The sequence below is a fragment of the Paraburkholderia sp. BR13439 genome (genome assembly GCF_040948805.1).
GTDB classification, from domain to species: Bacteria; Pseudomonadota; Gammaproteobacteria; order Burkholderiales; family Burkholderiaceae; genus Paraburkholderia; species Paraburkholderia youngii.
The window spans coordinates 1-57671 of sequence record NZ_JBFPKN010000024.1; the positions used below are offsets into that span (position 1 = coordinate 1).

Genomic DNA, 57671 nt, shown 5'->3' on the forward strand with positions numbered 1-57671 from the left:
CGTCGAGACTCGCGTTGCCGAGTTCAAATTCGACGCCATTCGGCAAGCGCACGTGAAGTGCGGCCACCATCAGTGGCAAGGCCTGCGATGGCCCTTGAGGCGCAGCCGGCGGTGCCGATGGTGCGGTGACGACTGGAATGAATGCCGGCGCCTCGCGCGCCACGCTCGGGCGTACCGGTGTCGGAGTATCGATCAGCACACCATCCGCCCCTGATGGTGAGGTCTGCTGAGCCTGCGCCATTCGCTGCTGACGGTAACGAGTGATCCACTTGCGAAGCTGATTCGGATTTACGTCATGTTCCATGGCCGTACGCGCGATCGACACGCCGGGCTTCAGGCACATCATGACCAGCTCGTCGCGTGCGCCTTCGTCATACTCGCGTCGGCCGTCGCGTTTCTCGCCAATCACCAGACGGCTCTTCAGGTCTTTGTTCTCTGTCATCAGTGTCAGTGTGCAGGTGTCCACGTGGACACCTAGCTTCTGACCTTCTGCCCCTCGATGGAAGGGCGTCTTTTATTGACCGCTTACCGAGCTCGCACCGCTGACGTCCGGCTTTAGCGCCCAACCGGACGTTCAGAATATGAACACAGATTGATGAACCGCCCTGCAGCGCGTGGGTCAATCCTTCGCCCACGCAGCGGCCATGGCAACCGCAAAATCGCGGTAAGACCTGGGCGAGCGTCCCAGTAGGGTCGACAAGCGCCCGATCTGTTCGGTCGAAGCCACGGCACCGTCTTGCTGGTATCGCTGCATCATCAAGCGCATGTCATACGCCAGCCACGTCGGCGCGACTGACTTCAAACGCTGCTCGAGAATATCGAGATCGTCACCGCCATGGCGAACAGGGCGTCCGAGTGCATCCGCCCAGATACGGACAATGGATTCCGCCGTCAGCGCGTCCGGGCCGACCAGTTCGTAGGTTTCCCGCGGTAGCGGGCTGGCAGCGAGCTCGCGCCGCAGCAACTCTTTGGCTGCTGCCTCTCCGATATCGCGAACGTCCACCATGGAAATGCCCTTCTCGCCAATCGGCATCCCATAGATGCCGTGCTTCAGCAACGCATCTTTCTGCCGCACATCGTTCTGAATGAAGTACGCGGGACGAAGCACAGTCGCCGGCATGTCGCACTGCTCGATCATGCGCTCGACTGCGTGCTTGCCCGCGAAGTGTGGCACGTCGACATACTCTGCGCCCCTGAATACGGACAGATACACCACGCCATTCACATGCGACTCTCGCGCGATGCTCAAGGCCTGCAGCGCCTGAGTCAGTTCGTCTGCGGCGTTTGGCGCCAGCAGGAACAACGTGCTGATGCCCTTCATGGCTTGCCGTACCGAATCCGCATCGGACAAGTCGCCTTTGATTGCCCGGATACCGTCAGCAAATTGGGCTTTCTGGGGCGAACGCGTCAGGGCGTGCACCTGAACTCCACGGCCTTGCAGGTGTTCAAGAACTTGCGTACCCACCGTGCCCGTACTTCCAGTAACAAGAATTGTCATGACTGTCTCTCTAACGAAAGGCCCAAAGCGGCCCGGTGAAGACAGGTTATTCGTTCCGAATTTGAGTCGATAGATATAGAATCGAAACACCTCGTCTCAAAAATAGAACTCTCATGAATTTAATGGCGCTTTCTGATTTCAATGCGGTCGCCACTCACGGCGGCTTCGGTCCAGCTGGCCGCGCGCTGGACCGGCCCAAAGCCACGCTATCGCGGCATGTAGCAGAGTTGGAAGACGAACTCGGAGTGAGGTTGATTGAGCGCGGCTCGAGACGAATGCGCCTGACGGAAGATGGCATCGCACTCCATGAGCGCACTCGAGGCCTTCTGGCAGAGCTTGAGGAGGCGGGCGACGCGGTGGCCTCGCGTGCGCCCGTCGCGCGTGGACGGCTGCGCATCAGTGCTCCCATCGTTTTCGCGCACGTCGTGCTGTGCAGGATCGCTGCGCGCTTCGCGTTGGCCTACCCGCAGGTCGAGCTCGAGATTGTCGCGGAAGATCGTGTCGTGGATCCGGTGGAAGACGGCTATGACCTGGTGATTCGTGTCGATCCGCCGCGAGACGATCTGCTCGTGGGAAGGTGCATTCTTGATGATGAGCGATGGCTTGTGGCAACGCCGGCCGTATCGGTTCCTGCGATGCGCAAACAGGATGTGAGCCCGTTTCCGGTCCCGGCGGTCTTGTCGGCGGCTGCGCCATCGGGAGCGATCTGGAGCGTACGGACGAAATCCAAAGGTACAAAGACATTTGAGCCGATGCCGGTCCTCCGGCTATCGTCGCTACTGATGGTGCGCGAGGCCGTTCTCGCCGGCGTGGGACCGGCGATGTTGCCGAGACTGCTAGTCGAAGAAGATGTGAAGGCCGGGCGACTCGTCTGCTGGGGTAAAGAAGAGGGTTCTCCGGTGGAGATCTGGGCGCTTTACCATTCTCGTCGGCTGCTGAGTGTCAAGGTCAGAGCATTCCTGGATGCGCTTCAGGAATTACCCGCGCGAGCGTGAGAAAACGTGGCGGTCGAACAAACGCAACACGTACTGGCATCTGCCTGATGCAGTCATTGCCCGGATCGAAGAGGTGGTACGCGATGCTTTCAACACGGCATCGGCACACACCAGCAGTGACGGCGAACCCTCGCAGCCCTGAGAGACCGAGCACCACGGCGCGCCTCTTCATGCGACAGCTTTTCAAGGATGAAGCGCCAATGGCCAGACGAACTGCCGAATTTTACGATTCCCCACTCTCACGAATTCCGTATCCTTGCGCCTCGATCTGCGGGAATGCGGCGAATCACTGCGCGGCGACGACAAAACCTCGTTAGCCGACCGCGCTTTCCTTCGGCGACGCGCACCCTGTCACCGCCAGCACCGCGCGACCCGCCAGCGTCTCGCGCGCGGCACTATCGCCAAGCGCATACGCGACGCAACGCCTCGCCAGCACGTCGGTCGGATCGACGAGCCGCACCACCCGCCCGCCCGCACACGCGAGCGCTTGCTCACGCAACAGCAACGGCAGCTCGGTGCACGCGAGCACGATGACCTGCACGCCCCGCGCGACCAGATCGTCGACGGCCGCCGCGAGGTCGTCGCAGCATTCGCCCGATGTATGCCCAGCCTTCGCGCCGCGCGGCCCATAAATGGCGTTCATCAGCCGCGCTTGCGCGGCCGCGGACGGTGCCATCTGCACGAGGCCGCGCGCTTCGAGCGCCTGTTCGTAGACGCGGCTCGCGAGCGTGCCCGAGGTCGCCAGCACGCCCACTTCGCGCAGCCCCGCAAAAGTCTCGCGCAGATAATCGGCGGTACAGGTCAGCATATTGACGATCGGCACGCGCAGCGCAGGCTGAAGCCGCTCGACGAACGCATGCGCGGTATTGCACGGAATCGCGATCAGATCCGCGCCGCCCTCCTCGAGTGTCTTGCAGGCCGCGTATAGCGCGAGCGTCGGGTCGTCGCCGCGACCGAACAGCGCCGCGGTGCGGTCCGGGATCTGCGGATTCTGCTCGACCATGATCCGGATATGGTCCTGATCGCGCGCGGCCGGCGTGTTGCGCACGACCTTGGCCATGAAATCGACGGTCGCGGCCGGCCCGATGCCGCCGACCACGCCGAGGCGGAACGCCCGCTGCGGCTGTGTGTACCGCGCCTCCGCGACATAGCGCGCGTACACCTGGTTCGAATCGACGAGCGGCACCTCGATGGGCCCGAGCGCGCGCAGCACGAGGCCGATTTCCGCGAGCCCTGGCACGATCACGTCGACGCCCTGTGCGACCAGGTCGGCGCACGCCGCGCGCAGCAACTCGACCGGCCGCCCTTGCAGGCGGCCAGCGCGGATGCCCTCGTCGCCGAAGACGGCGCTCGTCACGCAGTCGAAACCAGTATCGTTGCGCGGATAGCACACGTCGAACTGGCCGGCTTCAAAGTAACGCTCGAACAGCCCGTTCGCGCGAATCGCGGACGACGTCAGCACGCCGATGCGCCGGGCGCCGTCGCGCCGCGCCGATGGATAGTTACGCCGCATATGCTCGGACAATGCGGTCATGATGTTGGCGACCGGCACGGTGACGTTGGCCGTGAGTTCGTCGATGAAGGTGTGGCTGAGGAAGCACGGCAGCACGATCGCGTCCACACCGCGTTTTTCGAACGCGCGCATCGTGTCGAGCATGTGGATCTTGAACCGCGCGTCCGTCGCATCGGGCGCGGCGGGCCCGGGCCACGGGCGCGGTTCGAGAATCAGATCGAAGGTCTGCGCGGCACCTGGCCGGCGCGACGCCGTGCTGATCCGGCCGAGGATGTCGGTGCTGGCGAACTGCGCCGCGCCAGTCGCCACACCCAGCGAACGAAAACGCTCCATCATCAGATCCCCCGGTCGTTCTGTGTGTCCACCCTCGCTCACGGGTGGCTTTCTGCGCGCTTGAGAATGACACTATGCGAGACGCAGATGTACAGGTGTTAACCACGTCAAAGCATTACCTTGCGTTTGCGCTCCTTCAACTCACCGGCTCGAAAATCTCCCGCAGCCACTGCGCGAAAACCCGCACCCGCGACGACAACTGGCGGTTCTGCGGATACAGCACCGACACCGGCATCGGCGGCGGCGGATAGTCCGCCAGAATGACGCGCAACCGTCCGGCCGCCAGTTCGTCAGCGACACGGTAGCGCGGCACCTGCACGATGCCGAGCCCGGCGATCGCCGCGCCCGCGTACAGTTCGGCGCCGCTGACCGACACCGCCGACGGCAGCACGAGCGCGGTATCCCGCCCGTCGACGCGGAATTCGAGCGGCAGCGGCTTGCCGGTCGCGCTCGACACGTAGTTGACCGCGCGATGCGTCGACAGCGCGCCGGGATTGGCCGGCTCGCCATACGCGGCCAGATACGCAGGACTCGCGACCGTCACCTGCTGCAGTTGCGCGACGCGCCGCCCGACCATCGACGAATCCTGCAGCACGCCCGCGCGCAGCACGCAATCGATGCCCTCGCGCACGAGGTCGACGAGCCGGTCGTCCTCGCCGATCATCAGCTCGATGTCTGGAAACCGCGCGAGAAACGCGGGCAGCGCCGGCACCACGAAGTGCCGTGCGAGCGTGCCCTGCACGTTCACGCGTAACAGTCCCTTCGGCGCGACATTGGAGAACGCCCCCTCCGCCTCCTCCATGTCGGCGATCAGGCGCACGCAGCGCTGGTAGTGCGCGTCGCCGTCGGGCGTGAGCCGCACCGTGCGCGTGGTGCGTTCGAGCAGCCGCGCGCCGAGCCGCTGCTCGAGACGCTTCATCAGGTTGGTGACGGTCGCGCGCGGGATTTGCAGATCGTCGGCGGCGCGCGTAAAGCTCTGGCGCTCGGCGATCCGCACGAATACCCGCATTTCCTCGAAACGGTCCATATCGGCGGATTATTAAAGCGAATGGAATGATGATCGCGAGTCTAACCGGATTATCTCGACGCGGAAAGCCTTCATCATTCACCTCACCGATCCACCACCCCTTCTGTGAGGAAACGAATCATGAGCACGAACCAACAACCCAAAGTCGCCATCGTCACCGGCGCGTCGCGCGGCATCGGCATGGCGATCGCACAGCGGCTCGCGAAGGACGGCTACGCGGTCGCCGTCAACTACGCATCGAGCGCGGGTGAAGCCGACGCGCTCGTCGGCGCGATCCGCGAAGCCGGCGGCCAGGCGATCGCGGTGCAAGCCGACGTGTCGAAGCCCGGCGACGTGCGTCGCATGTTCGAGATCACCGAACGCGAACTCGGCAAGGTCGACGTGCTCGTCAACAACGCGGGCGTGATGAAGCCCACGCCGCTCGCCGACACGTCCGACGCGCTGTACGACCAGACCTTCGACATCAACGTGCGCGGCACCTTCAACACGCTGCGCGAAGCGGCCGCGCGCCTGAACGACGGCGGACGCATCGTCAATTTCTCGACCAGCGTGCTCGCGCTGAACTTGCCCGGCTACGGCATCTACACGGCGACCAAGGCGGCCGTCGAAGCGTTCACGCGCGTGTTCGCGAAGGAGCTGCGCGGGCGCAGCATCACGGTGAATGCGGTCGCGCCGGGACCGATTGCGACCGCGCTGTTCCTCGAAGGCAAGACCGACGAGCAGATCGAAACCTTCGCGAAGATGCCGCCGCTGCAACGCCTCGGCGAGCCGGGAGACGTGGCGGGCGTGGTCGCGTTTCTGGTCGGCCCGGATGCGGGCTGGGTCAATGGGCAGACGTTGCGGGCCAATGGCGGTTTGGCTTGATGGGATGCGCTGGTCCAGCGTGCTGCCGCGCTGGACCGGCTGCATTGCGCCGGCTGCGGCGCCTGGAACGTGATCGATTCGCCGCTCAAACCGCCTTCGGATTGCGTTCCGCGAAACCTTCCTGATGCCAGTACGGATACGCGGGGCGCACCGCGCTTGCCGCGTCGAGCTTCGCGACCTGGTCGGCCGTCAGGTTCCAGCCGACCGCGCCGAGGTTCTGCCGCAGTTGGTCCTCGTTGCGCGCGCCGATCAGCAGCGTCGCGACGGTCGGCCGTTGCAGCAGCCAGTTCAGCGCGATCTGCGGCACGGTCTTGCCGGTTTCGGCGACGACTTCGTCGAGCGCGTCGAGCACGCGGAACAGATACTCTTCCGCACCGGCGGGCCCGATTCGGCGGTCTTGTGCAGACGGCTCGTCTCGGGCAGCGGCTGGCCGCGCTTGAGCTTGCCGGTCAAACGCCCCCAGCCGAGCGGACTCCATATCACCGCACCCACGCCCTGGTCGACGCCAAGCGGCATCAGCTCCCACTCGTAGTCGCGCCCGACCAGCGAGTAATAGGCCTGATTCGCGACGTAGCGCGGATAGCCGTAGCGGTCGGCGATATCGAGCGACTTCATCAGATGCCAGCCGGAGAAATTCGACACGCCGACGTAGCGGATCTTGCCCGCGCGCACGAGGTCGTCGAGCGTGGACAGCACTTCGGGAATCGGCGTTTTCGCGTCGAAGCCGTGCAACTGGAACAGGTCGATGTAATCGGTTTGCAGACGCTTGAGCGCCGCATCGACCGCGTTGATCAGATGGAAGCGTGACGAGCCGACGCCGTTCGGATCGCCGTTGAAACGGAAGGTCGCCTTGGTCGACAGGATCGCCTTGTCGCGCTTGCCTTTCAGCGCTTCGCCGAGCACCGACTCGGACGCGCCCTTCGAATAGATGTCGGCGGTGTCGAACATCGTGACGCCCGCGTCGAAGCAGATATCGATCAGACGCCGCGCTTCGGCGACGTCGGTCGCTCCCCACGCCTCGAAGAATTCACCCTTGCCGCCGAAGGTACCGGTGCCGAAACTCAACACCGGCACCTTGAACCCGGATGCACCCAGATGTCTGTATTCCATTGCAGAATCTCCGTGACATTGCGGTCGATGAACGGAGATTCAGTCTACGCGCGTCGGCGAGAAGGCATCATGAAAGCGACGCGCTCAGATCGGCCAATGCATCACGCACGGCGCCGATCACGCTGTCCCAGGCGCCGAGCTGCGGTTGACGGAATAGACGCGCGGACGGATACCACGGCGTGTCGCTGCGTTCGAGCAGCCAGCGCCAGCATGTGTCGAAGCGGTTCAGAATCCAGACCGGCTTGTCGAGCGCGCCGGCCAGATGCGCGGTGGACGTGTCGACCGAAATCAACAGATCCAGACTGGCGACGAGCGCGGCGGTATCGGCGAAATCGTGCAGCAGCTCAGTGTAATCGGCGACGCGTTCACGGTAGGCGCTTTCGGCGAGTTGCGCTGCGGCTGCGCCCTTCTGCACGCTGAAGAAGCGCACGTTCGGCACGTCGAGGAGCGGCGCGAATTGCTCGAACGCGAGCGAGCGACGCGCATCGATCTTGCGCAGTTCCGCGACATGCGCGCGGTTCTCGCCGGCCCACACGAGACCGACATTCAGCGATTTGATTGCGTTGCCCTCCGCATTGGTGTTGCCGTGCGGTTCGATACGCTCGCGCCATTCGCCGACGGCCGCTGGCTGCGCAAAAAGATACGGTGTGGCTGCCGGAATGCTCGCTTCGTTGGTGCTGAACGCAAGCGGCAAGCTCAGCAACGGGCAATGACAATCGAACGGCGGCAACGGCTGCCCAGCTTCGATCAACTGATCGACACCATCGAGCGTCGACAGCAGCCGCAACAACGGACCCGGGACTTCGAGCACGACCTTCGCGCCCAGCTTCGCAACCAGCATCGCATAGCGACAGAATTGCAGCGTGTCGCCGAGGCCCTGTTCCGCATGCAGCAGGATCGTTTTGCCGTCGAGCGGAAAATCGCCGAGCCACAGCGGCTGCGCAAACTCGCGCCGGCCGGCCTTGATGCGGCTACGCTCCCAACGCCATTCGTATTCGCGCCAGCCGCTCTCGAAGCGGCCCATTTGCAGCAGGCACAGCGCCTGGTTCCAATGCGTTTCGACCGACGCCGGATTCAACGCAAGCGCGCGCTGATAGCTCGACAACGCCTGTTCGCGCTGATTCAGATCGATCTGCGCGAGACCGAGGTTATTCCATGCATCGACGAAACCAGGCGAGAGTTCCAGCGCGCGCTGATAGCAGCGCTCTGCTTCGTGCGGCTGATTCAGATCGCCGAGCACGTTGCCGCGATTACTCCACGCATCCGGATAGTTAGGCTGCAATGCGAGCGCCTGGTCGCAGCTATCGAGTGCATCGGTATATCGGCCGAGATCGCGCAGCACGCATGCGCGATTGTTCCAGGCCGGCGCGAACTCCGGCGCGATAGAAAGCGCGCGCTCGTAGCTCGCGAGCGCTTCGAGCGGACGGTGCAGCGCCGCCAATGCGTTGCCGCGATTGTTCAATGCATCGGCGAATTTCGGCTGCATCACGAGCGCCCGCTCGGCGCACGCAAGCGCTTCGTCATGACGCTGCAACGCGTTCAGCGCATAGGCGAGATTCGAATGCACGGCCGGCTGTCTCGCGTTCACAGCGAGCGCCTTCTTCAGCAGATCGACGCCTTCCTGCAAGCGGCCCGTTTGCAGCGCGAGTTCGCCGAGCCAGCGCAACGCGTCGCCATGTTTCGGCTTCAGTTCGAGAATCTCGCGATACATCTCTTCTGCTTCGACGAGCGCGCCGTTCTGTTGAAGCGCGACGGCTTGTCGAAGCAGATGGTCCAACTGTTGCGGCAGACTGGCTTGCTTGCTCATGCGGTACCTGGAATCGAAGGCGCGAAGAATCGTCGGATAAAGCGCACGATTATCGCTGAAAAGCCTGTATTCGAAGTACCGCCGCCGCGTCGCGACGTGACGCCGCTTATTGCGCGGCCACGGACAGATGCTTGCGCTTCGCGAGTTCCTGCGCCATCGCGTAGTGCTGCTGGATCGTCGGCAGCGCCTCTTTCGCCGCGGTCTTCAACTTGTCGTCGCGACCCGAGGCGATTTCCGCCTGGAACGAGGACAACGCTTTCTGCTCACCGGCGAGCGCGACCTGCTCGATATACCTCTTGTCGAAGTCGGCGCCGCGCAGATTGTTGATGCTCGCGAGCACGGCCTCGTCGGGATCGTTCTTCGGCACGTCGACACCGCGCGGACTCGCCGCCCGCAATGCGTCGGTGATCTTCGCGTCGTCATCCGACACGCGCTCGGCGAACGCCTTCACGTCGCGATCGGCCGAACGCGCGGTGGCGATACGCGCGGCGTCGCGCTGCGTCGCGACGGCCTTGGTGCCGTCCGCGACGAATGTCTGATCGGCCGCATGCAGGCGGACTGCGTCCGCGGGCGCGGCGCTCTGCGCGCTGGCCACCGAGGCGGCCGTCAGAAGACCGCCGAAGCAGGCAGCGGCGGCGATGCGGGCCAAAGCGACCGAAGGGACGGAAGGCAGGCGGATCATACGTTCTCCTTGAGGTGAAAGCATCTGAAAGCAAAACGAAGGACACGTGTGCGCCGCGAACAAAGCGTGCGATGCAAAACGCTGCGGACTGCTTGCGAGCCCAGCGGGGCGCCACGCTTTCATCGCTGCCGATTCTAGAAGCCATGCCGTCTGGCAGGTGAAACGCTGCTGTCGCTTCTGTAACCTTAGGTAACCCTCATATGAATGCGCACACGTTTGCCTTATTGGCGTGAATCACGCGCGCCGCTCGCCACTGCGACGCAGTGCTGAATTTTTCGCCATCGACGCCGATAACCAGAGACAGGCACCGCTTAGCACCGCTCAGCACCGCAACTCTGGAGAACGATTCCGATGGCAGACGACCACCGTGCCAATCACGAGCGCCACACCGAGCGCAGCAACCTGACTAGCTCCAACAAATTCGAGCTGCTGCTATACCGCCTCGGCCACGTGCCGGATAGCGACGCGCACGAGCTGTATGGGATCAACGTGTTCAAGGTGCGCGAAATCTCGACGATGCCGACCATCACGCCGATCGCCGGATCGTCGCCGTACGTGATGGGCGCGGTCGACATTCGCGGGCAGATCATCCCCGTGATCGACCTGCCGCGGCTGATGGGCTGCGAGCCGACGCGCGGCCTGAACATCCTGCTGGTCACCGAATTCGCGCGTTCGACGCAGGCCTTCGCGGTCGAGGAAGTCGACGAGATCGTGCGGCTCGAATGGAACCAGGTGCTGTCGGCCGATGGCTCGGCGGGCGGCAAGCTCGTCACGAGCATCGCGCGCATCGACGGCAATACCGGCGACTCGCGGCTCGCTCAGGTGATCGACGTCGAGCAGGTGTTGCGCGACGTGTTCCCGTCGCAGCATCCGAGCGTCGATCCGGCCTCGGTAGGTGAAGCGCTCGGCATCCGCCGCGGCGCGAAAATCCTTGCCGCCGACGACTCCGGCTTCGCGCGCAAGCTGATCGAGCAGGCGCTCACCGCGATCGGCGCCGACTACATCATGACGAAGACCGGCGAGGAAGCGTGGCAAACGCTGCAGCAGGTCGCACGCGAAGCGCAGCAAAAAGGCGTGCGCGCGAAAGACACCATCGCTCTCGTATTGACCGATCTGGAGATGCCGGAGATGGACGGCTTCATGCTGACGCGCCAGATCAAGGCCGACGCACGCACGCGCGATATTCCGGTGCTCATCCACTCGTCGCTGACGGGCGCGGCGAACGAGGCGCATGTGAAGAACGCGGGCGCGAACGGCTATGTCCCGAAGTTCGCGGCGAGCGAGCTCGCCGATGCGATCCGTCAAGCGCTGGGCTGCGCGCCGGCGAAAGCGACGGCGGCTTGAGGTCTCGTGTGCCCATCCGTGAAGCGGATCGCCGCGCTCAACGATGCGCGGCAAGCTCGATCGAGAAATCCATCCGGCCGATCTCGACGCCCATCGTGTTGAGCCGCTTCGGCGCATGAAAGCCGTCGAGCGTCGCGCGTTGTTCAGGCGTGCCGATATCGAGCACCGCGAGCAACTCGGCAGTGACCGCATAGAGCGCGGCGGCATTGCCGTCCTCGATCTTCAGCGCGATGCCTAGCGCGCCCTTCGCACCCAGCCGCGCGGTTTGCCGCGACGCGCGCACGCCGATCGCATAGCTGCCGTCCGCGCCGACCTTGCCGACCAGCGCGCCACCGAACGCCCGCATCAGCAGCGTGCAGAAGCGCCCTTCCCCGCCGACCAGTTCCGGGTACGACGTCATCGCGCGATAGATGCGCGCGAGCGCGGCCGTGCGCGGCGGCGTCGCGGCTGCTCCGGCTTCGTGTTGATCCTGCGCCGCCGCGAGCTTCGCGAACAGACGTGCGAGCCGGTCGAGCGGAAACGCCGGGGTCGGCAGATTGCAGCCGTCGATCGCCCATTGCACGCCGTCGTCCGGCAGGTCGCACACGCTCGCGACCGTCTGCTTCACGCGCACCTGCAACGGATGCGCGGGCAGTTCATAGCCGGCGAGCGCCGCGCCGATCGAACGCGCGCCGGCCAGCATGCCCGCATGCTTGCCCGAACAGTTGCTGCACACGCCGGTGGGCGTAAAGCCGCGCCGGATCCAGTCGACATACACCGCATCCGACAACGGCGGATGACCGCCGCAACGCAGATCGGCCTCGCTCGCCTGCGCTTTCGCGAGCATCGCGCGCGTGCGTTCGATATGACGCGGCTCGCTGCTGTGCGATGCGCACATCAGCGCGAGATCGGCTTCGTCGAAACCGCAACGCTCGAGCGCGCCGGTTTCGAGCACCGCGAGCGCCTGGGCCGGCTTCGCCGCGGAACGCGCGAGCGTGATGCGCGCAGCGTCGCCGAACGAATACAGCAGACGGCCGTCCGCATCGACGATCGCGACATGCGCCAGATGCGTGTTCTCGACGGACTCGCCGCGATAGATCGTCGCCGCGACCGGCGCGGCAGGGTGCAGTTGGGATCGGCTCATCGGTATCGTCTCCGCGTCGTTTATTGATCGGGCGATGGCGCCCAAGGCCCGGCAATCGATCAGGCGCTCGCCGCGAGCGCTTCTTCTTCTCGCTCGAGCGTGCGGGTGTGCCGCAGTTCGGGAAAGAACCGCATCCACAACAGCGCGATCGCGATCGTCGCGACACCGCCGACCAGCACGGCCGGCTGCGCGCCCCACCATCCGGCAGTCAGGCCCGATTCGAACTCGCCCAATTGATTCGACGTCCCGATGAACAGCGAATTGACCGCGCTGACGCGGCCGAGCATTTCATCGGGCGTGCGCAGTTGCACGAGCGACAGCCGCACCACCACGCTGATCGTGTCGGACGCGCCGAGCACCATCAGCGCGAGCAGCGACACGAGGAACTGATGCGACAGCCCGAACACGATCGTCGCGATGCCGAACACGATCACGCCGCCGAACATCGCCGCGCCGGGCCGGTTGCGCAATGGAAAATGCGCGAGCCAGATCGTGCCCGCGAGCGCGCCGATCGCCGTGCCAGAGCGCAGCAGGCCGAGACCGATCGGGCCCGCGTGCAGCACGTCGCGCGCGAAGATCGGCAGCAACGCGGTCGCGCCGCCGAACAGCACCGCGAACAGATCGAGCGACAGCGCGCCGAGAATCACCGGCTCGCGGCGAATGAACGCGATGCCCGAAAAGATCGATTCGAGCGTGACGGGCGCGCGGCTCGCCGGCCTCACTTGCAGCGGAATGCTCCACACCGACGCCGCCGCGGCCGCGAACGACAGCGTGCACGCCAGATAAGCGGCACCGGGACCGATGCCGTACAGCAGACCACCGAGCGCCGGCCCGGCGATCTGCGCGGTCTGATTGGCGGACGTGGACCATGCGGTCGCTTTGGGCAGATAGCCGCGCGGCACGACGGCCGGCAGCAGCGACGACACGGCCGGCGATTCGAACGCGCGCGACGCGCCCACGCAGGCAGCCAGCACGTAGATCACCGGCGCGCTGATCCAGCCGCTGAAGGTGCCGATCGCGAACAGCAATGCAGCGACGCTTTCGAGGCTCTGACAGACGGCGGCGATGCGGCGGCGATCGTAACGATCGGCGACATGACCGACGACGAGCGTCAGCAGGAACATCGGCAGAAACTGCGCGAGACCGACGAGGCCAAGTGCGAACGCGCTATGCGTGAGCGCGTAGACATGCCAGCCCATCGCGACGGCGAGCATCTGGAACGACAGCGACGACAGGATGCGGGTGCACCAGAAACGCTGGAACGGCGGGTGTTTCGGCAGGCTGAAATGCGGGGAATCGGCGGGATCGGTGGAGGCTGGGGGCATCGATTGTTGCTCGTGACGGGGCACATCGGAGCGTGGATTGCGCGGCCGCTAGTTTAGAGCAAGATCGGGGGGCGTGCAGAAAGGCGGCGGGCACGGGCGGCGGCGTGATCGGAGGCGATGGGGCGGCCCGTGCCGAGGCCGGCACGCTCGAACGAAGCAGGCCGCCCTCGCCTGCTTCGGCGCCACGCATGACTCAGGGGTGCAGGGGCCGGCCTTCCGCGCGGCCGAACTCGACGAAGTGATCGACCGGGTCGACGCCCGCCGCGGCGACGTCGGGATTCGCTTCGAGGTAAAGCTTCGGATCGAAACCGTCGGGCAGTTGGGCAAGCCGCGCCTTGCGTTGAAACGATTCGGCGCTGCTCAACGGACGCCCTTCGAATCGACCGTAGTAGATGTAATGCTGCAACGCATTGCCGCCGCTCGCCGCGACGTCCGGATTGGCGTCGAGATACGCCTCGCCGTCGAAGTCGACGATTGGCGTCAGGCTCGACGGCATGCCGGTCAGGTCGTGATAGCACAGACAGCCGTCCGCGAAGAAATGGCAAACCAGCGCCTTGCGGCTCACGTGCTCCGGATCGCGCATCTTGCTGCCGCCGTGCAGCAGGTTCGCATGCCACAACAGCACATCGCCCTTCTTCGGATAGAAGTACTTCGGGCCCGCCGAATGGTCAGCGATCAGCTTCTGAATCGCGGGTTCGTAGATGTCGTGATAAGCGGAATAACCGCAACCGAACGGCATGCCCAATTCAGTCGACATCAGATACGGCAGCTTGTGCGTGCCGGGGTGATAAACGAGCGGCCCCGAGTCCGGATGGATATCCTCGAAGGCGATCCAGTTCGCGACCAGATACCCGTTCGGATAGGTCGACATGTGAATCGAATCGGAATGCTCGAGTTGCTCGCTGCTCTTGTGACCGCCGATTGTCTGGAACGGCGCCGATTTCGCGCCCAGCAGCAAGCCCACGATCTCGTTCATGCGCGCATCGAACAGCATGTCGCGAATCGCGGGCACGTTGAAATGCGGATTCAGCGTGCGCCCCGGCAGCGTATCGCCTTCGAAAAGCGGCTCGTGCGGCGGCCGCAGCGTGCCGTCGGCGATCGCGTTTTCGTAGGCTTGCCACGTCGCATCGAGCTGTTCGTGCCCGAAGAAGCCTTCAATGATCAGATAGCCGTCGCTGACCCATTTCCGGCACCATTCGGCTTCCTGCTCGCTGATTACACCTTGGGACAACAACTCGGCGACCCGCTCCAGCGCATCCGGTCGATCGAGCCAGGGAACCGGGCCCGCCGCGGGAAATTTTTCGAATTTGAAGACCTGGGTCTGACTGTCGATCGGAACGTCCGCGACGACGGGCTTATCGAAAAAACGCTGAGTCTCGAGAGTATTCATGTTGTATCGGGAAACTTTCCGGGTTAGCGTTTCAGGGTACCTGGCTTGAACAGGACGCTGGCGGTGCGGTGTCGATCACCCGAACGAGCGCCCTTCCGTACGGCCATAGCGGATGTAGTGTTCCGCGCCAGAGCTGATGTGCTTTTGCGCAACGGCTTCTGCTACGTCGGGGTTGCGCTGAAGATATTGCGCCTCGTCGAAATGCGGAATGTGAGCGGCATAAAGAAGAATCGACGGGCCGGCCGGATGTCGATCGCGATCGTCCATGCCGACGACCACGGTCATACCCAGCGCGTCGAGGACCGCCATCAGGCTTTCGCGGGTCATCCAGTTGACTTGCGGAGCACTCCCGCCGATGAATTTTGCGTTGTTGATGCTGTCGAGATAACTGTGTCGGTGCAGATGGACTTCGCGTCCACGAAACTCCGAGATGGTCGGCGTCGGATCGAAGTGCGTCCGCAAATTCGCATTCGTGCGCACGACTTCGGCGTCGTAATAGTGCGTCCAGAGGCAGATCGAGTCCGACGCATACGCCATATCTTCCAGTAGTGATACCGGATCGGTCATGTGATAGAGCACGCCGCTCGCAAGAATCAGATCGAATCGCTGATCGCGCTTTTTCAGCAATTCTCTGAAATCGCCATACATGAATTCGGCATTGAACTTCAATGCATTCTGCACGAGCAGGCATTTCAGAAAGGACTTCGAATTCGCCTCGATTGCAAGGACACGTGAAGCGCCGGCTTTGGCCATCATGAACGTATGACCGCCTTCCATCGGGCCGAGTTCGAGAACGCTTTTTCCGGAAAAGCCGCCGCACATCGTCTCGAACCAGTGAAGACGCCCATCGTCGAAATGGGGCGCCATACCTAAACCATAGCCCGGCACATCGGACACCCACGTGCCATCGAAAAGATTGAAAGCCAAAGTGTGGCCTGGCTCTTCCGTTGCATATAGATCCAGTTCAGTTCCTTTCAATTTGGCGCCTCGATCGGTCGTCAAGTTTGCCGATTATGGCACGCTCAGGCGATAAATCACGCAAACCTTGCATTCGCGCGCCGCACGTCACGCAAGCGGGTGTCAAATCGAACGCGCGTCCGCATTAATGGACATGATTTGACATCGGTCGGGATCGCCGCGCGCGCTTCGCACTGCGTATATTTATGCTTCATGGATCGACGTGAACTGCGGGTCTGTTTGCGGCTATGATTGTGCCCCGTGGGCAGCCGTCCGGCAGGCGGCACTGCGGCCCACTCCCACCGGCCAGCGACACCGCCTGACACTCGAACTCCCGGAGGGCATCGAATGGTATTGGCGTGGCTCGTCCTACTTCCATTCATGGCCGCGGCGCTCATCGCGCTCACGAGGCGGCGCGCCGCCGCGCTCAGCACCTGGATCGCGTTCGCGACGGCGCTGTTCTGCTGCGCTCTGCTGCTCAGCGAACGCGTAGGCATGGCCGACCGCGACGTGCTGCAATGGCGCCATCAGTGGGTGCCCGACATCGGCCTCGCGCTGTCGCTGCGTCTCGACGGCCTGTCGTTCATGTTCGCGTTGCTCGTACTTGCGATCGGCCTGCTGATCTTCATTTACGCCAGCTACTACCTCGCCGGCAGCGATACGTTGCCGCGTCTGTACCTGCAGCTTCTGCTCTTTATGGGCGCGATGCTCGGCATCGTGCTGTCGAACAACCTGCTGCTGCTCGTCATCTTCTGGGAACTGACGAGCCTCGTGTCGTTCCTGCTGATCGGCTTCTGGCCATCGCGGCCCGACGCGAGGCGCGGCGCGCGCATGGCGCTCACCATCACCGGCGCGGGCGGGCTCGCGCTGCTTGCGGCGGTGCTGCTGCTCGGCCACGTATGCGGCAGCTATGAGCTGAACGACGTGCTCCCCCAGCTTGCCAAGGTCCAGCACGATCCGCTCTATCCGGCGATTCTGCTGCTCACGCTATTCGCGGCGTTCACGAAGTCCGCGCAGTTTCCTTTCCACTTCTGGCTGCCGCACGCGATGTCGGCGCCCACGCCCGTGTCGGCCTATCTGCATTCGGCGACGATGGTGAAGGCCGGCGTGTTCCTGCTCGCGCGTCTCTATCCGGTCTTCGAAGGCACCCACCTGTGGGCGTACACGGCGACGCTGGCCGGGCTCGTGACGCTCGTCGGCGGCGCGGGGATGGCGTTGATCCAGCGCGATCTGAAGGGCCTGCTCGCCTATTCGACCATCAGCCATCTCGGCCTGATCGTGCTGCTGTTCGGTCTCGACACTCAACTGTCGACGGTCGCCGCGCTCTTTCACACGGTCAATCACGCGGTGTTCAAGGCGTCGCTCTTCATGGCGGCGGGCATCGTCGATCACGAAACGGGCACGCGCGATCTGGGCCGTCTGCGCGGCCTGCGCAGGTACATGCCGCATACGGCCTTGCTCGCGAGCGTGGCGTCGCTGTCGATGGCCGGCGTGCCGCTGCTCAACGGCTTTCTGTCGAAGGAAATGTTCTTCGGCGAAACGCTCGCGCAAAACATGTTCGGGCCGCTGAACCTCGCCGTGCCGGTCATCGCGATCGCGGCGGCGGCGCTCTCCGTGGCGTACTCGCTGCGTTTCGTCTGGGGCGTGTTCTTCGACGGCGAGACGCCGCGCGATCTGCCGCACTATCCGCCGCACGAGGCGCCGCGCTTCATGAGGCTGCCGGTCGAGATCCTGGTGGCGCTGTGCCTGCTGATCGGCCTGTTCCCGCAGCAAAGCATCGGCAGGCTGCTCGAGTCGGCCGCGTGGATCACGCTCGGCGGCAAGCTGCCCGACTACAGCCTGAGCCTGTGGCACGGCGTCAACACACCACTCGTGATGAGCGTGGTGTCGTTCGCGGCGGGCGCGGCGCTCTTTTTCCTGCGCCGCAATACGTTCCGCCACCGTCGCACGGCGCTCACCGAGTTGAACGCGAGCGAGATCTTCGACCGCTTCGTGCAGCGTCTCGAACAGAGCGCCGGCGTGATCGTGCGCGTGTTCGAGACGCGCTCGCTGCCGGCCTACCTCGCATGGCTGATCGCGGCGATGCTGATCGTGCCGGGCGTGCCGCTCGTCGCGCTCGACACGTGGAGCGGCAATTACACGCGCCTGCCACCCGATCCGTTCACGCTTGCCGGCCTCGTGCTGATGGCGTTGCTCGCCGTCGGCGTAGTGCTGGTGCGTGCGCGCACGCTTTACGCACTCGTGATGCTGAGCACCTGCGGTCTGCTCGTGTCGCTTGCCTTCGTGCGCTTCTCCGCGCCCGATCTCGCGCTCACGCAGATCTCCGTCGAAGTGGTCACGATCCTGCTGCTCGTGCTGGCCGTCTATTTCCTGCCCGCGCTGCAACGCGCCGTCGAGCCGATCCCGGTCCGGCTGCGCAACGGCGTGCTCGCGCTCGCGGGCGGCGCATTGCTCGGCGCCGTGTCGTTCAGGATCATGACGAGCGCGCCGCGGGCTGGCATTGCACCGTACTTCCTCGCCAACGCGCTGCCCGGCAGCGGCGGCCACAACGTCGTCAACGTGATCCTCGTGGATTTCCGCGGCTTCGATACGATGGTCGAAATCAGTGTGCTCGTGGTCGCAGGGCTCGCCGTCAACGCGCTGCTGCGCGGGCTGCGCCTGAAGTCGCCCGAGGCGGGGCCGGACGGCCGGCCGTGGTCGTCGCAATCGCATCCGCTGATGCTGGCGATCCTCGCGCGACTGATGCTACCGCTCACCGTGCTCGTCGCCGTGTTCGTGTTCCTGCGCGGCCACAACCTGCCCGGCGGCGGCTTCATCGCGTCGCTGATCGTCTCGATCGCGCTATTGCTGCAGTACGTCGCGAGCGGGGTGCTGTGGACCGAGTCGCGCATCCACCTGAATTACCGCGCGCTCGCGGGCCTCGGCATTCTGATCGCCGCGGCCACGGGGCTCGGCAGCCTCGCGTTCGGCCAGCCGTTTTTGACCAGCGCGTTCGGGCATCTGCACGTGCCGCTGATCGGCGAAATCGAACTGTCCACGGCGATGCTGTTCGATCTCGGCGTGATGGGCGCGGTGGTCGGCACGACGCTCACGATCGTCTCGCACCTCGGCGTGCGCGACAAGGACATGCAGTCCGTGGAGAAAAGCTGATGGAAGCCGCTTTTGCCGTCGCGATCGGCGTGCTTTGCGCGTGCGGCATCTACCTGCTGCTGTGCGCGCGCGTGTTGCCGGTGATTCTCGGCATCACGCTGTTCTCTTATGCGATCAACCTGTTCCTGCTCGGCATGGGCCGGCTCGCGATCGGCAAACCAGCGGTCATCACGGCGGGGGCGCAATACGTCGATCCGGTGCCGCAGGCGCTTGTGCTGACGGCCATCGTGATCGGCTTCGCGATGACGGCCTTCACCGTGGTGCTCGCGCTGCGCTCGTTCGCGAGCACGGGCAACGATCACGTCGATGGCGAGGAGACGCGCGGCGAATGAACCACGTCCTCCTGCTCCCAATCCTGATTCCGCTGTTTTCCGCTGGCGTGATCGTCGCGCTGCCGCTGCGCGCGAAGCGCCTGCAGCGTGCGCTGAACGCGCTCGCCATCATCTCGCTGCTGCCCGTCGCGGGCCTGCTGATGGCGCGCGCCGCGCAGGGCGAGATCGCCAGCTACGCGCTCGGCGCATGGCCCGCACCGTTCGGCATCGTGCTGGAACTCGACCGGCTCGCCGCGCTGATGCTGGTGCTCACCGCCGTGCTCGCGCTCTGCTGCCTGCTCGGCACATCGAGTGAGGACGCGAGGCGCGGCCGCTATTTCCGCGCGCTGTTCCAGTTCGAGCTGATGGGTCTGAACGGTGCCTTCCTCGCGGGCGATCTCTTCAACCTGTTCGTGTTCTTCGAACTGCTGCTGATCGCGTCGTACGCTCTGCTGCTGCATGGTGGCGGCGCGCGACGGGTGCGCAACGGACTGCACTATCTGTTGCTGAACCTGGTCGGCTCGTCGTTCTTCCTTGTCGCGATCGGCGTGCTCTACGGCGTCACGGGCACGCTGAACATGGTCGACATGGGTGAACGTCTGGCGCGGCTCGGCACCGACACGCTGCCACTCGCGCAGTTCGCGGGCGCGACGCTGATGTTGGTGTTCGGCCTGAAGGCCGCCGTGTTTCCGATGTCGTTCTGGTTGCCGCAGGCCTACCGCAGCGCCATCGGCCCGGTGGCGGCGCTGTTCGCGATCATGACCAAGGTGGGCATTTACGCGATGCTGCGCTGCGACGCGCTCGTGTTCGGCGCGGCGGGCGGCGTGCTCGATGCGTTCATGCATCAGTGGGCATGGTGGCTCGCGATCGCGACGATCGTGTTCGGCGCGCTGGGTGCGCTGGCGGTGTCGAGTCTCAAGACCACGACGGGCTATCTCGTGCTGGTTTCGGTGGGGTTGCTGATTGCGGCGATCGCGCAACAGACGCCGCTTGCATGGAGCGCGCTGCTCTACTACCTGATCAGCACGACGCTCTGCACGGGCGCGCTGTTTCTGCTCGCCGACCCGCTCGAACCCGAGCAAGCTTCGACAGCGCACGCCATCCAGCCAGCCGTTTCCGCCGATGCCGATGTCGATGCCGATACCAATGCGATCGAGCCCGGCTCCCTCGAAGCGCTCGACGACGCGGCCGCGGAGGTCTTCTCGCCCGACCCCGACGGCGAGGTGGTGGCGACGCGGGCGCGCGTGCAGCCGCTGCTGGTCGAAACCGCCGGCGCGCTCGCCGCGCTAGCCGCAGAACCGGCTCGCGCCGAAGCCGAAGCTCCGCCCGACGCGGCCTCGCGCACGCGTGCACCGTGGCCGTCGAACCTTGCCGCGCTGCTCTATCTGATCGCCGCGGTGGGTGCCGCTGGCTTGCCGCCGCTGTCGGGCTTCCTCGGCAAGGCGATGGTGCTGGCCGCGACGCCGACCGGCGCGGCAGGCGTGCTGTGGCCGGCCGTACTGTTGTCGAGCCTGCTGTCGATCGTCGCGCTGAGCCGCACGGGCACACGCCTGTTGTGGGCCGCGCCGGCCGCGCGCGCCGCCGCGGGCGAAGAGGAGCGCGCGCCGCGCGGCAGCAATGCGAAGCTCGCCGCTTGCGCGGTCCTGCTCGGCTGCGTCGTGGCCATCACGCTCGGCGCGGGCGCGGTACGGCACTATCTCATCGATACCGCCGCGCAGCTATTCGATCGCGCCGCCTATGTGCACGCGATCCTGCCCGCGCCGCGATCTTCGCCACCGGCGGCCGCCGCGACCGCGGCCGACGCTCAGGGAAACTGACGATGCTGAAAAGGCTCTTCCCCCACCCGTGGCTCACCGTGTTGCTGATCATCTGCTGGGTGCTGCTGATGAACGACGTCTCGCCGGGCAATCTGCTGCTCGGCGCCGTGCTCGGCTGCGTGATCTCCTTTCGCGTCGCCGAAGGCTTGTGGCTGCGGCCGATGCACTTTGGCCGGCCGCGGCTGCTCGTGCGTCTCGCCTGGCATGTGTTGGTCGACATCATCGTGGCCAACGTCGAGGTCGCGCTGCTCGTGCTCGGCCCGACCAGCCGGCTGCGCCCGGCGTTCATCGAAGTGCCTCTCGACAGCACCCACGAAATCGCGCTCACGGTCCTCATCAGCGTGGTCTCGCTGAGCCCCGGCACGCTGTGCGCCGAACTCAGCGACGACCGCACGCGCCTTACCGTGCACGTGCTCGACCTCGACGACGAAGCGGCGCTCATCGCGCTGATCAAGTCCCGTTATGAAGCCCCTTTGATGGAGATCTTCGCATGCTAGCCATCGTGATTCCGATCTCGCTCGCGATCCTCGGCATCGCGTTCCTGCTCACGCTGTGGCGCCTCGTGCGCGGTCCGTCGCTGCCCGATCGCATCGTCGCGCTCGACACGCTGAACATCAATGCGATCGCGCTGATCGTCGTGTACGGCATCAGCCTGCGCTCGACGGTTCTCTTCGAGGTGGCGTTGCTGATCGCGGTGATGGGTTTCGTGGGCACCGTCGCGCTCACCAAGTACCTGCAGCGCGGCGACATCATCGAACTCAACTAGCGTGAGGTATGCCGATGGAAACCTTTGTCGAAGCGATCGTTTGTTTGCTGTTGCTCGTCGGCAGTCTGTTTACGCTGATCGGGGCGGTCGGGCTCGCGCGACTGCCTGACTTTTTCATGCGGCTGCACGGTCCGACCAAGTCGACCACGCTCGGTGTGGGCGGCATCGTGCTCGCGTCGGTGGTGTATTTCAGCGCACATAACAACTTCGCGAGCCTGCATGAGTTGCTGATTCCGGCGTTCCTGTTTCTTACCGCGCCAATCAGTGCACATATGCTGGCCAAGGCTGGAACCCAGCAGGGGGTGCCGCTGTGGCGGGCGACGCGGGGGCGTCCACCTGCCACGGGGGCGAGTGCGAACCGGGGGGATACGGAGGACCTGCGTGAGAACGACGAGAGGTGAGGCTTGCCGGGCGTCGCGCTTCTCGTGATGATCCGCGCGACATCAGTTGCCAGCATGCCACGGGCAGGCTACCGCCACCGACGCCCTTCCCGACATCCGTATTCGAGGAAGTGCGCCGCGGGATCTGCATTGGCTGCCGCGACGTCGGGATTGAGTTGCAGGTACACCGCGGGATCGAAGTCCGCTGGGAGTTTCGGCCTCGCGTAAGGCTCGAACGCATCAGGCATGCTGCGTTCGATCACGGCATGCTCGACCTCGACTCCAGAATAAATGTTGGGCTGTATGAAACCCGTGCTGGCATCCTTGATCTGTCGGTAGTGGGTCTGACCGAACGCCGGGTCAGATACCACAGGGGTGTAGTACACGCAGTTTTCGAAGTAATAGTGCGTGACCTGACTCCAACGGGTGCGGGTTGGATCGGATTGCTTCGAGCCGCCATGCAGCAGGTTCGAAGCCCAAATCAGTGCTTGCCCCTTCCTGGCGTGGAACGTTACCGGCGCGATTCCCGCTTTGCTGATCAACTGCTTCCAGAGGTTCAGGTATTGAGCGTAGTGGGCCGTCGGCTTGTGCTGCGTCGCCGAGCAGACGCCCATATGCTCGTTCACATAGGTCGGAAACTTGTGACTGCCCGGATAGTATTCGAGCGCGCCATTGGTGCCGTCCACGTCTTCGAGGGCGACCCATACGCCGCACATGAAGCGCTCGGGAACGCACGAAAAGTGTATGGCGTCGTTGTGGATAGCCTGCTGGGTTCCGACAGGAAAGTTCAAGGTCTGAAATGGGATGGCGCGGCGCCCGTAGAGCTGGAAAAGAAGATGAAGAATCTGTGGATTGGAGGCCAGCGATCTCACGTCCGCGTCGTTCTCCCACGCGTCCTGCACTCTCATGCCGTCATTTTTATACCAGAGCTCGTCGCGCCAGTGGTCGAAATCAAACCTTCCATGGAATTTCGATTTGATTCGCTCCGCGCGAGCGTCGAACTCGGGATCTGGAAAATCGATAATCGCAAAGCCATTCTCACGCAGTTGTCTGGCCACACGTAAAACGTTTTCAGATGCCTCCTTCTGGGCGAATAGCTCGTCGAAGAACGGCGATTCGACATCGGGAACGCCTGGCAACGGATTCACGAACGAAGTATTCATGTTGGGTATCGGCAATGTTTATGTTGCGAATGACCACCGACGCAGTCTAGCACGTTGGTTTTGCCGCACCACCCTTCCCTTGTCGTCACTATGCGCAGCGCCGCTCGCGACCGGGCCATCACGCTCGTCAATCGCTAAGCATCGGCAAACGCATGTGTTTGACTCGGCGGTCGCGCCACGCGATAAGCGTTAGGCGATTCGCCAAATTCCTTTCTGAACTCGCGGCCAAGGTGAGAAGCGTCCGAAAAGCCGCACGAGGAAGCAATGTCAGCGACCGTGCGGTCCGAACCGGTAAGCAGCCACGATGCCATTCGTATCCGAATCTGTCGTGCATACGCCTGGGGCGACTTGCCTGTCTGCGCCGTAAACAGACGTTCGATCTGACGGACCGACATCTCGAGACGTCGCGCCAGTTCAGCCATGCAAAGCGGCTGCCCGATGTGCTGCTCCATCAGCAGGATTGCGCGCCTTACCTTGGGATGCGTCGCCGGTTCGAGCCCCGGTGGGTATGGCTGGGGGGCGTTTCCCTTTTGTGCATCATCGACGAGCATGATACGCAGCGCCTTTTGTACGATCGTCGCCTCAAAATGTCGCAGCAAAATAGCTGCGGCAACGTCGATGGAAGCGCGCCCGCCCGAGCACGTAATGCGACGTCGGTCGATGACGAAGAGCCGGTCGGCAACGAGATTGCGTTCGTCCACGCCAGGAAAACGCTCGACGAAGTCCCAATAGTGAAACCAGCTCACACACATCCGATATCCGTCCATGACCTCGGCGCGCATCAACGCAAACACCCCAGTGCAGATTCCGACCAGCGTCGCTGATGTTGCCGCTGCATCATGAATGAACTGAATCGTGGCTTTGCTTGCGGGCGGTCCCGAGTGCAACAATCCACCGACGACCACGACGTAATCGAAGGACCCCGCCTCATCGAAAGTCGTCCACGGCGTTACCTGAATTCCACAGCTTGCTCTGACTGGAACCAGCGACTCCCCGACGATGGTCCACGAACAGCGAACGTGTCTGCTCATGTCGCTTTCATCGCTTGCCAACCTGAGCACATCCACGAACCCCGAAAATGCGGTTAACGTGAAGTTGGGCAGCAGCACGATTCCAAAGCGAAGTGGCCGCGTGGCACTGGCTTTGGGGCTCATTGGATCGTTAAACATGAACTGCCTGCATTAATGCTTGCTGAGTTGGCCGCGACCATCATGCAACGACGTTCGCACGTTCCGCGACCGAGATCCGCACGCCTTATTTCGTCGTTTCGGCCTCGACACCTCGCCATTCGCGCATCATTGCGCCCACTTCCTCCCCGAGCCATGCGCGGAACTGAAGGTATTCCGGACGAAGTTTTGCGTTCTTGTGCGTGATCAAGTAATGATGCCGGTCGTGAAATTCCAGCGCGTTTTGTACCGGACGAACCAGTATCCCTTGCTCGACCTGGCGGTGAACGAGGTGATGCCAGCCAAGCAGGGTGCCCTCGCCAGCTTCAGCTTGCGATACCAGAAGTCGATAGTCGTTGCTTTCCAGGCGTTCGTTCTCGACCAGTTTGTCCGGACCATCACCTTCCTGAAACCAGTTTCGCCACACGGACCAGTCGACGTGTTCGCAAATCTGGGCTCGCCCCAACAACGAAAGATTGAGCGTGGCGTGCGACAGAAGGTCCAGCGGTTTCACGTACCTGCCTTGAAAATGACGCTCGTAAAACGACTGGCTGCAGACCGGATACACGACATCATGAAAGAGCGGCTCGGTTTCGTATTCCGGTTCGCGTGGCGGATTCTTGGTGATGATGATGTCCGGTTCCATCAGATCATCGAGTTCCATGAAATGCTCCGTCACCATCACGTGCAACCGGATGTCTGGAAAGCGCTTGCGGAACGAGGGCAGCCTGAACGACAGCCATAGCGCCGAGAAAGTGTGCGAAACGCACAGCGTCAGCGCATGTTTGTCGGTCCGGCGTACCGCCTGTGCCGCCTCGGCGATGTTCATGATGGACAGATAGGACGCGTTGTACAGAATGCGCCCCGCGTCGGTGAGCGCGATGTGCCTTCCCGTGCGCTCGAACAGCGCAACTTCGAGCGAGTCTTCGAGTTCCTTGATTTGTCTGCTGATTGCCGCCTGCGTAACACACAGCACCTCGGCTGCCTGTGTGAAGCTTTCGTATCGAGCGGCCGTGACGAAGCATTTGAGCGCCCGTAAAGACGGCATCTGAGTGAGCAATCGGTCGGCAAACACCTGTTTCTTTTGCATGGCTATCACCCTGTGAAGCGGAAGCGCCCGGGCGGCCTGAAGATAGCGCCGTGAACGCCGCGCACTGCCCCTGACAGTGCGTCGAACCCACGTCCGAGCCAAAGCGCTCTCGCGCAGAAATGGTTTGTGAGTCTTCGGGTTAGCTGACGAGAGCAGGCAGCCAATGTCAGCCGCCCCATCTGTCTATATTACGCTTCGCGGCTGCCTGCTATGCGTGCCCCTGGATTCGCTTCAGCACCCCATCAAGGGCCTCCTTGTACAGATCGTATGCCCCTTGACGACTGAGTTCGCTGTGCATCTGCTCATTGATGCCGCCAGGTGTCATGCTTTGCGCGACCATCGCTGAGAACGGTTGTTTCGTCTGGACGGATTCAATCCAGCTTCAGCCAGGTGGTCTTCAGCTCGCAATACTGGTCGTGCGCATAAACGGACTTGTCACGACCGCCGAAGCCGGATTGCTTGAAGCCGCCGAATGGCGTCGACAGGTCGCCTTCGCCGAAGCAGTTCACCGTCACCGTACCCGCGCGGATACGAGCTGCAATCTTGTGCGCGTGATTGACGTTGTCGGTCCACAGCGATGCGGCCAGTCCGTAGCACGTATCGTTGGCAATCCGCACCGCTTCGTCGACATCAGCGTATTCGATAAAGCAGACGACAGGACCAAAGACCTCTTCACGTGCGATGCTCATCTCCGGCGTGACGTTATCGAAGATGGTCGGCTCGACAAACCATCCGCCCGTGCCAGTGCGAGTGGCCTTGCCGCCACAAACCAGGCGCGCCCCTTCCGACTTCGCCTTCTCGATGTGCGCGAGCACTTTTTCATAGTGCTTTTCTTCAATCAGAGAGCCGAGCTTCACCTCGGGGTCGAGCGGGTCGCCCGTCTTCCATCCTTCGAGAACGGCCTGTACCTTATCGAGCAACTGCGCCTTGGTGGCAGACGGAACGAGAATCCGCGAGCCCGCGCTGCAGTTCTCGCCCATGTTCCAGAACGCGGCGGCCACCGCCTGCTCAGCAACAGCATCGAGATTCGCGACGTCGGGAAGCACCACTTGCGGGTTCTTGCCACCGCATTCCAGCACGACCCGCTTAAGGTTGGTGTCGGCGGAATAATGAAGGAATCGCTTTCCCGTTTCCGTCGAGCCGGTAAACGCAACGAGGTCGACGTCGGCATGTCGGCCCAATGCCTCGCCTGCGCTTTGGCCGAAGCCGGTAACGACGCTAAACACACCCGCAGGCACGCCGGCTTGCAACGCCAGGTCCGCGATGCGCAACGTGGATAGAGACGTCTGCTCCGCGGGTTTCACGATGACGCTGTTGCCGACCGAAAGCGCCGGACCAATTTTCCACGCGAGCATCAGCGCCGGGAAATTCCACGGCAACACTGCGCCCACGACACCAATCGGTTCACGGGTAATCATGCTCACGACGCTCGCGCCCGACGGCGACAGCGCGTCGTATCGCTTGTCGGTGACTTCCGCATGCCAGCGGATGCATGCCGCCGACTCCGGGATGTCCAGTCCCATGCACTCGCTGATTGGCTTGCCGGCCTCGAGCGCCTCGAGAAGCGCCAGCTCTTCGGCGTTTTCCTCAATCAGTTGCGCGAGACGCAGAAGCACTGCTTTTCGCTCTGCGGGTGCTGCCTTTGACCACACTCCGGACTCGAACGCATCCCTCGCCGCCACGACTGCCCGGTCGATATCTTTCGATTCGCACTTCGCAATCCCGGCCAGTACTTTTCCCGTCGACGGATTCAGGGTCTGGAATGTCTCGTTCGATGCCGCCGGACATCGTTGCCCGCCGATAAACGCTCGTCCGTCCAGCGACAAGTTCTCTGCCCTTTGCTTCCATTCCTGATAGCTCGTCATATCCTGTCCTCACAGATTTAAAGCTCGGCTCCCGCCGAAAATTCCTTCATCCAGATAGCCGCGGTGACAGCGACGTCGGCAATGGGACGAACCGGCAGCGAGCGCGGATGCGGTTGATTCAATAGCTGGTGAACGAGGTCGTTGTCGTGACCGAGTGCGTATTCGGCGATCAGCTTCCCTGACGCGGAGCCCCTGCTCAGACCCAGACCATTGCACCCGACGGCTTCGAAAACACCATCGCCACGGCGCCCAAAAAGTGCCCCGTTGTTGACCGACAGACACAGCGGCCCGCCCCAGGTGTACTCGAGCTCAACGTCCTTCAGCATCGGAAAGCGCCGCTCGAACGAGCGTTGATGCAGGTTCTTCGCCTTCGCGAGATCAGCTTCCGACAACTCGAGGCTGGGCCGGAACGCGAAATGATTGCGAACGCAGATGCGGTCGGTAATCAGACGCCGCACAGTCGAACCCATCGGGTCGGCCGGAATCAGTGCCCATGAGCGCGTGCCGCCCAGTTGCCGCACTTCGTCCGGCGTCATCACACGGGTCATCGACGCAAACGTGTATACGGGCAACAGACCGTTCGGATGCCCGCCGAATGTCGCCGCGTAGGCATTGGTGCAACGAATCACGCGCTTCGCCACGATTTTCCCTGCGGCAAAGCTCAAGACTTTGTTCGCCCCCTGTTCCTCGATTCCCTTCACCGCGCTGAGCTCGAATACCTTCACATTTGCCGGCAGAGTCGCGGCAAGGCCACGCATCAGGGCTGCCGGCTGGACTGTGCTGCATCCTGGCGTGAAGAGCGCTCCGTGGTAAAACCCGGTGCCAGTCACCTTCGCGATAGCGGCTTCGTCCAGCCATTCAAAGTCTTCCTCGATGCGAGCGAGTCCGTCGGCGAAGTGAGTCAGTGCCGCGTGACCCTTCCTGTTCACCGAAGCATGGAATTTGCCGTCATCTCGCCAGTCGCAGTCGATGCCCTGTTGCTTCACCACCGACCGTACGTAGTCGATACCGTGGCGTTGCAGTCGAATATCCGCCTTGTCCGCCTCAACGCTTCGCGAATAGCTTTCGCTGCTGATGTCATGCGGCAAATCGACGAAGAACCCGGAATTGCGTCCGGCTGTGGTGCGCCCAATACGGTCGGCCTCGACGAGTGCTATCGAGGCGGCGGGCGCCAATTCAGCCAGCCGCCGGGCAGCGCATAGCCCCGTGATTCCACCGCCGATAATCACCCAGTCGAATCGCCGTACAGACGAGACGGTATCGGCGGGGCGAGGCGGCGGCAGACTTTCCCACCACCCGTTCACCCCATCCGGAGCCGGGAAGCGCGCGAATTCCAGGTTCGAGGCCATGAACGTTACTGCGCGTCGCGCAACAGGGGTTGAACCAGCCTGGAGAACGCGCTGCGCTCGTCTTCCGATAACGTGCCGAGCGGCGCCCGGGCGACACCGACAGGCATACCTGCCAGCTCACATCCGTATCGAACGTATTGAATAAACTTCCCGCTGCGCTCCAGCAGTTCGAGCACAGGCAGCAGTTGGGCCATCAGCTTGCGGCCGGATTCGAAATCATTGCGCTTTACGCACGCATCGAACAGCGCGGTGTGAGCTTCCGGCAGGAAGTTGGACGCGCCTCCGACCCAGCTCTTTACGCCCCAAACGAAGAACTCGAGCGCCTGGTCGTCCATGCCGCAGCTCAGCACCAGCCGGTCGCGGAAGTGCGTGGCAAGGTGATGCAAATGCGAAATATCGCCGGTGCTCTCCTTCATCGCGACGAAGTTCGCGCGTTCGAGCAGCTTTTCCAGCACGGCATCGCCAATATCCGTTCCCGTGCGGGCCGGGAAGTTATAAAGCATGATCGGCATGTCCAGACTGTCGTCCACCTTCAGCATGTGGGTCAGCAGTTCTTCCTGCGTCGGCTGGGCGTAGTACGGCGCGGCAAGCAGCAATGCAGGCAGACCTGCGCGCTTCGCTTCCTGCCCGAGGCGAATGACTTCATTCGTCGTAGTCGCGTTGATGCCGGCCGTCAGATACGTTTTGCCGCCTGCTGCTTCGGCTACGGTGTTGAACGTCCGGACACGCTCGTCGAAACTGAGCGCGTAGTATTCGCCCGTGGTCCCGCCGACTCCCAGACCCGCGACACGCCCCGCCAGCTTGGCAGCATGCTTGCCGAGCAATTCGTAATTGATTTCGCCGTCCGCCTTGAACGGCGTAACCAGCGGCGTATGTACTCCCTCGAAGCTCATGTTGGTTCTCTCTTCAAATAAGGAATGGCAACGTTTTCCGACGACTTCTCGAAGTCATTTCGCTCTCTTGTGGGTTAAACGAGCGCGTCCGCATGTGAGTAAATCGGGAACTGGTTGCAGAGGTCTCGCACGCGGCCGCGTACAGCACGCTCGACCCGTTCGTCGCCGTCGGGAGCTTGTTCGAGTGCGGCCAAAACCTCCAGAATCATGTGTCCAACCTGCTCGAACTGCTCGGTTCCAAAACCGCGAGTGGTACCTGCAGGTGTGCCAAGCCGGATTCCCGAAGTGACGGTTGGGTTCTCCGTGTCGAATGGAATACCGTTCTTGTTGCAGGTGATGCCCGCACGCTCGAGTGCCTTTTCAGCCTGCGTACCGGTCAGGCGCTTCGAGCGCAAATCAACGAGCAGCAGGTGGTTGTCCGTTCCACCCGTCACGAGGTTCAGGCCACCCGACTTGAGAACGTTGCCGAGCGCATGTGCGTTACGCAACACCCGGTCGATATACGCCGAGAATTCCGGACGAAGCGCTTCGCCGAAGGCCACCGCTTTACCCGCGATGACGTGCATTAGCGGACCACCTTGCAGGCCTGGGAATACGGCCGAATTGATTTTCCTGGCAATGTCGCCGTGGTTCGTCAGGATGAACCCGCCTCGCGGACCGCGAAGCGTCTTGTGGGTAGTCGACGTCACCACATCTGCGAAGCGAATAGGATTCTCGTGCCGGCCGGCTGCAACGATGCCCGCGATGTGCGCCATATCGACCATCAGTAGCGCGCCAACGCTATCGGCAATCTCGCGGAATTCAGCGAAATCCAAAGCGCGTGGATAGGCCGAATAGCCCGCGATAATGAGCTTAGGACGGTGCTCTTGGGCGAGCCGCCGAACCTGCTCGTAGTCGATGCGGTACGTATCCGGGCTTACGCCGTACTGGACAGCGTTGAACCACTTGCCGGAAAGTGCCGGGCGGGCTCCGTGCGTCAGGTGGCCGCCCGCATCGAGCGACATGCCCATCACGGTGTCGCCCGGCCTCACGAGCGCCAACATCACAGCGCCGTTCGCCTGCGCTCCCGAATGAGGCTGCACGTTCGCGTATTCGGCTTCGAACAGGGCTTTGACGCGGTCAATGGCGAGCGCTTCCACCCTATCCACGTGCTCGCAGCCGCCGTAATAGCGCTTCGACGGGTATCCCTCGGCGTACTTGTTGGTCAGCACGGTACCCTGCGCTTCCATCACCGCAGCCGAGACGATGTTTTCGGACGCAATCAGCTCGATCTGCGTTTGCTGCCGCCGCAACTCCAGCGCAATTTCTGATGCGATAACCGGGTCGCGGCTCTGGAGGGTTTCAGCAAAAAAGTGTGAGTTCTCGTTCACGTGTTCACTCCGGATCAAATCGTTTGAAGCAAGACTTGCAAGTACGACAGTTGACGCGGGCAATGGCCGACTCACCGCGAACGGGACGAACTCCACTCGCTCCCGGCGAAATCGCCCTTTGCCTACTGCTGCAACCAGTCCTTCAGCTTGTCAGGATGTGCGTCGACGAATTTTTTCGCTGCGCTCGCATAGTCGTTCGTGGTATTGCCTTCGTACTCGATCGATTCGACGTCAGCGAGCGTCAGCTTGAAATGCTTGAAGAAGACATCAGCACGGGGATACTTGGTTGCGAACTGTTTGGACGCGAAGGCGTGAACCTGCTCCTCGCCACCCAAGGTGCCTTTCGGGTCCTTCAGATAACGCATCTGCCACTTCTGGAAAAGCCAGTGGGGACTCCACACCGTGGCAACCACCCATTGCTTCGACTGATAGGCCCGCGAGACGCCAGCGAGCATGCCGGCCTCACTCGACGACTGCAGGTTGTAGCCGTTGAGGTCGTAGCCCTTGATGGTCTTTTCTGACGCCTGCATCAAGCCACCGCCCGGCTCAATGCCGTCGATCGTCCCATTCAGCCTGGCCTTGACGTCCGGCTTGTTGAGGTCGGAAATGGACGACAGTTCCGACTCGGGAACGTACGCCGGCACGGCCCAGCCGTTCCTGCCTCCCGTGTAGATGACGCCGACATCATCCATATCGTTCTTGTACCTCGCGTAATAGGCCGCGTGGGTGACCGGCAGCCATCCTCCCACCATGATGTCGAGGTCGCCACGCGCGACGCCCTGATACTGAATGCCGATATCCGCCTGCACAAACTTGACCGGCTGCTGAAGCCTGGTCTCGAGCACGTATTTGGCCACGTTCGCAACGGCCAACACGTCTGCCCAGTTTGTTACTGCCATCTTGATTGGTTCGGCCCCGACGGCAGGCCCAGCGCCGACGCTCATGGCAACGACTGCCGATATCGCTACTTTCGCAATAAGCGACTTGAGCAGATGGCTTTTCATATCGCACTCCTACGTGAAGAGAAAATCATTTGAATATTCGATGGACTCGGCTAAACGACGGGCCCGGTACTTAATCTAGATACTGCCTTTGCTGATCGCACCGCACCGGCCGTGCAATCCGCGGCAACAGGTGGTCTCCGTCAGGTATGAGCCGCCGCGCCTGTGCCGGCTTTTGCTGCTCGCCCGCTGCGTTTTGCTTTCTTCGCCTTCATGCCGAAGCTTTCGGTCAGGCGATCGAGCACGATGGCAAGCAATACGACTCCGAGGCCACCTTCGAAGCCGATCCCGATGTCGAGCCGTTGAATGCCGCTCAGCACATACTCACCCAAGCCACCGGCGCCAATCATCGATGCGATGACGACCATCGAAAGCGCCATCATGATGGTCTGGTTCACGCCGGCCATGATGGACGGCAGCGCGTTCGGCAACTGGATTTTCCAGAGAAGTTGCATGTCCGTGCTGCCAAAAGAGCGCCCTGCCTCCAGCAACTCTTCCCGCACCTGCCGGATACCCAGCGTGGTGAGACGCACGACGGGCGGCATGGCAAAAACGACAGTGGCAATCACGGCTGGAACACGTCCCAATCCGAACAGGATGACGGCCGGAATCAGATAGACAAAGGCTGGCATCGTCTGCATGAAATCGAGCAGTGAGCGCAAGACCACTTCTACCCTCTTGTTCCTTGCCCCCCAGATACCCAGTGGCACACCAACGACCAGACTGAAGAATGTTGCGGCAAAAACGAGCGCGAGCGTGGAGACGGTTTGAGTCCACAGTCCCATGTAATGGATCGCCGACAGCGCAATGCCCACGAACACCGCAAACACGATGCCGCGCCGCCATAGCGCGAAAGCCACGAAGATGACGAGCATGGCGACGAATGGGATGGCGCCTAGTCCGTCCTCCAACAGTTTGACCACTGCTCCTAGCGCCGCAGAGAATGCGTCGAAGCCGCCCCGGAAATGCTGAAAGAGAAAATTGACGGCGTCTTCCGCAAACTTGCCGATGATTGACGAATTCATGCTGCCCTCCGTTCCATAACCTGCTTCAGTATCGTCCGGCAGGACACGACGCCTGCGAGCTTTCCGGCCGTATCAGTGACGGGTACGTCGTGTTCCTGACTCAATGCGATGGAAGCGAGTTCGTGCAAGTCCGCATCGAGTGAAACCGCATTCACATCGCGGAGCAGCGCGTCCCGTACCGGACGCGTACCCGCCTTGTGAAGTGATGCTGGCGTGACACAGCCCTGATATCGACCTGCCCCGTCGCATACATAGCCGCATTCCATGCCGCTATCGATGAGATGATTGAGGTAACGCTCAGCGGACGTGCCGATGTCGCAAGACAGCAGCCTTCGGTCTACCCCGGTCATCAGCGTGGAAGCCCTGAGAAAGCGGGAGACGTCGACATTGCGGAAGAAGTCCCGCACGTACGCGTCTACAGGCGACTGGATAAACTCGGCAGGTGTGCCGACCTGAATCAGACAGCCGTCCTTCATGATGCCAATCCGGCCGCCAATCTTGATGGCTTCCTCGATGTCGTGCGAAATGAACACGATGGTCCGCTGCTCTTCCTTCTGTAGCCGCAAAAGCTCGTTCTGCATTTCGAACCGTATCAGCGGATCGAGTGCCGAGAACGCCTCGTCCATCAGAAGCACCGAAGGGTTCACTGCCAGTGCGCGTGCAAGGCCGACGCGCTGCTGCATGCCGCCGGACAATTCGCTGGGAAGCAGCTTTTCGTACGAGCCCAGACCGACTCCCGTCAGCGCGGCACGCGCGATTTCGTACCGTTCGGCCCTCTTCAGACCAGCGACCTCGAGTCCGTACGCGATGTTGTCGAGCACCGTGCGGTTCGGCAGAAGCGCAAACGACTGGAACACCATCGCCATCTTCTTGCGGCGAACTTCGCGCAGTTCCGAGGTGGACATCGGTGCGATGTCACGGCCTTCGAGAACCACCTGGCCGGACGTGGGTTCAATCAGGCGGTTGAGCAGTCGAACCAGCGTCGATTTACCGGAACCCGACAGGCCCATCACCACGAAGATCTCGCCCGCCTTGACGGTGAGACTGACGTTATTGACTGCAACCATGTTGCCGGTCTTTTCGAAAATATCGTTCCGACCGAGACCTTGCTTCACGAGGTCAGCGGCACGCTCTGGCTTCGGCCCGAAGATTTTCGACAGATTCTTGACCGAAAGAATATCGGTCCCGGAGACTGCGATTGGTTTCGCTGCGGCGGAAGCGTCTTCCGCGTTGATTGCACCGGGATGGACTACGTCTCCTGGTGCGAACGTCAGGTTTTGGGCCATTCTGTCATCTCAACTGGCAGGTTCAAAAAATTGAAGCGCGTGACGTATCGACCTTTGCAGGGCCGCCACTTGCGTGTCTCGCTTCTTTTAGCCGCCTCCGAGCCAGTTTCATCGCAGAAGTGCGAATGCAAGAGCCGAAAGCAAACATCGCAGCGCCATGCAATTGAACGAAACGCTATTTTTCGCGTAGGGCGCAGAATAATCATGCGCCGTCATCGCGTTCAATGGTGCCTAATGCATGTATTGCAGAGTAGCGCGTCAAATTGCACTACCCAGCTACATTTTCTGGGTACTTTTCCATACCTTTGGTAATGGGGCGCTTTTGTGTAGTTTTCGCAGAAAAGCGCGACTGCACGTGGAATTCGTTTGAAGTCAAAGCGGGCTTGGGTTTGCGGCTGACCATTGCCGGCAGAAGGAACAATCCGAACATTCGAAGCTTACAAAGCTTGGGACGCCGTATAGGGGAATGTCCTAGGTCTATCGGAATCCTGCGTAACTTGCCTATCGAAAAACTGATGGAACGGAACGCGAGCAGAAGAAGTGCGACGAGCGAATCGTCCCCCGAAAGGGAGGGATTCCAGCCCCCCCAAATCTCGCTACGATGGTTAAGACCGGGAGGGTGTCATGGACAATCTGTTTTTTCGCCGCGTTCTGCTGGTCGAAGACGAAGGGCTAACGCGCTCGGCGATGAAAAGCCTGATCCTCAGTTCGGAGCCGACGCTCGATATCGATGAAGCCGGCAGCTATGAGGAAGCCGTCGAACGGTTGCAGCGCGACGCTTATGACCTGATCTTTCTCGACTATCAGCTAGGGCGCGAGCACACCGGGCTCGAGTTGTTGCATTGGGTGCAGCAGCAGGAACTGTCGTTACACGTCGTGATGCTCTCCGCGCGCGACGATCGCGAAACGGTGCTCGACTGCATCAAGAATGGCGCGGGCGGCTTCATTTCCAAAGCCAACGAAGAAGGCGGCGCGGTATTTCGCGAGGCCCTGCAAACAATTCTGAATGGACGTGTGTACCTGCCCAATAGCGTGCTCGGCAAAGGCGGACACACACCACAAGCGCCGGCGCCCAGCAAAGGCATTCCGATCGACTCGCTGAATCTGCCGCCGCGACTCGCGCAGACCTTGCGCTACGTGCTGCATGGACTATCGAACAAGGCGATCGCGCGAAAAATGAGCATCACGGAGAACACCGCGAAGGAGTACATCAGCGATCTGTTGAGCCGCTTCAACGTATCGCGGCGCACTTTCCTGATCGTCGAGATGGCGCGCCGCGGTATCGAGATTCCCACCGCCGCGCAAGCATCGGCAAGCTGAGGCGCTGGTTATACGCAAGCGCTGTGCGCGACTGCTAAACGACACTGCGTTGACGGCTGGCCAGTTCGACCATGCGCGCCGCCAGCGTATCGGCGGAAAGCGGCTTGCTGAGAATGCAACGCTCCGGTAAAACGCCCTGCGCATTGATGCCGGCCTCGCCGGTAATGACGAGACACGGCACCGGCCGCGGCAATTGCGCCGCGATCAAATGGACCACGTCGTGCGCCGTGTGACGCTCGGGCAGCCGATAGTCGGTAATCACAAGATCGGGCAAGCGTTCGATCGTATGCGCCAAGGCCTCCAGTTCAGCGAGTGAATTCGCGGAATCGAACAACACGCCCCACTGCCCGAACAAGGCCTCGGTCGACGCGCGCACCAGCCTGTCGTCTTCGACCAGCAGAATATACAGGCCGCGCAACGAAGCCCGCGAAGGCGCGACGTCCGTAATCGGTACGGTCACTTCGGTGCCGGCTTGCGCAACCGGCAAACGAATTGAAAACCGCGAGCCTTTGCCCTCGATCGACTTGAACTCCATCCGGTGACCTTCCATCAGCGACACCGCGGCATTCACGATCGATAGCCCGAGGCCCAAGCCTTTTTCCCGATCGCGTTCGGGATTGCTGATCTGCACGAAGGGTTGGAAAATCGCGTCCCAATGCTTCGACGCGATACCGATGCCGTTGTCGACGACATCGACGCGCACGTAATTTCGCATGCGCACGATCGCGACGATGACGGCGCAACGTCCGGCCTTCTCGCGATCCGCGTATTTGATGCCGTTTGAAACGAGGTTGCTCAGCACGCGCGGAATCCAGTCAGCGTCGGTCCTGACCATCGCGCAGTTGCGGCCGCCGCGCGAGTAGCGCAGCTTCACGCCGAGACTCGCCGCGAACGGCTTCAGTTGCTCGACGACATCCTGCGCGACGCGGTCCAGATCGACACCCGAATAGCTCGGTTTGACGTGGCCAGACTCGAGCTTCGACAGATCGAGCACGGCATTGAAGAGTCGCGCGCTCAGCGCCGAAGCCTTGCGTGCATCGCCTATAAGTGCGGTAGAAGTTTCGATGTCGTGCTTCGCAAGCGCCTCGTCGGCAGCCGCGAGGAACATGTTCAGCGCGTGCATCGGCTGCCGCAGATCATGCGCCGCCGCCGCGAGAAAGCGCGATTTGGCGCGGCTCGCCTGCTCGGCGGCTTCTTTCTGCTGCTCGCGCAACGCCATCAGCGCATCCGAGCGCGTCTGCTGCTCGCGCCGCGCCTGCTCCAGATCCTGATGCTTGCGCGCGAGTTCCACATTGGCACCTTGCAACGCGCCATTGCTGTGCGCAAGCGCCTGCACTGCGAGATAGCGATCGCGCACGTGCCGCTCGGCATTCACGTTCACGCTATGTCCGATCACCACGACGTTGGCGATGTAGAACATGCCCGCCCAGAAGAGGTCCGGATCGATTCCCTGCGTAACGAGTTGGGCCAGCAGGATCGCGGCGGTTGCGCCGAGCGTCAGCAGCAACGTCACCTTTGCGCGCAAACGCAGAAAACCGAATTGATGTGCTGATGCCGACATCGTTCTCTCCGTTCAAGTGTGGGTGTGCATCGAGAATACGCAGCCGCTACGGCGTCGTATTGAACGATCGTGGGTGAGCGTTCAGCCGCGGAGCACATTGCCCACAACCTGGAGCAAGCGTCCCAGCGAAAGCCGAAAGGTAGTCAAGTTGGGCGCCGCCCCCTCTGTCGCTTCTGGTCATCTGATCCGACGACGAGCTGTCGGGAAAAATGGGCACTGACAAAATCTACGAATACGCGCACTTTTGGCGTCATTTTTCGATTGCTGGGCCACACTATATGCAATTTGTTGGAATCCGAAACGTAGGTATCCAGTATGGTCTTCAAGCGCCCATCAGCGACCGCGTTCTTTACCGCGAAGTCCGGCACGCATGTGATCCCGCGTCCCGTCAGGACCATATAGAGCAAAACGTCCAGACTGTTGCATACCATCGTCAAGGGCAGCGACGAGCCTGTTGCGGTGAATGTCGAATGCCGCAGGGGCCATTGATAGAGACTCCCTGTAGTGGCCCAGCGATAGTGCAGACATGCGTGATTCAAAAGGTCATTCGGCTCAATGGGGGTTCCTTTTCTTTCCAGATAGGCTGGCGCAGCCACCAGACACGCTCGCCAGGATCCAAGCGGACGTGACACCAGCCGCGAGTCCCGAAGCGCGCTCCCTCGAATCACTACGTCAAATCCTTCGTCGATCACATCGACCAGTCGATCAGTGAAATCCAGATCGAGTTCAATGTCCGGATGGCCTTCCATGAATGCGGAAAGCACGGGCAGCGGAAGCCCCGCGGAAAGTGACAGCCCAACCCTCAGCCTCCCGCGTGGGTGTTGTGCCATTGCATTGAGTTCATCTTCGGCTGCCTGAACTTCCCCGAGGATACGTTTGCATCTTTCCAGAAACACTTCACCTTCCGACGTAAGACCGACGCTCCTCGTGCTGCGCTGAAAAAGGCGCACGCCAATGCGCTCTTCAAGTCGCGAGATGCTTTTACTGACGGCTGACGCCGAGACGCCGAGACTTCGCCCTGCTGCGGCAAAACTGCGTGTCTGCGCAGTCCGTACAAAGACATCCAGCCCTCCTAACACGCTCAAATGCTCCACGCTGCCTCCCAAGGATTTTATTAATGACGTTTTTGTCATCGCTGACAAGAACGGTACCCCCGTTAATCACGCCGGGTCAATGCGACTACGATGGTGTCGAAAGATCGCGCGCCTTTATTTGGATTCCGTTTAAACAGGAGAAAATCCACATGACTACCACTGAACATCTCGACGCTTACCTCGAAGCAATGGGCGGACGTCACGTCGAGGCGACAATGGCCCACATGGCAGAGAACGTTGTGCTCCGCAGCCCGATCGCCCCCACACCCTTCGCGGGAAAAGAGCGTGTCGCCGATGTCCTCGCCAAGCTTCTCAGCACTGTGGACGCCTTCGAACCGAAGCTCCTCCTGCGCGACAATGCCGACTTTGTCGCCGTCTTCACAATCAGATTCGGTGAGCACGTGATCGATGGCATGGATCACATGCATCTAAACGACGCCGGCCTTGTCGACCGCATGACCGTTGCATGGCGCCCGCTCCCCGCGGTTGTCGCTGTTCAGCAAAAACTCGCTCAAAAATTGGGAGGAGCGGCACTCATGCTAGTTCCCGCGGACCAATCTTCCTGACTAGTTAATGCCCGACCGGAACACGTCGAGGAATACTCAATCGAAACGCGCTGTGGTCGGCTAGCGCCACAATACGTCTGCCAGGTGGCCTAGTCGAATTCAGGTTGTCGATAGCAGGCTGCAGCGTGGCGGTATCGGTGCGCAACTGCTCGACGCAGTACGGAAAGTCGTGCGCGAAGCCGACTGCCCGCAATTTGTGCTCGACACAGGCCTGTACATGCCGCTTGCGCAACGCTTTTATTTCCGCAATGGGCTGCTTGCTCGAGGCTTGCATCTCGTCGAACCACTCACGCCTCTTTCCCATCCTGTGGAGTTCACGTCATGAAAATCTTGCTGATCAACGCCAGCCCGCACGGCGAGGCGAGCCACGGCTACCGCTTTGCCGCCGAAATCGTCGGCATGCTGCGCGAGCACGCCGCAGCCGCTGCATCGGCCATCAAGATGATCGTACGCGACCTGGCAGCCGCGCCGCTGCCACCGGTCTCACGCGACTACGCGCGCGCCATCACGTCGCGCATGCCGGATAAGTCGCAGTTCGATATTTCCGAGCAACTGATCGGTGAAATCGAAACGACGGATGCGCTCATTATTAACACGCCGATGCACAACTTCACGGTGCCAGCCGCACTCAAGCTGTGGATCGATTACACGCTGCGCATCGAACGCACGTTCGCCGCGACACCGGAAGGCAAGGTTGGACGGATGCACGACCGGCCGACCATCGTGATCGTCGGTTCAGGCGGAGTCCATAACGGCGAACACGCGCGGCAGCCGGATTTCCTGACGCCGTATCTACGCTACGCACTGGGCTCGATCGGCGTCCATAATCTCGAGTTTCTTCTCCTGCAGGGGCTTGTCATGGGCGAAGCAACGATAGCCGAGGCGCTCGCTGCGGCGCGCAATCAACTCACCGGCTGTTCGGTGTTCGCCTCACTTGCCGCACAGGCGGCAGGCAGCGCAAGTGTAGCGGCGCGTACAGCTGCGCAGTGCGCATAACGCACGCCGGAGGGGTTGCGTTATGGATGTCCTTTTCTCTCGTCGTGGCAATGGACACCACGCTACGCATTTGCGTGCGCCGCGCACGGCCATTCGCGTACCAGATCGAAAGCGGCGCCACCACGAGCCCTGCCCTGCGGACGCGAGTGGCGACGGCGACGTCGTTGACCGAGCCATCGGGGCCTTCGGTGAAGTGAAATACATGCATTGGGCTCCGAGGTTCGAAACAGCCGAGACGAACAATTAAAGCCTCTGCGCTTCGTATCGGGCTTACATAGTCCGCTTGAAAAACATCAACACCTTGATCCACTGATGGCTCGAGCTTGATCCCCGAGATTATTAAACCGCCAGACGTACGTCAGCGAGATGCAACTCATTTATCGATGTGCCATTCGTGACTTCTTTAGCCGTCTTCCCACGCTCGACCCGGAGGATTGCCGGTAGCAACACGCTATTCCTCGCAGCCGTCACTTCAGCAAGAATCGATATCGCGATTTCGGGAGGCGTGCGGCTGCCGATGTAGATCCCCGCCGGACCGCGTAACCGTGCAAGCTGTGTGTCGCTCAGATCGAACTCTTTAAGCCGCTCTCGCCGCGCAGCATTATTGCGCCGTGAACCAAGCGCGCCGACGTAGAACGCAGGTGTCTTCAGCGCTTCCATCAGCGCGAGATCATCGAGCTTTGGATCGTGCGTGAGCGTAATCATTGCACTGCGTTCGTCGAGTTTCATATCCAGGACCGTATCGTCGGGCATCGTGCGCACGAGCCTCGTGCCGGGCACATCCCATGTGTGCGTGTACTCCTCGCGCGGGTCGCACACCACCACCTGATAATCGAGTCCTATCGCGACCTGGCATAGGTATCGCGATAGCTGCCCAGCGCCAATAACGAGCATACGGTAGCGGGGCCCGTGAATCGTCGTTAGACGCCTCTCGTTGAAGTACACACCGTCAGTCGTGCTCGCTGGCCCAAGTGTGACTGCACCCGTTGTCATGTCTAACGTGCGCGCCACCAGTTCCCTACGACTGAGTGCTTCGTACAGGGGCTGAATACCGCTTTGCCGCGTAATCGGCTCAAGCACGAGTTGCATCGTGCCTCCGCAAGGCAATCCGAAACGACGCGCCTCCTCGGCACTGATGCCATATTCGACCACTTCCGGTGTCCTCTGTGCGACGCCGTACCGACGCACCTGGTCGATGAGGTCATCTTCGATGCAGCCGCCCGAAATGGAGCCCACCACGTGACCGTCGTCGCGCAAAACAAGCATCGCGCCCTCCGGGCGAGGCGACGAACCCCATGTCTTCACCACGGTCACTAGCAGAATGCGGTGGCCTGCATCGAGCCAGCGCATCGTAGCGTCCAGCACCTCGAAATCAACACTGTTCATGCTCACACTTCCGTTCTGTATGTGGTACGCACCGTCATGCCATCATGCAAGTGGGCCTACTGACTGCCAAACGGCTTTTCGACCGTCAGCCTGTTGGTCACGGACGTCACGCCAGAAACGCCTTTCGTGATCTCCGTCGCCTCGCCGATTTGGGAAGCATCCGTCACTGTCCCGTCGAGCGTCACCGCGCCACCCTTCACGACCACGCTGACGTTGCCGGCGTTGATCTCCTTGTGCTTTACGATCGCCGCATAGACCTTGCGGCGCAGTAAAAAATTGTCCTTCAGGTTGCTCTTCGCGGTCATGCCGCCGGAAGCTTCGGTCACTGTGCCTTTCGACACGCCAAGCGCTTCGCTGTCGCTGGCCTGCGCCCAGACATGAAGGTATGTTGATCCGACCAGTAACCCAACAGCGATCTTTAGTGCTCTGCCTGTCTTCATTGAATGCTCCAGTTCGGCCGTGCCGGGATCAGAACGTATGGCGGATGCCGATCATCGCCGCGGTGCTTGAGGCACCCTCAGGAACCGGCGCGCCATAGGCGATCGTCTGGCTCATCTTGCCCCGGTTATTGACATGGCCAACCTGCACGTAAGCAATGGTGGCTCTCGACAAGCTGTATTCGGCACCCACCACGTACATATCCGATTGATTGGACGAAACGTTGCGATCCTTCAGGTAATAGAAGCCCGAGGTGACCTTGAGAAAAGGAGTGAACTTGTAGCCGAGCCCTCCGGAAATCATCTCGAAGTCGTCCTTACGACTGTTCGCCGGATTCCTGCCGATGCTGTATGACGTCGACACTGACAGGTCGCGGAACGTGTACATCGCGCCCAAATAGTAGAAACGGTTGTTATTGAGCCCCGTGGACGGCGCCGTGATGATCGCGCCGGCCGGTGTCGTCGTGAACGGATTGCTGTCGTGGCCGTTGTAGTAGGCAGCCGAGAGGTTCAGTCCGTAGTTCGAATACCTAAGCACCGCCGACTCGCGCGTGCCCCCCTGGAATTGACCCGCGACGCCACCCGGCGCGTATTCGAGCCCAAGCGATACACCGTAAAACTTCGGCGACTGGTAAACAATCGCGTTGGAGTCGTACAAGGCACCGATCGCTCCGTTTGTACTGGTGCCCTGCCAGCCCGCCGCCTGATTCATGCCAAGCCATGCGGTGAGGATGCTGCCGAAGAATTGCGCACCCCGTACGTCGGTGTCGGCCATCGCAAATATCATCGGCACGAACTGACGGCCGGCGTCGATCGAACCGAAGGGACCAGAGATGCCCAACGTCGATTGCTGGTTGAAGATTGCGGCGGAGCCCGGCGTGTCGGACAGGCCGAACTTCCCATTGGTGCTGGTGAATGCTCCCTGGAGCCTGAAGTTGACTTTGTAGCCGTCCCCGATGTCTTCGGCACCCTTGAGCCCCCAGAAGCTGGTGAACATTCCCGCGTCCTTGAGTTCGTACACGTGCCCAAGATTCACTTTCGACTGGAAATTCGGCGCGTTCGCGCTTTGATACAGCAATCCGGTATCGATGGCGCCATACAGCGTCACCGCCGATTGCGCGTGTGCCGCGACCGCCCACGCAACGAGCGTCGCGGCGGCTATCACTTTCAACTTCATGTTGTCTCCAATGTTGTATTTCTTCGCCGGATTAGTCCGGCGCGGTCACGACAAGGATCGCAGTGCGTGCCAATTGCCGATCTACGATCATTCGCACTCCTGATCGGGCATCCACGAAGCTTGTTGAGTGTCGAGGGTCGAACTTCCCCGTCGCCCTTTCAGCCAGTTTCCGGGCCAAAAAATATGGCAGCCAGCCCCATTCCGAATACGGTAGCGAGAGCGATTCCAACCGTGCGAAATCCCAGATTTGCCGACGCAGACGACACGATCAACGGTCCAAGCGCGGTGAACAGACGTGCCATGTTCCAGGCGAAGCCTTGGCCCGTGGCGCGAACATGGAGCGGAAAAAGCTCAGTCAGGTACAGCGCGACTATTCCAAATCCCCCCAATCCGAAAAAGCCGAATCCAAGCATCGCGACATAAAACGTCCCCAGTGTTTTCGCTCCGCCAAAAAGTGCAATGCCTGCAATCCAGGCACCTGCACAAAACACGGCATAGACAGTCCGTCTGGAAATACGCGGTATCAACGTGACGAGGAGCAGAATCGAAGCGAATCCAAGTACCGCTCCGACGTTAGTCGCCATGAACGCGATGCCCGTCTGCCTCGTGAATTCCGCGTTGCCGGCGGATGGGAAGAACTCTCTCAGCAATGTGGGAAAGAGGATGGATGCCCCCCAGCTACCGATCATCATTGCCGAGGCAATGAGCGTGCCCACCACGGTTCGACGACGCAACCGACGGCCAAAAATCTCGGATATCGAGCCCATCCTCGGACTTGCGTGGCGAATTGCGGCCGCCTGCGACTGCTCCCAACTAGTCGATTCCGGTGTGATGAACCGCAGCCCAAGGCTCGCGACTGCCGGTACCGCTCCCACGCCAAGCACCCAGCGCCATCCCGCACCTGACAGAAGGATCGCAATCGCGGACGCGGCAATCAGCCCTAGCACATTGGCAACCTGCATGACCTGGACAGCCTTCGCCCTGTGTTTTTCCGGCCAGGTCTCCACGACAAGCGCGGCGCCAGCGGCCCATTCTCCCCCTATTCCAAAACCCGCCAGCATCTGAAACGCGAGGAGTTGATGCCAGTCCTGCGCCAAGGCACCGGCCGCCGTGAATACCGAGTAGATCAGCATCGTGCCGAGCATGACTCGAGCTCGCCCAAATCGGTCGGCCAGGACGCCAAACAGAATGCCGCCGATGCCCCAGCAAACCAGTTTCGCGCCGACAATGAGCGCTCCGATCTGCAGGGCGCTGCCTTGTGAAGGCCCGAGCAGGTCGTGAAGGGCCGGCACCATGATCATGGTGAAAAGGTAGAGATCCATCGCATCGAACATCCACCCTATAAACGCGGACGCAAGGACAATCCAGGCTGCCTTGCCCACGACAGAAGCACCGACATTGCTCCTACGGTCTGTCGACTCGAACGTAGTCGAGTTCGTCTCCATCTGCTCATCTCCTTCGTTGTACTGCTTATAATTATGGAAGCACTCGCCCGCACTTCGATGCCATCGTGTGCCGTGCATCGCAAGGCTCAGTAGAAGCTGCTGCCTTTTTCCAAACCGGCCAAATTGAACAGAAAAATCAACGAAGAGAACTATGATGAATGCGCGCTGGCAAACCACTGCCTGCATTTTGCAACCACCGTTGCCCACAACAAGCCGAGCACGGTAATCTCGTTCGTTGAGCCCGCAGTGTTGTCGTTGCGTCTTGCCGCCACGGGTTCTCTTTCTCCAGTGGACGTTGAGGCGAACGCGTCCGCGTCGACTAAAGACGCCTCTGTTCCAGCCGGACGATCCGCGAGTTTCTTCAGCAAATTTGCCGCGAATTGGCGGACCATCTGTTCCGATACGGCGTTGATGATGCCAACCCCGCGGCCATACTGCGCCACCTGCCCCGCCATCTGCACAGTGGTGCGGACGTCGACCTGAGTGCCGGCGGCGCCACTGAACCGCGATAGAGAAAACGTGGTCACCGTAGTCGCCGATCCCCGGTTTTTGGTCTCCTGCCATGTCGCGTCGACGGTCGCCGTATATACGTCTCCAAACGGTGCGCTCAATGTGACCGTGCCGGCGAATTCCATCGCGATGGGACCCAGCCTGACGCGAATCAGCCCCTTATACGAATCTTTGCCGAGTGTGTCAGTCAGCGTCGCACCGGGAAAGCAGGACACGACCAGCGGCACGTCGAGTAGTGCCTTCCAGGTGTTCTCGATAGTCGAGTCGACCGAAAAGCGATTTACGATTTCCATACTTCCCCACCTTCATCCGTGTATTTCTCAAACAACCCTAATAAAACTTCGGCGTACGCATCGGGCGTATCGACACATGCGAGGTGCGCGGCAGCGACCAGCGTTCGTTCCTTCGCACCCGGGATTCCTTGTGCCAACTTCGCCGATACGGCTCTGGGTATGCTCATGTCGAGTTCGGCTTTCAGCACGAGCGTCGGCACCTCGATGTCGCGCAAAAGACCGGACACGTCATCCGTGGAAATGGCGCGCAATATTTCCAGGTAATCCGTTGAAGCCATGCCCGCAATCTGCTGCGCAAGTCGTTCCCGCTTCAGATATGGGGTGTTCCTGTGGAGGGTCTGCTCCACGTACATGCGCGCAAAGAGATGCATAGGCAGTTTTTTCAGCATCCCTTCGGCTGCGGCGAGCCGCTTTTCCACCGCGGGTCCTGAAACGCCGGCGTAAGCGCTCGACAAGACCATGACTGCAACGCGCCGCCCCAGCTTCGAGGCAACGCGTACCGCAGTCAGTCCCCCCATCGAGATACCCACCAGGGCAAAACAATCGAGACCGATGGCCTCCGCCACTGCGACGACGTCGTCGGCGACAGCGTCCGCATTCCACGCGCTTCGCTTCGTCGAGTCGCCATGACCTCGGGCATCGATCGCCACGACTCTGTAGTTCGCGGTGAGTGCGGGCAGAATGTCATCCCACAGCGCGCTCGATGTGCCGAGACTATGCAGCAAAACGACCGCGGGCCCATGGCCGACGTCAATATAGGCAATGCGTTCGCCGTCGACGGTCAGAGACCGCTTCTCGTGAGACGGCACGAACGGCGCGATCACGTCAAGGCGCGCCGCTATCGATTCCGCCAGAACGTCGGCGGCAAGCGTGGCAAGCTTTGGCGCATGCAGACCGGGCGACTCGCGCAGGAAGGTCTTGATGCCGCGTAATGCCTGCGGAGCCCGGCTGTTCATGAAGGCGATGAAATCGTCCAGCGCTTTGTCCAGTTCCCAAGGAGCGACCATTTCGCCGATGAGCCCAAAGTCCAAGGCGGTCGCTGCGTCGATGGGCTGGCCCGTTAGAACCAGACGCGAAATCGCTTTGACATGGACACGCGCGACGAGGACGGACATCAGCAGTGCAGGAGCAAACTGCTTCGCGAGTTCATCGGCCTCGAACTGGCTACGCATTTCGGCGACCGCATAGTCGCTCGCTGCAACGATTGCGCAACCGATACCCGAAGCGAGCCCTTTGACGAAGCAGGCAACAGGTACCGCACTCGAACGGATTGCCTCGTAGAGTGCGAGAATGGGCGCCGCACCCCGTGCCTTGATTGCGGGGCGTGGATCTTCCGTTGGGGAAAGCGCCGGCGGTGGCGATGCGGCCCGCCCTCCGCAGAAGTTCTCGCCCTCCCCGGACAAAACAATGGCCACGGTGCTCTCGGGAGGATCGCTGATCACCTGCGTGAGCGCTCGCATCATCGAGTCATCTAACTCGTTTTTGCCGTCAGCACTGCTCAGGGTGATATGCAGAACATTACCCTTCATCTTCAGCAGAAGATTTTCATGCATGCCGATCTCCTCGCTCATCGTGATTTCACGCCGGGTGACGGCATGCCTGGTACAAACTGCCGAACAACCCCCTGATTCTGGAGTGTCCTCAGTGCCTCGGCCTCAAGGCCGATGTACTCCCCGAGTACGATGTTCGTGTGCTCCCCCAGATGGGGTGGGTAACTCGCATCGGTATGCCTCGGACCATCAAACTTGATTGGATTGCCGGGCACGCGCACATGAGATCCCGCTCGACTGCGAAGCTCGACGACCATGTCTCGATGCGCGACCTGAGAGGCATTCAGTGCTTTATCAACTGTTTTAACCAGTGCGGCCGGAATCGAAGCCGAATTCAGCGAATCGAGCCAACTCTGCGCCGGTTCGTCACGGAAGCGCGCCTCCAGTATTTCCCATAGCGCCGCCTTGTTCACGAGCCGTGTGGCCGAATCCTTGAATCGCGGGTCGTGTATGAGTTGTGACAGACCGATGGCCTTGCACAGGTCCGCCCACATGCGTTCCGTGTTGGCGGTCACGACCAGTGAAACGCCGTCGCCACATTCGAACGCGCGGTAGGTCGGTATCGAATCGTGGCCTCGTCCCTGCGGTTCCGGTACGTCGCCAGACATCAGATAATAGGCACCTTGATAACAAAGCATCGCGATTTGCGCGTCGAGCATCGACACATCGACGAACCGTCCTTCGCCGGAAGTCTGGCGCTCGACCAGCGCAGCGAGAATGCCCATCACGCCATACATGCCGGCCGCCAGGTCGCCGATCGGGATGCCGGCGCGAACGGGCGCCCTGCCTGGCTCCCCAGTCAGACTCATGCCCCCCGACATCGCCTGCACGATCATGTCGTAAGCGGGTAGATCCCTGTCCGGCCCCGTCTGCCCGAATCCGCTGATACTGCAATAGACGAGCCGCGGATTGCGCGCGCGAAGCTCTGCCTCACCTAGTCCGAGCCGCTCCATCACACCCGGGCGATTGTTTTCCACAAGGACATCGAAATGCGCGGCCAGCTCCCGAACGAGTTCGGCTCCCTTCTCCGTCTTGAGGTCAATGACAACACTCTTCTTGTTGCGATTGACCGCGAGGTAGTAGGCGCTGTCCCCCTCGACGAAATGGGGTGGCACGCCGCGCGCGAGTTCCCCCCCTGGCGGCTCGATTTTGACGATCTCAGCGCCGAGGTCACCGAGGATTTGCGTTCCGAAGGGGCCCGACAGGAACTGCGTGAGGTCTAGAACCTTCACACCGCTCAGCGGACCAGTTTTCCCAGAGTCCATATCGTTATCCAGCAAGCTCTTCATTCAAGGTGTGTCAAGGGCGACGTCGCTGTACGCGCCGGCGGCATGCAGACGATCAAAGATCATTTCAGGCAGCACGGGTGTTTCGTCAAAACTGATTGACCATCGGCTCAGCGCATCCTCGATGGCACTGACGATCGCAGCGGATGCAGGAATCGTCCCGCTCTCCCCGGCCCCTTTGACGCCGAGAGGGTTGTTCGGCGAGGGAGAAACAAGATGCGCCATCTCTATGCGGGATGGCATGTCGAGTGCGGTAGGCAGCAGAAACTCGGCGAAATTCGTCGCAAGCGGCTGGGCATTCTCGTCATAGCCGTGGCGCTCGAGCAGCGTATTTCCGATCCCATGGGAAATACCGCCGATCACCTGCCCTTCGACGAGCATCGGATTGATCACGGTCCCGCAATCGTGTGCAACGCCATAGCGCAAGACCTTTACGTAGCCAGTCCCGATATCCACCTCGACTTCCGCGAATACCGCTCCGTTGGCATAGACGCTGGCTTTCGGGGAGAAATAATGCGTGACGGTCATGCCCGCATCCAGTCCGTCAGGCAGCGTGAACCCAGGTATCCCATACGACATTCGAGCGATTTGCCCGAGCGGCAACGCCTTTTCTGGCTGGCCTCGCACGCGTGCGGCGCCACCCACGATCTCGATCTGATCCAGAGGGACACGAAGGGCGTGTGCGGCGAGCCCCCTGATTTTTCCGGCGAGCTTGCCGCATGCGATGTGAATGGCATTGCCGGCGTTGACGGTGATCCGGCTCGCAAATGTCCCAATGCCCATGGCGAGCCTGCTCGTATCGCCGACGACTACCGTAATGGCATCCATCTCGACACCGAGCTGATCGGCAGCGATCTGGGCAAAGATGGTTTTCATTCCTTGCCCTTGCGCGCCGGCACCACCGACGTCCAGGTGTATGCGTCCGTCGTTTTGCAACGTGACTTCCGCCCCTTCATAGGGACCGAGGCCGCAACCCTCGACATAGTTGGCAAAGCCAATCCCGAGATACCGTTGCTGCGCGTGCGCGCCCTCCTGACGGGCGCGAAACGCATCCAGACCGGCAAGCTCGACTGCCTTTTCCTGAGTCTGCGGATAGTCGCCGGAGTCATACACCATCGGCGAACCGTCGCGGAATATCAGTCCAGTTTTGTACGGCAGCTGCTCCGGCTGTACGAAATTGCGGCGTCGAATTTCCAGACGGGCGAGGCCGAGATGGTCGGCTGCCGCATCGAGCATCCGCTCCATCGCGAATACCGCTTTTGGCCGCCCCGCGCCACGCACCGGCGTGGTGGGCACCATGTTCGTGCACGCCACTTTCAGCTTCACGTCGAATGCCGGGACGACGTACGGACCCAGCGACGAGGTCACCGCGATGATCGGCACGACAATGCCCCAAGGCACGTACGCACCGTTATCGTGGACCACGGAGCCGCGCACGCCGAGGATCTTTCCGTCCTGGTCGAGCGCCATCTCGAGATTCCACAATTGATCGCGCTCCTGGGTAATGCACAGGAAGTGCTCACGCCGATCTTCGGTCCACTTGACCGGCACACCCAGCTTGAGTGCCGCCGAGGCCACGACCAACTCTTCCGGATAGGCGATGCCCTTGGGACCGAAAGCCCCGCCGACATCCGGCATGATGACCCGGATTTTCGCTTCGTCGTAGCCGAGCGCTTGCGCGAGAAGACGTCTCTCGAGGTGCGGTGCCTGGCCCGAATTCCAGACGGTCAACTCGCCGGTACTGCCATCTAGCCGCGCGACGGTTACGCGGCACTCCATCGGGTGCGCAGTCCCGCGATGATGGAATATCTCGCGCTTGACCACGTGCGCGGCGCGCGCGAAGGCCGAGTCGACATCGCCGAAAGCAAACGGCATGTCGAGGAGGAGATTGGTCGGAACGTCGCTGTGAGCCCGTGGCGCATCCGGATCGAATATCTTCGTGATGTCGCTTGCGACCGGCAGTACCTCGTAGTCGATCTGCACCAGGTTGGCGGCGTCTTCGGCGATGTACCGGCTTTCTGCAAGAACAACGGCAATCGCCTCGCCGACGTAGCACACCTCGTCCGAGGCCAACGGCGACCACATGCGCGGCTCCGTCAGCATGTGAGTGGGTGCCAGGACCGGCAATGGCCGCCGATGTGCTTCATCCAGATCAGCGAACGTCCAGACATGCCGTACGCCCGGTACGGCCTCTGCTGCTTGCGTATCGACGTGTTTGATGCGGGCGTGCGCGTGAGACGATCGCACGAAACAGCAATGCAATGTTCCGGGAAGGAGGATATCGTCGACGAATTGCCCCTCGCCTTTGAGCAGCGCAGGGTCTTCGGTGCGTTTGACGGGTTTGCCGACATATCGCGCACCCACGGTCGAATCCGTGGGGGAATCGCGGTCCTTTGAGTGTGCCGTGACCAGTCCGAAAACGGGATCGGGCTCACCGCGCATTCGGGCGGCCGCGAGCAGCGCCGCTTCGACTATGGCCTGGTAGCCCGTGCAGCGGCAGATGTTCCCGCTGATTGCATCGCGAACTTCGGCCTCGGACGGGTCGGGGCTGGCTCGCAGAAACTCCGTTAGCGTGGTCAACATGCCTGGGGTGCAGTATCCGCACTGCAATGCATGGCGATCCTGAAACGCCTGCTGCAGGATGCCGAGCGTGCCGTCGGTATTCGCCAGCCCCTCTACGGTTGTGACTTTCCGCCCGTCGACCTGACCACAAAGCTGAAGGCAGGAGCGCATCGAACGTCCATCCACCAGTACCGTACATGCCCCGCAAACACCATGCTCGCAGCCGTAATGCGTGCCTGTTTTGCCAAGCTGGTGACGAAGAAAATCGCCGAGCGTCACTCTTGGGTCTATGTCGCAGGTCATTGCCTGTCCGTTCAGTTCGAAGGCAATCTTTTTTTGCTCAACGAATTCGATTCTCTGATCCATGATCCCCTCAGCTTGCGTTCAATGCACGAGCGAACGCGCGCCCAAGCGCACGCTCGGTCACGGTCCACGCGAGACGTTTCCGATATGCGGCACTGGCGCTCGTGTCACCAAGAGCGTCAATCCAGCTTGCTCTGCTGGCTGCTGCCTTTGCCAGACGGGCGCTGGGCTGCTGTCCCCGGAGGACGTCGTCAAGCTGCAGACGGCAAGGTTTGCTGCCCATCCCGCACAGGACCGCATCAGCGCGCCTGATCGCGTGATTTACGTCGACCGACACCATGGCCGCCGCGCCGACGATTGCAAAGTCCCCATGTCTGCGCGCGAATTCCTCGAACGCATATCCGTGCGGCTCGTTCCAGATACGAAGGCGAATCTGCGTCACCATTTCGTCCGGCTCGATTGAAGTAGTCATGAATCCGCACGCGAATTCATTAAATGGAATGCGCCGCTCTCCACGGGGTCCTACGGCGACGATCGTCGCATTGAAGATTTCGGCAAGTGCGGGCTGCTCCGAGGCCGGATCGAGATTGCAAACACTTCCGACAAAAGTGCCCCGATTGCGCGTCTGAATATGGCCGACCAATCGATAGGCCTCCACCATCAGTGGTGCGTATTGCTGAATCAAAGGAGATTGCTCGATATCCCGCTGGCGAACCAATGCGCCGATGCAGACCTCATCGCCTTCCAACGTTATCCCGTCGAGGCCAGGTATCGCGTTCACGTCGACCAGGTGGTCCACATACGCGTAGCGCATGGCCAGCATCGGCATCAGCGTCTGTCCGCCAGCGACGATGCGTGCGTTGTCCAGCGTGGAAAGTAGCTCAACGGCACGCGCCACGCTTTCCGGACGGTGCCAGGTAAAGGGTGCTGACTTCATTTCTCACCTTCCAAGAATATGTATCGCGCACGCACCGTGATCGAAGCCGTAAGTGCCTCCACCGGTGATGTGCGCCAGTCCGACTCGTGGACCGCGCGGCCTGTCTTGCCCGACCTGCCGTGCGCCGCAGCGTCCTTGCAACTGGCGTGTTATTTCGACAATCTGCGCGATCCCTGACGCTCCAAGCGGATGACCCCTGCAGAGCAGACCGCCGGACGGGTTGAACGGAATCCGTCCGCTTAGCGCCGTTTGACCATCTCTGATCAAACCCACCCCCTCTCCGTGGGCGGCAAAACCCAGTGCTTCGTAGTACAGCAATTCGGCGATGGTGAAGGCGTCGTGACACTCGACGAGATCGATGTCGGAAGGGCCGATGCCGCAGGATTCATAGGTTTCGGTCGCGCAACGCACCGTGACTTCGGGCGTCGTCATATCCCTGCCTGCCTGCATATAACGGCCCGACGTCAGATGGGACGCAAGAACCGTCACAGCAACTTGCCGATTGGCAATGGGAAGGTTGGAGGCTGCAAGCACCACCGCGGCTGCGCCGTCGCCGAGCGGGCAGCACTGATGCGAAGTCAGCGGCGCGGCCACCGGTCGGCTGCTGAGCACTTCCTCCACCGAGACGGTGCTGCGGATCTGTGCGTACGGGTTGAGCGCGCCATTCGCCCTGGCCTTGACAGCGATCTGCGCGAGATCGCCGGGAGATAAATCGTATTCATGCATGTATCGCTGTGCGCGCATGGCGTACAGCGCCGGCATCGTCAATCCGTTCGCCGACTCGACATCCTCATCGCCGAGGTCAAGTGGCCCGCCTCCGAGACGAGTCAATTGCTCTGCTCCAACCACGACTGCACAATCCACCGCACCCGCGGCAATCGCGAGGTAGGCTTGCCGGAATGCGCTCGCCGACGACGAGCAGGCGTTTTCGAAATTCGCCGCTTCGATGCCGGTCAGCCCCGTCTCCCGTCCGATACGTTGGGCAGCCAACGGACCACCGGATACCGTACCGCAATATATAGCGCCGACGCGTCGTCGATCGATCCCGGCTTCATCAAGTGCCTCGATGACCGCTGGCGCGGCGAGTTGGGAGAGACTCACTTCCGGGAAACGCCCAAAACGAATCATGCCCGTGCCGACGACGCTCACGCTCCTCAAACCGTTTGTCACGCTCATGAATCCACCTGCTGCGAAACTTTGCCGGGTGCGTTAAAAAAATAGATGAACTCGCTCTCTTGCCTGTTTGCCGGTTCCACTCGCAATTCGAGCTGCTGCCCCGTCTGTACGGCGCCAACCGGCATTTCGATACGCCCGAAAACCCGCAGACCATCGCTCAGGTCCACATACCCGACGGTGTAGGGCGTGTCGACGCCTCTTGGTCCGATATGCACCACGCTGTGGCAGTAGAGGGTGCCGATAGCCGGCAACGGCGACGCGACGAAGTCACGACCGCCGCATTGCGGGCACACGGTGAGCACCGGATAGATCTGCGTTTCGCAACCGGAGCACTTCGCCCCGAGTAATGACCAACCCTTCCTGCCTCTTACAACTGAGGCTGTCCCTAATCGTCTGAAACCGTTCACGCTGACTCTCATTCCTGTCCGCTTTAATGGTGTAGTGTGTAATACACTATACACACAAACAGCAGCGAGGAAGGTAGGGAAAACCCGGTGTACGCGGTTGCCTTCAGAAAGAATCGACATGCCGCCTGCTGGTCGGGAGCGCCGTCGCTATATGCTCTTACCGCTGCATCGGCAGGCGGTCAGTGCTGAGCGTGAGCCGCAAAGTCCGCTCGACCGCCTGATTCCGAGAACTCCTCGGAGATCTCGCTTGCTGGCGAGTTTCGCCAACGGCGGGCAGAATGCCTTGCAGACCGATAGTTTTGGAGCTTACAAGTGGCAATAGCGAAGGCAGGAAAGAAGACGCCCCACTCGCGGGCAGAGAATCACGCAGTGGGGGGAGTACAGGGGTATCAGCAGCGCGTCAGCAGGGAAAAGCGCGCGCTGATACTGGAGGTCGCAATTGCAAGTTTTCTGGAAAACGGATACGACGCGGCCACGATGGATTCCATCGGCGATCGCGCAGCAGTGTCATACGCGACGCTGTACAAACATTTTCCCGGTAAGGAGATCCTCTTCAGCGAGGCGATGGACCATCTCTTCCATCAATTGTTCGCGCGCTGGAAGGATCACGCCGTGCCGCCGGAAGTCGAGTCGGGCTTGCGTGAGATTGCACGCGCTTACAACGAGCTTGTTTCCGAGCCCAACATGATTGCCGCAATGCGACTGGTCATTGCTCAAGTGCGAAGCTTTCCCGACATGGGACTGCGCTTACAGCGCGCGAAAGATCTCTTCAGCGACGTAACGGACGCCTGGTTGGCAAAGCGGGTGGAAGAAGGCGGTCTGAAGATTGCCGACGTGCGACTCGCACGCGCCGAATTCATCGGCATGTTGGGAGAGACGCTTTACTTTCCTCGTCTAATGCAGATCGATCATGCGATCTCCGACGAAGACGTTGAAAGGATCATCGGCAGCGCAGTCTCCACGTTCCTGATGCGCTATCGCGCGCATTGAATAACGCGTCGCCACACGTACCCCATGGTGAACGAGGTCAGAAGACGTGGCGCAGGCCCATGTTGATGCCCACCGTGCTGCCGGCGGGAGCGGACAGTTCGCCGGTAACCGAAAAGCCGGTGGTTTCTGCACCGTGATTGTTCACGATCGCGGCCTGTGCATAGACCAACGTACGCTTCGACAGGTCGTACTGTGCCCCGATCGAAGCCAGTAGGGAATGGTTGTTCCTGTTGTTGGGATCAGTGATGTAATTGATAGCGGAATTCAATGTCAGTTCCGGTGTCGCACGATACTCGATGCCACCGCCATAAACGTTGTTGTTGAGCGAACTCTTTACCTTGTAGTTGGTGAGCGACGCTTTCAATATCACCGAGCCGAAGTTGTACGATGCGCCGATCACCCGTCCCTCAAAGGCAACCGTCGAAGGTATTGGCGTTACGGTCGCGCTGCCGGGATTGGAGTCATAGATCGCCGCAGTAATCAACAGAAAGCCGAGAGAGTATTCCAGGCTACCTGAGTACGCGCGTCCGGCCTGGAACGAGCCCGCGACGTTGCCGAGTGACAGCATGGCGCGTCCGCGCAGCCCGGCAAAGTCCGGGCTCGAATAGGTGATCGCATTCGGCGTGAAGATACCCGTGGCGGCAACGTTGTGCGCATAGATCGCCGCGCTGCCGCCGAAAAACGAGAATTCGCGCGGATCGAGCGCAACCACAGCAATGAGGAATGGCGAGAACTGAAGACCGGTCTTGATTTCGCCGTATCGACTGTCTAGTGCGATCCATGCCTGACGACCGAAGAAATTGCCGTTCGAATCATTGAAACCGCCGGTGGGAACGTTGATGCCGCTTTCAAGCTTAAAGGATGCTTTAAAGCCGTCACCGAGGTCTTCGCTGCCCGTCAAGCCAAAGCGCGATGGCTGCCAGCCGCCATTCACCAGCGAAACCTGACTGCCGCCATTCTTCATGGTCGCCGGATTCAAAGTCTTGTTCGTATAGAGGATATCCTGATCGAGCGCCCCATAGAGCGTAACGCTGCTCTGGGCATGCCCCACATTGGCAAAAAGGACGCCTGCTGCAACGGAGAGGGTGCGAAATCCGCGGTTACGGCGGACGGGTGACATATATAGTCTCCAATAATTTATATGTAGCAATACTTACTATTTTATAAGTGAAAAGATTCATAAAAGGAGCCTGCTCACATCTTCCGATGGTCCGACGCGTTCTGACTTATGAATCTGCGCCCTGCCCGTCTTTGGGAGCCGAGCCCGTTTCCGGTCCAAACCTGATGGCGACAAGCCCGACCCAGAATGCTGCCGCAATTGAAACGCCGACGACGTATATTCCAGATTTCGCCAACGCGAGTGAGACCGCCAACGGACCCGCTGCTGTGAATATACGAGCAACGTTCCAGGTGAATCCCTGACCCGTTCCACGAACGTGCAATGGAAAGAGTTCCGTTAGATACAGCGCGAGGATTCCAAATCCTCCAATCGCGAATAATCCGAACGCAAACATTGCCAGATGAAACATCGCCAGTGTTTTGGCGACCGTGACGAGCGCGATCGTCGCAACCCAAGCACCTGCACAGAAGAGCGCATAAACTGCCCGTCTGGATATGCGTGGATTCCATGCGACTAAAAACAGAGTCAACCCAAATCCAAGAACTGCCCCGACGTTGGCCCACGTAAATGAGATGGAGGTTTGCCTCATAAATTCGGCATCGCCCGCCGATTGAATAAATTTTCTCAGTAGCGCGGGGATAAGCACAGTTGTCCCCCAGCTACCAATCATCATTGCTGCAGCGACGAGCGAGCCGACGATCGTACGACGCCTTAATGGCGCTCGGAATATCGCCGACAAGGAACCCATTTTGGGTCCGGTGTGTTGAATTTCAGCAATTCGCGATTCTTTCCAACGCTTTGATTCCGGGGTCACGAACCGAAGGCCGAGACTGACGACCGCCGGCAGAGCGCCAACAGCGAGCACCCAGCGCCATCCAGGTCCGGCCAGAAGAATTCCGAGCGCTGACGCAATAATCAGTCCGACGACATTCGCAAACTGCATCACCTGGACCGCTTTTGCACGATGTTTTTCCGGCCAGGTTTCAACGACAAGCGAGGCGCCAGCGGCCCACTCGCCACCAATGCCAAAGCCCGCCAACATCTGAATCAAGAGGAGCTGATGCCAGCTTTGCGCAAACGCACTGGCTGCGGTGAAACCTGAGTAGATCAGCATCGTGCCAAGCATCACGCGCGCGCGACCGAATTTGTCCGCCAACACGCCGAACGTAATGCCGCCAATGCCCCAGCAAAGCAGCTTCGCCCCTACGATAATCCCCTGGATCTGTGAAGCATCAGCGTGCGATGCGCCGAGAAGATCGTGGAGGGCCGGCATGATCACGACTACGATCAGGTAGACGTCCATCGCATCGAACATCCAGCCCAAAAAGGCCGAGCCCAAGACTATCCACGCTGCCCGATCTACTCCAGACTTGCCGGAACTCACGCTTCCGGCAGCCGTCTCCAGCGAAGTCGAGTTGACTCGCATGTGTTCGCCTCCAAATGTTTTCAATATTTTTCTACCTGCCTGTTTAGGCCCGGGAAAACATCCCCCGCAACCAATGCGTCAGAGCTCGCCACGCAAGCCCCAAGCCGCCCACCGGTGCGCGATTGGCCGTGGCAAGGGGATTGGCCGCGGTGCGTTGACGGTCGGTCACAGCCAGGGGCGCCACCGGCGCTGGCGCGAGCTTCGCCTCGAGGTTTTTAGCGAAACTGCCGATCAATGTCTCCGCCACCGCCTGGATAACGCTTTTCGCGCGACCGAATTGGGCGACAGTGCCGCTCAGCTCGGTTTTGGCTTCAACCGTGGTCACACTGCCCGCCCCTTCCGGCAGGACTTTCAGGAGGATCTTCGACTCGGCACGTCCGCGGCCGCGCTGGTCCTGGCCATGGGCATCGGCCGTCGCGCACCAGTTTGCGTCGTCCAGTTCGGTGTATAAAAATTGCCCGGCAAATTCCAGTTGCATGGGGCCAAGGCGGACCTGGACCACGCCCTTGCAGGCACGTTCATCCAGCGC

49 protein-coding genes and 2 pseudogenes (1 of these 51 running past the window's edge) are annotated in these 57671 nt (G+C 61.2%); 14 read left to right on the plus strand and 37 right to left on the minus strand.

The window, feature by feature from the left end; translation table 11 throughout:
- Positions 1-442: transposase (locus AB3X96_RS34005; RefSeq protein WP_368593124.1), on the minus strand; the 442-nt coding region annotated here is incomplete at its 3' end.
- A 177-nt stretch (positions 443-619) separates the two neighbouring features.
- Positions 620-1498, minus strand: coding sequence for an SDR family oxidoreductase (locus tag AB3X96_RS34010; RefSeq protein WP_368593125.1), 879 nt, complete (start codon positions 1496-1498; stop codon positions 620-622).
- A 113-nt stretch (positions 1499-1611) separates the two neighbouring features.
- Between AB3X96_RS34010 and AB3X96_RS34015 the strand changes: the two genes are divergently transcribed.
- Positions 1612-2493, plus strand: coding sequence for a LysR family transcriptional regulator (locus AB3X96_RS34015; RefSeq protein WP_368593126.1), 882 nt, complete (start codon positions 1612-1614; stop codon positions 2491-2493).
- A gap of 313 nt (positions 2494-2806) precedes the next feature.
- Here AB3X96_RS34015 and AB3X96_RS34020 read toward each other — a convergent pair whose 3' ends face one another.
- Positions 2807-4339 (minus strand): amino acid racemase, encoded by a 1533-nt coding sequence (locus AB3X96_RS34020; RefSeq protein WP_368593205.1) that lies wholly within the window; start codon positions 4337-4339, stop codon positions 2807-2809.
- Positions 4340-4475: 136 nt separating this feature from the next.
- Complete coding sequence (locus AB3X96_RS34025) at positions 4476-5366, minus strand: LysR family transcriptional regulator (RefSeq protein ID WP_368593127.1); 891 nt, start codon at positions 5364-5366, stop codon at positions 4476-4478.
- A gap of 120 nt (positions 5367-5486) precedes the next feature.
- Between AB3X96_RS34025 and AB3X96_RS34030 the strand changes: the two genes are divergently transcribed.
- The gene (locus tag AB3X96_RS34030; protein WP_368593128.1) at positions 5487-6230 is read left to right on the plus strand and encodes an SDR family oxidoreductase; all 744 of its coding nucleotides are present in this window, start codon (positions 5487-5489) and stop codon (positions 6228-6230) included.
- A gap of 85 nt (positions 6231-6315) precedes the next feature.
- Here the strand turns inward: AB3X96_RS34030 and AB3X96_RS34035 are convergent.
- The 3 genes and pseudogenes from AB3X96_RS34035 to AB3X96_RS34045 all read right to left on the minus strand — a co-directional run bounded on the left by AB3X96_RS34035 (position 6316) and on the right by AB3X96_RS34045 (position 9829).
- A pseudogene (locus tag AB3X96_RS34035) lies at positions 6316-7340 on the minus strand (aldo/keto reductase).
- A gap of 67 nt (positions 7341-7407) precedes the next feature.
- Positions 7408-9147 (minus strand): tetratricopeptide repeat protein, encoded by a 1740-nt coding sequence (locus tag AB3X96_RS34040; protein WP_368593129.1) that lies wholly within the window; start codon positions 9145-9147, stop codon positions 7408-7410.
- A 106-nt stretch (positions 9148-9253) separates the two neighbouring features.
- Positions 9254-9829, minus strand: coding sequence for a DUF4142 domain-containing protein (locus tag AB3X96_RS34045; protein WP_368593130.1), 576 nt, complete (start codon positions 9827-9829; stop codon positions 9254-9256).
- A gap of 351 nt (positions 9830-10180) precedes the next feature.
- Between AB3X96_RS34045 and AB3X96_RS34050 the strand changes: the two genes are divergently transcribed.
- Positions 10181-11173, plus strand: coding sequence for a chemotaxis protein CheV (locus tag AB3X96_RS34050; RefSeq protein WP_176109027.1), 993 nt, complete (start codon positions 10181-10183; stop codon positions 11171-11173).
- A gap of 37 nt (positions 11174-11210) precedes the next feature.
- Here the strand turns inward: AB3X96_RS34050 and AB3X96_RS34055 are convergent, their stop codons facing one another.
- The 4 genes from AB3X96_RS34055 to AB3X96_RS34070 form a co-directional block, all read right to left on the minus strand.
- Complete coding sequence (locus AB3X96_RS34055; protein WP_368593131.1) at positions 11211-12296, minus strand: asparaginase; 1086 nt, start codon at positions 12294-12296, stop codon at positions 11211-11213.
- Between the two features lie 59 nt (positions 12297-12355).
- Positions 12356-13621: an MFS transporter gene (locus AB3X96_RS34060; RefSeq protein WP_368593132.1), complete on the minus strand. Its 1266-nt coding sequence runs from the start codon at positions 13619-13621 to the stop codon at positions 12356-12358.
- Positions 13622-13814: 193 nt separating this feature from the next.
- A complete protein-coding gene (locus tag AB3X96_RS34065; protein ID WP_368593133.1) occupies positions 13815-15011 on the minus strand; it encodes a phytanoyl-CoA dioxygenase family protein in 1197 nt (398 codons plus the stop codon).
- A 75-nt stretch (positions 15012-15086) separates the two neighbouring features.
- On the minus strand, positions 15087-15938 hold the full coding sequence (locus tag AB3X96_RS34070) for a class I SAM-dependent methyltransferase (RefSeq protein WP_368593134.1): 852 nt from the start codon (positions 15936-15938) through the stop codon (positions 15087-15089).
- 378 nt (positions 15939-16316) lie between these two features.
- Between AB3X96_RS34070 and AB3X96_RS34075 the strand changes: the two genes are divergently transcribed.
- The 6 genes from AB3X96_RS34075 to AB3X96_RS34100 are packed head-to-tail and all read left to right on the plus strand — an operon-like array spanning position 16317 to position 22413.
- On the plus strand, positions 16317-19118 hold the full coding sequence (locus AB3X96_RS34075; protein ID WP_368593135.1) for a monovalent cation/H+ antiporter subunit A: 2802 nt from the start codon (positions 16317-16319) through the stop codon (positions 19116-19118).
- The gene (locus tag AB3X96_RS34080; RefSeq protein ID WP_184225532.1) at positions 19118-19450 is read left to right on the plus strand and encodes a Na+/H+ antiporter subunit C; all 333 of its coding nucleotides are present in this window, start codon (positions 19118-19120) and stop codon (positions 19448-19450) included. The genes AB3X96_RS34075 and AB3X96_RS34080 overlap by 1 nt, the downstream gene beginning before the upstream one ends.
- Positions 19447-21246 carry a monovalent cation/H+ antiporter subunit D gene (locus AB3X96_RS34085; RefSeq protein ID WP_368593136.1) on the plus strand — a complete coding sequence of 600 codons (1800 nt, stop codon included), beginning with the start codon at positions 19447-19449 and terminating at the stop codon, positions 21244-21246. Before AB3X96_RS34080 ends, AB3X96_RS34085 begins: the two co-directional genes overlap by 4 nt.
- A 2-nt stretch (positions 21247-21248) precedes the next feature.
- Positions 21249-21743, plus strand: coding sequence for a Na+/H+ antiporter subunit E (locus AB3X96_RS34090; protein WP_176109035.1), 495 nt, complete (start codon positions 21249-21251; stop codon positions 21741-21743).
- Positions 21737-22012 carry a K+/H+ antiporter subunit F gene (locus AB3X96_RS34095; protein WP_008922284.1) on the plus strand — a complete coding sequence of 92 codons (276 nt, stop codon included), beginning with the start codon at positions 21737-21739 and terminating at the stop codon, positions 22010-22012. The genes AB3X96_RS34090 and AB3X96_RS34095 overlap by 7 nt, the downstream gene beginning before the upstream one ends.
- Positions 22013-22020: 8 nt before the next feature.
- The gene (locus AB3X96_RS34100; protein WP_368593137.1) at positions 22021-22413 is read left to right on the plus strand and encodes a Na+/H+ antiporter subunit G; all 393 of its coding nucleotides are present in this window, start codon (positions 22021-22023) and stop codon (positions 22411-22413) included.
- 68 nt (positions 22414-22481) lie between these two features.
- Here the strand turns inward: AB3X96_RS34100 and AB3X96_RS34105 are convergent, their stop codons facing one another.
- The 10 genes from AB3X96_RS34105 to AB3X96_RS34150 all read right to left on the minus strand — a co-directional run bounded on the left by AB3X96_RS34105 (position 22482) and on the right by AB3X96_RS34150 (position 34600).
- Entirely contained in the window at positions 22482-23555 is a 1074-nt protein-coding gene (locus AB3X96_RS34105; RefSeq protein WP_368593138.1) for a phytanoyl-CoA dioxygenase family protein, read from the minus strand.
- Between the two features lie 134 nt (positions 23556-23689).
- Positions 23690-24724: a GlxA family transcriptional regulator gene (locus tag AB3X96_RS34110; protein ID WP_368593139.1), complete on the minus strand. Its 1035-nt coding sequence runs from the start codon at positions 24722-24724 to the stop codon at positions 23690-23692.
- 85 nt (positions 24725-24809) lie between these two features.
- Positions 24810-25811: a LysR substrate-binding domain-containing protein gene (locus AB3X96_RS34115; protein ID WP_176110615.1), complete on the minus strand. Its 1002-nt coding sequence runs from the start codon at positions 25809-25811 to the stop codon at positions 24810-24812.
- Positions 25812-26182: 371 nt separating this feature from the next.
- Positions 26183-27676 carry an aldehyde dehydrogenase gene (locus AB3X96_RS34120; RefSeq protein WP_368593140.1) on the minus strand — a complete coding sequence of 498 codons (1494 nt, stop codon included), beginning with the start codon at positions 27674-27676 and terminating at the stop codon, positions 26183-26185.
- 17 nt (positions 27677-27693) lie between these two features.
- Positions 27694-29025, minus strand: a complete 1332-nt coding sequence (locus AB3X96_RS34125; protein ID WP_368593141.1) for an NAD(P)/FAD-dependent oxidoreductase — start codon at positions 29023-29025, stop codon at positions 27694-27696.
- A 5-nt stretch (positions 29026-29030) separates the two neighbouring features.
- Complete coding sequence (locus AB3X96_RS34130; protein WP_368593142.1) at positions 29031-29918, minus strand: dihydrodipicolinate synthase family protein; 888 nt, start codon at positions 29916-29918, stop codon at positions 29031-29033.
- 74 nt (positions 29919-29992) lie between these two features.
- Entirely contained in the window at positions 29993-31288 is a 1296-nt protein-coding gene (gene glyA, locus AB3X96_RS34135) for a serine hydroxymethyltransferase (protein WP_368593143.1), read from the minus strand.
- Between the two features lie 122 nt (positions 31289-31410).
- A complete protein-coding gene (locus AB3X96_RS34140) occupies positions 31411-32292 on the minus strand; it encodes a glycine betaine ABC transporter substrate-binding protein (protein WP_368593144.1) in 882 nt (293 codons plus the stop codon).
- A gap of 140 nt (positions 32293-32432) precedes the next feature.
- Positions 32433-33314 (minus strand): ABC transporter permease, encoded by an 882-nt coding sequence (locus AB3X96_RS34145; protein ID WP_368593145.1) that lies wholly within the window; start codon positions 33312-33314, stop codon positions 32433-32435.
- Positions 33311-34600 (minus strand): glycine betaine/L-proline ABC transporter ATP-binding protein, encoded by a 1290-nt coding sequence (locus tag AB3X96_RS34150; protein ID WP_368593146.1) that lies wholly within the window; start codon positions 34598-34600, stop codon positions 33311-33313. The genes AB3X96_RS34145 and AB3X96_RS34150 overlap by 4 nt, the downstream gene beginning before the upstream one ends.
- A gap of 624 nt (positions 34601-35224) precedes the next feature.
- Here AB3X96_RS34150 and AB3X96_RS34155 point away from each other — a divergent pair.
- A complete protein-coding gene (locus tag AB3X96_RS34155) occupies positions 35225-35920 on the plus strand; it encodes a response regulator (protein ID WP_368593147.1) in 696 nt (231 codons plus the stop codon).
- Positions 35921-35954: 34 nt separating this feature from the next.
- Here AB3X96_RS34155 and AB3X96_RS34160 read toward each other — a convergent pair whose 3' ends face one another.
- Positions 35955-37481 carry a hybrid sensor histidine kinase/response regulator gene (locus tag AB3X96_RS34160; RefSeq protein WP_368593148.1) on the minus strand — a complete coding sequence of 509 codons (1527 nt, stop codon included), beginning with the start codon at positions 37479-37481 and terminating at the stop codon, positions 35955-35957.
- Positions 37482-37624: 143 nt separating this feature from the next.
- On the minus strand, positions 37625-38566 hold the full coding sequence (locus AB3X96_RS34165) for a LysR family transcriptional regulator (protein ID WP_368593206.1): 942 nt from the start codon (positions 38564-38566) through the stop codon (positions 37625-37627).
- A 158-nt stretch (positions 38567-38724) separates the two neighbouring features.
- Here AB3X96_RS34165 and AB3X96_RS34170 point away from each other — a divergent pair, with 158 nt between their 5' ends.
- The 3 genes and pseudogenes from AB3X96_RS34170 (at position 38725) to AB3X96_RS34180 (ending at position 40137) form a co-directional block, all read left to right on the plus strand.
- Positions 38725-39141 carry a nuclear transport factor 2 family protein gene (locus tag AB3X96_RS34170; protein ID WP_368593149.1) on the plus strand — a complete coding sequence of 139 codons (417 nt, stop codon included), beginning with the start codon at positions 38725-38727 and terminating at the stop codon, positions 39139-39141.
- 103 nt (positions 39142-39244) lie between these two features.
- A pseudogene (locus tag AB3X96_RS34175) lies at positions 39245-39466 on the plus strand (GNAT family N-acetyltransferase); the annotation flags it as partial.
- Entirely contained in the window at positions 39463-40137 is a 675-nt protein-coding gene (locus AB3X96_RS34180) for an FMN-dependent NADH-azoreductase (RefSeq protein ID WP_368593150.1), read from the plus strand. The pseudogene AB3X96_RS34175 and the gene AB3X96_RS34180, both read left to right, overlap by 4 nt.
- 339 nt (positions 40138-40476) lie before the next feature.
- Here the strand turns inward: AB3X96_RS34180 and AB3X96_RS34185 are convergent, their stop codons facing one another.
- The 11 genes from AB3X96_RS34185 to AB3X96_RS34235 form a co-directional block, all read right to left on the minus strand.
- Positions 40477-41523, minus strand: a complete 1047-nt coding sequence (locus AB3X96_RS34185; protein ID WP_368593151.1) for an XdhC family protein — start codon at positions 41521-41523, stop codon at positions 40477-40479.
- A gap of 56 nt (positions 41524-41579) precedes the next feature.
- Positions 41580-41963, minus strand: coding sequence for a BON domain-containing protein (locus AB3X96_RS34190; protein WP_368593152.1), 384 nt, complete (start codon positions 41961-41963; stop codon positions 41580-41582).
- A 28-nt stretch (positions 41964-41991) separates the two neighbouring features.
- Positions 41992-43137 (minus strand): porin, encoded by a 1146-nt coding sequence (locus AB3X96_RS34195; protein ID WP_368593153.1) that lies wholly within the window; start codon positions 43135-43137, stop codon positions 41992-41994.
- A 158-nt stretch (positions 43138-43295) separates the two neighbouring features.
- Positions 43296-44768, minus strand: coding sequence for an MFS transporter (locus AB3X96_RS34200; protein WP_368593154.1), 1473 nt, complete (start codon positions 44766-44768; stop codon positions 43296-43298).
- Positions 44732-45385 carry an SRPBCC family protein gene (locus AB3X96_RS34205; RefSeq protein ID WP_368593155.1) on the minus strand — a complete coding sequence of 218 codons (654 nt, stop codon included), beginning with the start codon at positions 45383-45385 and terminating at the stop codon, positions 44732-44734. The genes AB3X96_RS34200 and AB3X96_RS34205 overlap by 37 nt, the downstream gene beginning before the upstream one ends.
- Complete coding sequence (locus AB3X96_RS34210) at positions 45373-46956, minus strand: alpha/beta fold hydrolase (RefSeq protein WP_368593156.1); 1584 nt, start codon at positions 46954-46956, stop codon at positions 45373-45375. The genes AB3X96_RS34205 and AB3X96_RS34210 overlap by 13 nt, the downstream gene beginning before the upstream one ends.
- Positions 46953-48224: a CaiB/BaiF CoA transferase family protein gene (locus tag AB3X96_RS34215; RefSeq protein WP_368593157.1), complete on the minus strand. Its 1272-nt coding sequence runs from the start codon at positions 48222-48224 to the stop codon at positions 46953-46955. Before AB3X96_RS34215 ends, AB3X96_RS34210 begins: the two co-directional genes overlap by 4 nt.
- A complete protein-coding gene (locus tag AB3X96_RS34220) occupies positions 48225-51149 on the minus strand; it encodes a molybdopterin cofactor-binding domain-containing protein (protein WP_368593158.1) in 2925 nt (974 codons plus the stop codon).
- A 7-nt stretch (positions 51150-51156) separates the two neighbouring features.
- Complete coding sequence (locus tag AB3X96_RS34225; RefSeq protein WP_368593159.1) at positions 51157-52023, minus strand: xanthine dehydrogenase family protein subunit M; 867 nt, start codon at positions 52021-52023, stop codon at positions 51157-51159.
- A 3-nt stretch (positions 52024-52026) separates the two neighbouring features.
- Positions 52027-53199, minus strand: coding sequence for a thiolase family protein (locus AB3X96_RS34230; RefSeq protein WP_368593160.1), 1173 nt, complete (start codon positions 53197-53199; stop codon positions 52027-52029).
- Positions 53196-53606 carry a Zn-ribbon domain-containing OB-fold protein gene (locus AB3X96_RS34235; RefSeq protein WP_368593161.1) on the minus strand — a complete coding sequence of 137 codons (411 nt, stop codon included), beginning with the start codon at positions 53604-53606 and terminating at the stop codon, positions 53196-53198. The genes AB3X96_RS34230 and AB3X96_RS34235 overlap by 4 nt, the downstream gene beginning before the upstream one ends.
- A gap of 312 nt (positions 53607-53918) precedes the next feature.
- On the opposite strand from AB3X96_RS34235, the gene AB3X96_RS34240 reads away from it, so the two are divergent.
- Positions 53919-54596, plus strand: coding sequence for a TetR/AcrR family transcriptional regulator (locus AB3X96_RS34240; RefSeq protein ID WP_368593162.1), 678 nt, complete (start codon positions 53919-53921; stop codon positions 54594-54596).
- Positions 54597-54633: 37 nt separating this feature from the next.
- On the opposite strand, the gene AB3X96_RS34245 is transcribed toward AB3X96_RS34240, so the two are convergent.
- The 3 genes from AB3X96_RS34245 to AB3X96_RS34255 all read right to left on the minus strand — a co-directional run.
- A complete protein-coding gene (locus tag AB3X96_RS34245) occupies positions 54634-55716 on the minus strand; it encodes a porin (RefSeq protein ID WP_368593163.1) in 1083 nt (360 codons plus the stop codon).
- 106 nt (positions 55717-55822) lie between these two features.
- On the minus strand, positions 55823-57142 hold the full coding sequence (locus AB3X96_RS34250; protein WP_368593164.1) for an MFS transporter: 1320 nt from the start codon (positions 57140-57142) through the stop codon (positions 55823-55825).
- Positions 57143-57185: 43 nt separating this feature from the next.
- Positions 57186-57671 carry the 3' portion of an SRPBCC family protein gene (locus AB3X96_RS34255; protein ID WP_368593165.1) on the minus strand. Its footprint extends 117 nt past the window's final position, so 486 of the gene's 603 nt are visible here — the last part of the coding sequence; the start codon falls outside the window, past its right edge — the gene reads right to left on this strand; it ends in the stop codon at positions 57186-57188.

Excerpts from the sequence above, each read along its gene's own strand:
- AB3X96_RS34170 (WP_368593149.1), top strand. The coding sequence starts at position 38,725 with ATGACTACCACTGAACATCTCGACGCTTACCTCGAAGCAATGGGCGGA.
- AB3X96_RS34250 (WP_368593164.1), bottom strand. The coding sequence starts at position 57,142 with ATGCGAGTCAACTCGACTTCGCTGGAGACGGCTGCCGGAAGCGTGAGT.
- AB3X96_RS34110 (WP_368593139.1), bottom strand. The coding sequence starts at position 24,724 with ATGTTTAACGATCCAATGAGCCCCAAAGCCAGTGCCACGCGGCCACTT.
- AB3X96_RS34180 (WP_368593150.1), top strand. The coding sequence starts at position 39,463 with ATGAAAATCTTGCTGATCAACGCCAGCCCGCACGGCGAGGCGAGCCAC.
- AB3X96_RS34125 (WP_368593141.1), bottom strand. The coding sequence starts at position 29,025 with ATGGCCTCGAACCTGGAATTCGCGCGCTTCCCGGCTCCGGATGGGGTG.
- AB3X96_RS34095 (WP_008922284.1), top strand. The coding sequence starts at position 21,737 with ATGCTAGCCATCGTGATTCCGATCTCGCTCGCGATCCTCGGCATCGCG.
- AB3X96_RS34090 (WP_176109035.1), top strand. The coding sequence starts at position 21,249 with ATGCTGAAAAGGCTCTTCCCCCACCCGTGGCTCACCGTGTTGCTGATC.
- AB3X96_RS34185 (WP_368593151.1), bottom strand. The coding sequence starts at position 41,523 with ATGAACAGTGTTGATTTCGAGGTGCTGGACGCTACGATGCGCTGGCTC.
- AB3X96_RS34105 (WP_368593138.1), bottom strand. The coding sequence starts at position 23,555 with ATGAATACTTCGTTCGTGAATCCGTTGCCAGGCGTTCCCGATGTCGAA.
- AB3X96_RS34025 (WP_368593127.1), bottom strand. The coding sequence starts at position 5,366 with ATGGACCGTTTCGAGGAAATGCGGGTATTCGTGCGGATCGCCGAGCGC.
- AB3X96_RS34215 (WP_368593157.1), bottom strand. The coding sequence starts at position 48,224 with ATGAAGAGCTTGCTGGATAACGATATGGACTCTGGGAAAACTGGTCCG.
- AB3X96_RS34045 (WP_368593130.1), bottom strand. The coding sequence starts at position 9,829 with ATGATCCGCCTGCCTTCCGTCCCTTCGGTCGCTTTGGCCCGCATCGCC.
- AB3X96_RS34010 (WP_368593125.1), bottom strand. The coding sequence starts at position 1,498 with ATGACAATTCTTGTTACTGGAAGTACGGGCACGGTGGGTACGCAAGTT.
- AB3X96_RS34040 (WP_368593129.1), bottom strand. The coding sequence starts at position 9,147 with ATGAGCAAGCAAGCCAGTCTGCCGCAACAGTTGGACCATCTGCTTCGA.
- AB3X96_RS34190 (WP_368593152.1), bottom strand. The coding sequence starts at position 41,963 with ATGAAGACAGGCAGAGCACTAAAGATCGCTGTTGGGTTACTGGTCGGA.
- AB3X96_RS34200 (WP_368593154.1), bottom strand. The coding sequence starts at position 44,768 with ATGCAGGCAGTGGTTTGCCAGCGCGCATTCATCATAGTTCTCTTCGTT.
- AB3X96_RS34195 (WP_368593153.1), bottom strand. The coding sequence starts at position 43,137 with ATGAAGTTGAAAGTGATAGCCGCCGCGACGCTCGTTGCGTGGGCGGTC.
- AB3X96_RS34080 (WP_184225532.1), top strand. The coding sequence starts at position 19,118 with ATGGAAGCCGCTTTTGCCGTCGCGATCGGCGTGCTTTGCGCGTGCGGC.
- AB3X96_RS34155 (WP_368593147.1), top strand. The coding sequence starts at position 35,225 with ATGGACAATCTGTTTTTTCGCCGCGTTCTGCTGGTCGAAGACGAAGGG.
- AB3X96_RS34030 (WP_368593128.1), top strand. The coding sequence starts at position 5,487 with ATGAGCACGAACCAACAACCCAAAGTCGCCATCGTCACCGGCGCGTCG.
- AB3X96_RS34225 (WP_368593159.1), bottom strand. The coding sequence starts at position 52,023 with ATGAAGTCAGCACCCTTTACCTGGCACCGTCCGGAAAGCGTGGCGCGT.
- AB3X96_RS34065 (WP_368593133.1), bottom strand. The coding sequence starts at position 15,011 with ATGAATACTCTCGAGACTCAGCGTTTTTTCGATAAGCCCGTCGTCGCG.
- AB3X96_RS34020 (WP_368593205.1), bottom strand. The coding sequence starts at position 4,339 with ATGGAGCGTTTTCGTTCGCTGGGTGTGGCGACTGGCGCGGCGCAGTTC.
- AB3X96_RS34130 (WP_368593142.1), bottom strand. The coding sequence starts at position 29,918 with ATGAGCTTCGAGGGAGTACATACGCCGCTGGTTACGCCGTTCAAGGCG.
- AB3X96_RS34150 (WP_368593146.1), bottom strand. The coding sequence starts at position 34,600 with ATGGCCCAAAACCTGACGTTCGCACCAGGAGACGTAGTCCATCCCGGT.
- AB3X96_RS34120 (WP_368593140.1), bottom strand. The coding sequence starts at position 27,676 with ATGACGAGCTATCAGGAATGGAAGCAAAGGGCAGAGAACTTGTCGCTG.
- AB3X96_RS34140 (WP_368593144.1), bottom strand. The coding sequence starts at position 32,292 with ATGAAAAGCCATCTGCTCAAGTCGCTTATTGCGAAAGTAGCGATATCG.
- AB3X96_RS34050 (WP_176109027.1), top strand. The coding sequence starts at position 10,181 with ATGGCAGACGACCACCGTGCCAATCACGAGCGCCACACCGAGCGCAGC.
- AB3X96_RS34145 (WP_368593145.1), bottom strand. The coding sequence starts at position 33,314 with ATGAATTCGTCAATCATCGGCAAGTTTGCGGAAGACGCCGTCAATTTT.
- AB3X96_RS34100 (WP_368593137.1), top strand. The coding sequence starts at position 22,021 with ATGCCGATGGAAACCTTTGTCGAAGCGATCGTTTGTTTGCTGTTGCTC.
- AB3X96_RS34205 (WP_368593155.1), bottom strand. The coding sequence starts at position 45,385 with ATGGAAATCGTAAATCGCTTTTCGGTCGACTCGACTATCGAGAACACC.
- AB3X96_RS34230 (WP_368593160.1), bottom strand. The coding sequence starts at position 53,199 with ATGAGCGTGACAAACGGTTTGAGGAGCGTGAGCGTCGTCGGCACGGGC.
- AB3X96_RS34245 (WP_368593163.1), bottom strand. The coding sequence starts at position 55,716 with ATGTCACCCGTCCGCCGTAACCGCGGATTTCGCACCCTCTCCGTTGCA.
- AB3X96_RS34055 (WP_368593131.1), bottom strand. The coding sequence starts at position 12,296 with ATGAGCCGATCCCAACTGCACCCTGCCGCGCCGGTCGCGGCGACGATC.
- AB3X96_RS34220 (WP_368593158.1), bottom strand. The coding sequence starts at position 51,149 with ATGGATCAGAGAATCGAATTCGTTGAGCAAAAAAAGATTGCCTTCGAA.
- AB3X96_RS34060 (WP_368593132.1), bottom strand. The coding sequence starts at position 13,621 with ATGCCCCCAGCCTCCACCGATCCCGCCGATTCCCCGCATTTCAGCCTG.
- AB3X96_RS34085 (WP_368593136.1), top strand. The coding sequence starts at position 19,447 with ATGAACCACGTCCTCCTGCTCCCAATCCTGATTCCGCTGTTTTCCGCT.
- AB3X96_RS34015 (WP_368593126.1), top strand. The coding sequence starts at position 1,612 with ATGAATTTAATGGCGCTTTCTGATTTCAATGCGGTCGCCACTCACGGC.
- AB3X96_RS34115 (WP_176110615.1), bottom strand. The coding sequence starts at position 25,811 with ATGCAAAAGAAACAGGTGTTTGCCGACCGATTGCTCACTCAGATGCCG.
- AB3X96_RS34075 (WP_368593135.1), top strand. The coding sequence starts at position 16,317 with ATGGTATTGGCGTGGCTCGTCCTACTTCCATTCATGGCCGCGGCGCTC.
- AB3X96_RS34210 (WP_368593156.1), bottom strand. The coding sequence starts at position 46,956 with ATGAGCGAGGAGATCGGCATGCATGAAAATCTTCTGCTGAAGATGAAG.
- AB3X96_RS34160 (WP_368593148.1), bottom strand. The coding sequence starts at position 37,481 with ATGTCGGCATCAGCACATCAATTCGGTTTTCTGCGTTTGCGCGCAAAG.